The sequence below is a fragment of the Chromobacterium sp. IIBBL 290-4 genome (assembly GCF_024207115.1).
Taxonomy (GTDB): Bacteria; Pseudomonadota; Gammaproteobacteria; order Burkholderiales; family Chromobacteriaceae; genus Chromobacterium.
In genome coordinates, this window is record NZ_CP100128.1 from 1,022,345 (window position 1) to 1,080,015 (window position 57,671).

Below are 57,671 nucleotides of genomic sequence, written 5' to 3' on the forward strand. Positions count from 1 at the left end.
GTTACATCAACCAGTTGACCAACGGCGAAGATTTCAACAGCGATAGCATCACCAGCCTTGTAGCCAGCAACGGCGTCGGCGGTCAGAGCGAACTCGACCAGCGCTTCACCGGCTTCTACGCCAGCCTTGGCGAAATGACCAGCGGCAGCCTTGGCTACGCGATTGGCCTTCTTGGAACCGAAAGTCAGCTGAACGGCATTGTAGCCATCAGATTCGGCAGTTTTGATTTGCGTGACGCGGTTAGCGGACATGTCCAGCACAGTTACCGGGATGGTTGCGCCATCTTCGGCAAAAATGCGGGTCATGCCGACTTTGCGACCGACAAGACCTAAACTCATGTTTATTTCCTTTTGCAGGCGCCGATTGCGATTGACCGGCATATAAAACACGACAGAAAAAACAAAAACGGACTCGCCAATATGGCGAGTCCGCTAATGTATCACAGAAAATTCTGCTGCTGCAAGCACTTAGCTCGCAGCAGAGTACTTTTTGCGATTACTGCAGCTTGATTTCCACATCCACACCGGCCGGCAGGTCGAGCTTCATCAGAGCATCAACAGTCTTGTCGGTCGGGTCTACGATGTCCATCAGACGCAGGTGAGTGCGGATTTCCAGCTGGTCGCGGGAAGTCTTGTTCACGTGCGGGGAGCGCAGAACGTTGAAACGCTCGATTTTGGTCGGCAGCGGAACCGGGCCCTTAACAACGGCGCCGGTACGCTTAGCGGTTTCAACGATTTCCTGAGCGGAACGATCGATCAGGTTGTAATCGAACGCCTTCAGACGGATGCGGATTTTTTGGCTAGACATGAAAAATCTCCGATCCGGTTAAGCGATGATCTTGGCTACAACGCCGGCGCCAACGGTACGGCCGCCTTCGCGGATAGCGAAGCGCAGACCATCTTCCATGGCGATCGGAGCGATCAGCTCAACGCTGAACTCAACATTGTCGCCCGGCATAACCATTTCAACGCCTTCCTTCAGCGTGATCGCGCCAGTCACGTCCGTAGTACGGAAGTAGAACTGCGGGCGATAGTTCGCGAAGAACGGGGTGTGGCGGCCGCCTTCGTCCTTGGACAGAACGTAAACGGAAGCTTCGAACTTGGTGTGCGGGGTGATGGAAGCCGGCTTGGCCAGAACTTGGCCGCGCTCAACGTCTTCACGCTTGGTGCCGCGCAGCAGCACGCCCACGTTGTCGCCAGCCTGACCTTGGTCCAGCAGCTTGCGGAACATTTCCACGCCGGTGCAGGTGGTCTTAACCGTGGCCTTCAGACCCACGATTTCGATTTCTTCACCGACCTTCACGATGCCGCGCTCAACGCGACCGGTCACCACGGTACCACGACCGGAGATAGAGAACACGTCTTCGATCGGCAGCAGGAACGGCTTGTCGATGGCGCGTTCCGGAGTCGGGATGTAGGAGTCCAGAGCGTCAGCCAGACGGAAGATGGACGGTTCGCCCATTTCGGACTGGTCGCCTTCCAGCGCCAGACGAGCGGAGCCGATCACGATCGGGGTGTCGTCGCCCGGGAAGTCGTAGGAAGACAGCAGATCGCGCACTTCCATTTCCACCAGTTCCAGCAGCTCAGCGTCGTCAACCAGGTCAGCCTTGTTCAGGTAGACGATGATGTACGGAACGCCAACCTGACGGGACAGCAGGATGTGTTCACGGGTTTGCGGCATCGGACCGTCAGCGGCCGAGCAAACCAGGATAGCGCCGTCCATTTGAGCCGCGCCGGTGATCATGTTCTTCACATAGTCGGCGTGACCCGGGCAGTCTACGTGAGCGTAGTGGCGGGATTCGGTTTCGTATTCAACGTGCGCGGTATTGATGGTAATACCACGAGCCTTTTCTTCCGGCGCGCTGTCGATCTGGGAGTAGTCCTTGGCTTCGCCACCGAACTTCTTCGACAGAATGGTGGTGATAGCGGCGGTCAGGGTGGTCTTACCGTGGTCCACGTGACCGATGGTGCCGACGTTTACGTGCGGTTTGGTCCGCTCAAACTTTTCTTTTGCCATTTTGCAAAAATCCTTAATTAAAGAACATTAGATCGGGGCTGACCGGACTGATTATGTAAGCCGGCCAGCCTCAGCGCGCATTACTTCTTAGCAGCCATTACAGCTTCAGCAACGTGCTTCGGAGCCTCGGAGTAGTGCTTGAACTCCATGGAGTAGGTCGCACGACCCTGAGTAGCCGAACGCAGGTCGGTGGAGTAGCCGAACATCTCAGCCAGCGGTACTTCAGCCTTGATCTTCTTGCCACCCAGACCGTCATCGTCCATGCCTTGGACCATGCCGCGGCGACGATTCAGGTCGCCCATCACGTCACCCATGTACTCTTCCGGCGTTTCCACTTCCACGGCCATCATCGGCTCGAGGATGCACGGACCAGCGCGGCGCATGGCTTCCTTGAAAGCGATGGAACCAGCCAGTTCGAAGGCGATCTGCGAAGAGTCGACATCGTGGTAGGAACCGAAAGTCAGACGCACAGTCACGTCGACCACCGGGAAGCCAGCCAAGATACCGTTGTTCAGCGAGTTGCGGATACCCTTGTCAACGGAAGGAATGAATTCGCGAGGAATCACGCCGCCCTTGATCTCGTCGATGAACTTGTAGCCTTGGCCTTCGCCGGACGGCTCCAGAGTAATCGTACAATCGCCATACTGACCCTTACCACCGGACTGCTTGGCATGCTTACCCTGCACGTCGGCAACAGTCTTGGTGATGGTTTCGCGGTAAGCCACTTGCGGCGCGCCGACGTTGGCTTCAACGCCGAATTCACGCTTCATGCGGTCAACCAGAATTTCCAGGTGCAGTTCGCCCATACCGGAAATGATGGTTTGGCCGGATTCTTCGTCGGTACGCACGCGGAACGACGGGTCTTCCTTGGCCAGGCGATTCAGGGCAACGCCCATCTTTTCCTGGTCGGCCTTGGTCTTCGGCTCAACGGCAACGTGGATCACCGGATCCGGGAATTCCATGCGCTCCAGAATGATTTCTGCGTCAACGGCGCACAGGGTTTCACCAGTGGTGACTTCCTTCAGGCCGATGGCGGCGGCGATGTCGCCGGCGCGCACTTCGTCGATTTCCTTACGGTCGTTGGCGTGCATCTGCACGATACGGCCGATACGTTCCTTCTTGCCCTTGACCGAGTTCAGCACGGTGTCGCCGGACTTCACCACGCCGGAGTAGACGCGGAAGAAGGTCAGCTGGCCCACGTACGGGTCGTTCATCAGCTTGAACGCCAGAGCCGAGAACGGCTCTTCGTCGGAAGCGTGGCGCTCGGCTTCAACGCCGTCGGTTTCGCCCTTGATCGCCGGCACTTCGGTCGGCGACGGCAGCAGTTCAATCACGGCGTCCAGCATGCGCTGAACACCCTTGTTCTTGAACGCGGAACCACACAGCATCGGCTGGATTTCGCAACGCAGGGTACGCTCGCGCAGACCCTTGATGACTTCCTCTTCGGAGAGCGTGCCCTCTTCCAAGTACTTTTCCATCATTTCTTCAGTGGCTTCAGCTGCGGCTTCAACCATCTTTTCGCGCCACTCTTCAGCAACGGAAACCAGGTCGGCCGGGATTTCGCCATATTCGAACTTCATGCCTTGAGAGGCTTCGTCCCAAATGATGGCCTTCATCTTCAGCAGGTCAACCACGCCGGTGAAGCCGTCTTCAGCGCCGATCGGCACCACGATAGGCACCGGATTGCCGCGCAGGCGGGTCTTCACTTGCTCAACCGCGCGGAAGAAGTTGGCGCCTTGACGGTCCATCTTGTTCACGAACGCGATACGCGGCACGTGGTATTTGTTAGCCTGACGCCATACGGTTTCAGACTGCGGCTGCACGCCGCCCACGGCGCAGTAAACCATCACAGCGCCGTCCAGAACGCGCATGGAACGCTCCACCTCAATGGTGAAGTCCACGTGTCCCGGGGTGTCGATGATGTTGAAGCGGTGCTCCGGGAACTGCATGGCCATACCTTTCCAGAAGGTAGTGGTCGCAGCGGAGGTGATGGTGATACCACGCTCCTGTTCCTGCTCCATCCAGTCCATGGTGGCAGCGCCGTCGTGCACTTCACCAATCTTGTGGTTTACGCCGGTGTAAAACAGAATACGTTCAGTAGTCGTCGTCTTACCAGCGTCAATGTGAGCGGAGATACCGATATTACGGTAGCGCTCAATAGGGGTTTTCCGTGCCACGGTTTACACCTTAATAAGTGAACTAGCTTAGAAACGGAAGTGCGAGAAGGCCTTGTTGGCTTCTGCCATGCGGTGCACTTCGTCACGCTTCTTCATCGCGCCGCCACGGCCTTCAGCCGCGTCGAGCAATTCGCCAGCCAGGCGCAGGTCCATGGACTTTTCGCCGCGCTTACGAGCGGCATCGCGCAGCCAGCGCATGGCCAGAGCCATACGACGGGACGGGCGGACTTCAACAGGAACTTGATAGTTTGCACCGCCAACGCGGCGGCTCTTCACTTCCACCACCGGCTTGGCGTTGGACAGTGCGGCATTGAACACTTCCAGAGCGTTCTTGCCGGATTTCTTTTCGATCTGTTCCAGCGCGCCGTAGATGATGCGTTCTGCAACAGACTTCTTGCCGTCGATCATGACGACGTTCATGAATTTGGAGAGATCCTGAGAACCGAACTTCGGATCCGGCAGAATTTCACGCTTGGGGACTTCTCTGCGACGTGGCATGTTACTTCCTTAAATATTCAGTTGAGCTCAACTTGCTCATGACTACCCAATGGAGCAGTCACTTACTAGACGACCCTGAGTGTTGATCAGGCCGCCTTGAGTGCGTACCAATTACTTGGGACGCTTGGCGCCGTACTTGGAGCGAGCTTGCTTACGGTCTTTAACGCCTGCGGTATCCAGGGAACCGCGCACGGTGTGGTAACGCACACCCGGCAAGTCCTTGACACGACCGCCGCGAATCAGCACTACGGAGTGTTCCTGCAGGTTGTGGCCTTCACCGCCGATGTACGAAATCACTTCGAAACCGTTGGTCAGACGTACCTTGCACACTTTACGCAGAGCCGAGTTCGGCTTCTTCGGAGTGGTGGTGTAAACACGGGTGCACACGCCACGCTTCTGCGGGCAGGCTTCCAGCGCAGGCACCTTGCTCTTCGCCGTGATGGCGACGCGGCCCTTGCGAACGAGTTGGTTAATGGTTGGCATTACTATCAGTTCCTAGTTGAAGCTTCCCGGAAGCAACACGCCTCCAGAAAGGACGGAGGATTATATTTTAGTCAACGCGTCAGCGTCAAATAAAAAACGCCGCTCCGCCAACGTTAACCGTTGATGGAGCAGCGTTTTTTCAACACTAGGCCGCTAGGCCGGTGTTAGTCGCCGCTTTCCAGCGCTGCCGGAGCCGGATCGAACAGCATCGATTCGCCCGCGTCCAGACCCAGGTTCTGACGACGACGGGTGCGGTGGTAAGCCAGACCGGTACCAGCCGGAATCAGACGGCCGACGATCACGTTTTCCTTCAGGCCGCGCAGGTCGTCCTTCTTGCCCATGATGGCCGCTTCGGTCAGCACGCGCGTGGTTTCCTGGAAGGAAGCCGCGGAGATGAACGAGTCAGTGGACAGCGAGGCCTTGGTGATACCCAGCAGCACGTTTTCGTACTGCGCCGGTTCCTTGTCCTCGGCCGCCATCTTGTCGTTCATTTCCAGCACGTCGGCGCGTTCCACCTGCTCGCCCTGGATGAACTCGGTGTCGCCGCTGTCGGAGATCACGACGCGACGCAGCATCTGGCGAATGATCACCTCGATGTGCTTGTCGTTAATCTTCACGCCCTGCAGTCGGTACACTTCCTGCACTTCCTGAACGATGTAGCGAGCCAGCGCTTCGATGCCCTGCAGACGCAGAATATCGTGCGGATCGACCGGACCGTCGACGATGGATTCGCCGCGGTTCACCACCTGACCGTCGTGGACCAGCACGTGCTTGTCCTTCGGAATCAGGTTTTCGTAACCGCTGCCTTCCAGATCGGTGATGATCAGGCGCTGCTTGCCCTTGGTGTCCTTACCGAACGATACGGTACCGGTCACCTCGGCCAGCATGCCGGCATCCTTCGGCGAACGGGCTTCGAACAGCTCGGCCACGCGCGGCAGACCACCGGTAATATCGCGGGTCTTCGACGATTCCTGCGGGATGCGGGCCAGCACTTCGCCCTTGCCCACATCCTGGCCGTCGCGAACGGTAATGATCGCGCCCACCTGGAAGGTAATCGATACCGAAGCGTCCGAACCGGCCAGCTTCACTTCGTTGCCATTGTCGTCGAGCAGCTTCACCAACGGGCGCAGCATCTTCGACTGGGCGCCGGCGCGGCGTTTCGGGTCGATGACCACCAGCGTCGACAGGCCGGTCACTTCGTCGGTCTGCTTGGCTACGGTGTTGCCTTCTTCCACGTTTTCGAACTTCACGCGGCCAGCGTACTCGGTGATGATCGGACGGGTGTGCGGGTCCCAGGTAGCCAGAACCGTGCCTGCCTTGATCTGCAGACCGTCGGTCACCATCAGGGTCGCCCCGTACGGCACCTTGTGACGCTCGCGCTCGCGGCCCATGTCGTCGTGGATCACCACTTCGCCGGAGCGGGTGATGACGATCAGCTCGCCCTTGGTGTTCGCCACATAGCGCATCTGGCTGGAGAAGCGGACGGTACCGTTGGACTTGCCTTCCACTTGGCTGGCAGCCGCATTTCGCGACGCCGCGCCACCGATGTGGAAGGTACGCATGGTCAGCTGGGTGCCCGGTTCGCCGATCGACTGGGCAGCGATCACGCCCACGGCTTCGCCGGCGTTCACTTGCTTGCCGCGCGCCAGGTCGCGGCCGTAGCACTTGGCGCACAGGCCGTAGCGCGTGTCGCAAGTGATGGCGGTGCGAACCTTGACTTCGTCGATGCCGAGGCTGTCGATCAGGTCAACCAGTTGCTCGTCCAGCAGGGTAGCCGCTTCGATCACGGTTTCGCCGGTGGACGGATCCACCACGTCGACCGCGGTCACGCGGCCGAGGATGCGGTCGCGCAGCGCTTCGATCACGTCGCCGCCTTGCAGCACGGCCTTCATGGTGAAGCCATTGGTCGTGCCGCAGTTGTCTTCCACCACCACCAGATCCTGGGTCACGTCGACCAGACGACGGGTCAGGTAACCGGAGTTCGCGGTCTTCAAGGCGGTATCCGCCAGACCCTTACGGGCGCCGTGAGTGGAGATGAAGTACTGCAGTACGGTCAGGCCTTCGCGGAAGTTGGCGGTAATCGGCGTTTCGATAATCGAGCCGTCCGGCTTGGCCATCAGACCCCGCATGCCGGCCAGCTGCTTGATCTGGGCTGCGGAACCCCGCGCGCCAGAGTCGGCCATCATGTAAATGGAGTTGAAGGACTCTTGGTCCACTTCCTTGCCTTCGCGGTCCAGCACCTTCTGCTTGGACAGCTCGTCCATCATGGCCTTGGCGATCTTGTCGCCGGTGCGGCCCCAGATGTCCACTACCTTGTTGTAGCGTTCGCCCTGGGTCACGAGACCTTGACGGTACTGTTCCTCGATTTCCTTGACTTCCTTGTTCGCCTCGCCCAGCAGCTCGACCTTCTTGGCCGGGATTTGCATGTCGTCCACGCAAATCGAGATACCGCCGCGGGTGGAGTAGGCGAAACCGGTGTACATCAATTGGTCGGCGAAGATCACCGTGTCGCGGATGCCGCAACGACGGAACGAAACGTTGATCAGTTTCGAGATTTCTTTCTTCTTCAGCGCCTTGTTGATGTGCTCGAACGGCAGGCCCTTAGGCAGGATGTCGGACAGGATCGCGCGGCCAACGGTGGTGTTGTAACGCTTGATCACCGGTTGGAACTCGCCCTGCTCGTCTTTTTCCCATTCGCGCAAACGCACGGTAATGCGCGTCGCCAGTTCGACCTGACGGGTTTCGTAAGCGCGATGCACTTCCTTGGTGTCCGCGAACACCATGCCTTCGCCCTTGCCATTCACCTTGTCGCGGGTCATGTAGTACAGACCCAACACGATATCCTGCGACGGAACGATGATAGGTTCGCCGTTGGCCGGGGACAGCACGTTGTTGGTGGCCAGCATCAGGGTGCGGGCTTCCATCTGCGCTTCCAGCGACAGCGGCACGTGAACGGCCATCTGGTCACCGTCGAAGTCGGCGTTGAACGCCGCGCAGACCAGCGGATGCAGCTGGATGGCCTTGCCTTCGATCAGCACCGGCTCAAACGCCTGGATGCCCAGACGGTGCAGGGTCGGGGCGCGGTTCAGCAGCACCGGATGCTCGCGGATCACGTCTTCCAGGATGTCCCAGACTTCCGGCACTTCCTGCTCGACCAGCTTCTTGGCCGCCTTGATGGTGGAGGCCAGGCCCATCACTTCCAGCTTGTGGAAAATGAAGGGCTTGAACAGTTCCAGCGCCATCTTCTTCGGCAGGCCGCACTGATGCAGACGCAGGGTCGGGCCTACGGTAATCACCGAACGACCGGAGTAGTCCACGCGCTTACCCAGCAAGTTCTGACGGAAACGACCGCCCTTGCCCTTGATCATGTCGGCCAGCGACTTCAGCGGACGCTTGTTGGCGCCGGTCATCGCCTTGCCGCGACGGCCGTTGTCCAGCAGCGAGTCAACCGATTCCTGCAGCATGCGCTTTTCGTTGCGCACGATGATGTCCGGCGCGCGCAGTTCCAGCAGGCGCTTCAGACGGTTGTTACGGTTGATCACGCGACGGTACAGGTCGTTCAGGTCGGAGGTCGCGAAACGACCGCCGTCCAGCGGCACCAGCGGACGCAGTTCCGGCGGCAGCACCGGCAGCACTTCCAGGATCATCCATTCCGGCTTCATGCCGGAGCGTTGGAAGGCCTCGAGCACCTTCAGGCGCTTGGCGATCTTCTTGATCTTGGTGTCGGAGTTGGTGGTTTCCAGCTCGCGGCGCAGGCCTTCGATTTCAGCGTCCAGGTCCAGCTTCTTCAGCAGTTCCTTAACCGCTTCGGCGCCCATCATGGCGACGAACTCTTCGCCGTATTGGTCTTCCTTGTCCAGGAAGTCCTCTTCGGTCAAGAGCTGGCGGTATTGCATCGGGGTCATGCCCGGATCGGTCACGACGAATGCTTCGAAGTACAGCACGCGTTCGATGTCGCGCAGCGTCATGTCGAGCACCATGCCCAGACGCGACGGCAGCGACTTCAGGAACCAGATGTGCGCGGTCGGGCTGGCCAGCTCGATGTGGCCCATGCGCTCGCGGCGCACCTTGGACAGCGTCACTTCCACGCCGCACTTCTCGCAGATCACGCCGCGATGCTTCAGGCGCTTGTACTTGCCGCACAAGCACTCGTAGTCCTTCACCGGTCCGAAGATGCGGGCGCAGAACAGGCCGTCGCGTTCCGGCTTGAAGGTACGATAGTTGATCGTTTCAGGCTTCTTGACTTCACCATAAGACCAGGAACGGATCTTGTCAGGCGAGGCGATGCCGATCTTAATCGCATCAAACTCTTCTTCTTGCGTCACTTGCTTAAAGAGATCGAGCAGTGCTTTCATTGCGTCTCCAGTCAGGGGACAGGCGCGGCCTGCTTCAGCCGCGCCCTATTACCCAATCAATAACGTTCCAGGTCCATATCGAGGCCCAGCGAGCGGATTTCCTTCACCAATACATTGAAGGATTCCGGCATGCCGGCGTCGATCTTGTGCTCGCCCTTGACGATGTTCTCGTAGACCTTGGTACGACCGGTCACATCGTCAGACTTCACCGTCAGCATTTCCTGCAGGGTGTAGGCGGCGCCGTAGGCTTCCAGCGCCCACACTTCCATCTCACCGAAACGCTGACCGCCGAACTGGGCTTTACCACCCAGCGGCTGTTGCGTCACCAGCGAGTACGGACCGGTGGAACGGGCGTGCATCTTGTCATCGACCAGGTGATGCAGCTTCAGGTAGTGCATCACGCCCACGGTGACCTTGCGGTCGAAGGCTTCGCCGGAGCGGCCGTCGTGCAGGACCATCTGGGTCTTGGACTCGTTGAAGCCCATCTGAGCGGTCAGCTCGTCTTCGTCCGGGTAAGCCAGATCCAGCATGTGCTTGATCTCGGCTTCCTTGGCGCCATCGAATACCGGCGTGGCGAAGGTCATGCCCTTGCTCAGGTTCTGCGCCAGTTGCAGCACTTCGTCGTCGCTCAGGCCGGCGATTTCTTCAGCCTTGCCGGTTTCGTTATAGATGCGCTCCAGGTAGCCGCGGATCTCGGCAGCGGACTGTTGCTGCTTGACCATGCGGTCGATGCGCTCGCCGATACCCTTGGCGGCCCAACCCAGGTGTACTTCCAGAATCTGACCGATGTTCATACGCGACGGTACGCCCAGCGGGTTCAGCACGATGTCGACCGGACGGCCGTCGCCCATGTAAGGCATGTCTTCCACCGGCAGGATGCGCGATACCACACCCTTGTTACCGTGGCGGCCGGCCATCTTGTCGCCCGCTTGCAGGCGGCGCTTGACGGCCAGGTAAACCTTGACCATCTTCTGCACGCCCGGCGGCAGTTCGTCGCCCTGGGTCAGCTTGCGCTTCTTGTCTTCGAACTTGAGGTCGAATTCTTCGCGCTTCTGCGCCAGGCTTTCCTTGATCAGTTCCAGCTGCTTGGCGATGTCTTCATCGCTCATGCGGATGTCGAACCAATCGTGCTTGGTCGGCAGACCGGTCAGGTATTCCTGATCGATCACGGTGCCCTTGGCCAAACGCTTCGGACCGCCGTTGGCAACCTTGCCCAGGATCAGGCGTTCGATACGGCTGAAGGCGTCGTTGTCGAAAATACGCAGCTGGTCGTTCAGGTCCAGACGGTAGCGTTTCAGTTCCGCGTCGATGATGGACTGGGCGCGCTTGTCGCGCTCAATGCCTTCGCGGGTGAACACTTGCACGTCGATCACCGTGCCCACGGTGCCGGTCGGCACGCGCAGCGAGGTGTCCTTCACGTCGGAAGCCTTCTCGCCGAAGATGGCGCGCAGCAGCTTCTCTTCCGGCGTCAGCTGGGTTTCGCCCTTAGGCGTCACCTTGCCCACCAGCACGTCGCCGGCTTCGACTTCCGCGCCGATGTAGACGATGCCGGATTCATCCAGACGGCCTGCCATGCGTTCGGACAGGTTCGGGATGTCGCGGGTGATTTCTTCCGGTCCCAGCTTGGTGTCGCGGGCAACCACGGACAGTTCTTCGATGTGGATCGAGGTGTAGCGGTCTTCTGCGACCAGCTTTTCCGAGATCAGGATCGAGTCTTCGTAGTTGTAGCCGTTCCACGGCATGAAGGCGATGGTCATGTTCTGACCCAGCGCCAATTCGCCCAGATCGGTCGATGCGCCGTCAGCCACCACGTCGCCGCGAGCGATCTGATCGCCCACCTTCACCACCGGACGCTGGTTGATGTTGGTGTTCTGGTTGGAACGGGTGAACTTGGTCAGGTTGTAGATGTCCACGCCCACTTCGCCAGCGGTCGCTTCTTCATCGTTGACGCGAACCACAACACGGCCGGCGTCGACATAGTCCACCACGCCTCCGCGACGAGCCACCACGGTGGTGCCGGAGTCGACAGCCACGGAACGCTCGATGCCGGTGCCGACGAAGGCTTTTTCCGGACGCAGGCACGGTACGGCCTGGCGTTGCATGTTGGCGCCCATCAATGCGCGGTTGGCGTCATCGTGTTCCAGGAACGGAATCAGCGAAGCGGCCACGGATACCACCTGGCCGGTGGCCACGTCCATGTACTGCACGCGGTCCGGGGTCGCCAGAATGGTTTCGCCCTTTTCGCGGCAGGTAACCAGTTCGTCGATCAGCGTGCCTTCGGCATTCAGCTCGGCGTTGGCCTGAGCGATGACGTAGCGGCCTTCTTCGATCGCCGACAGGTAATCGATCTCGTTGGTGACCTTGCTATCCACGACCTTGCGGTACGGGGTTTCCAGGAAACCGAACTCGTTGGTGCGCGCGTAGACGGACAGCGAGTTGATCAGACCGATGTTCGGACCTTCAGGCGTTTCGATCGGGCACACGCGGCCGTAGTGGGTCGGGTGTACGTCACGCACTTCGAAGCCTGCGCGTTCGCGAGTCAGACCGCCCGGGCCCAGGGCCGAAACACGGCGCTTGTGGGTGATTTCCGACAGCGGGTTGGTCTGGTCCATGAACTGGGACAGCTGCGAGGAACCAAAGAATTCCTTGATCGCGGCGGACACCGGCTTGGCGTTGATCAGGTCGTGCGGCATCAGGTTGTCGGACTCGGCCTGGTTCAGGCGTTCCTTGACCGCGCGCTCCACGCGCACCAGGCCGGCGCGGAATTGGTTTTCAGCCAATTCGCCCACCGAACGCACGCGACGGTTGCCCAGGTGATCGATGTCGTCCACTTCGCCGCGGCCGTTGCGCAGCTCGGTCAGGATGGCGATCACGGACACGATGTCTTCCGTGGTCAGCGTGCCTTCCATCACGTCGCGACGCGACGCGAACTTCTCGCCGATCAGTTCCTTGAACCATTCCGGCGTTTTGTCGTCGAACTTGTACTGATAGGTGCGCGAGCTGAACTTCATGCGGCCCACGCGCGACAGATCGTAGGTTTCTTCGCTGAAGAACAGACGCTGGAACAGCGCTTCCACCGCATCTTCGGTCGGCGGTTCGCCAGGACGCATCATGCGATAGATGGCCACGCGGGCTTGCAGCTGATCCTGGATGTCGTCGGAACGCAGGGTTTGCGAGATGTACGCGCCTTGGTCCAGATCGTTGGTGAACAGCACCTCGACCTGCTCCACCTCGGCCAGCGCCAGCTTGGCCAGGCTTTCCTCGGTCACTTCCTCGTTGGCGCGAACGATCACTTCGCCGGTGTTCTGGTTCACCACATTGTGGGACACCACCTTGCCCAGCAGTGCGTCGGCCGGCACTTCGATGCGGTCCAGCTCAGCGGTCTGGATGTCGCGGATGTGCTTGGCGGTGATGCGCTTGTCCTTGGCGACGATCAGCTTGCCGTCGGCGGCCACGATGTCGAACTTGGCCACTTCGCCCTTCAGACGTTCCGGCACCACGCGCATGAATACGCCGCTGCGGGTCAGGTAGAAGGTGTCGAAGCTGTAGAACTCGGACAGGATTTCTTCGTTGCTGTAGCCCAGGGCCTTCAGCAGGATGGTCACCGGCATCTTGCGGCGACGGTCGATACGGAAGTACAGCAGGTCCTTCGGATCGAATTCGAAGTCCAGCCAGGAGCCGCGGTAAGGAATCACGCGGGCGGAGAACAGCAGCTTGCCGGACGAGTGCGTCTTGCCGCGGTCGTGCTCGAAGAACACGCCCGGGGAACGATGCAACTGGGAAACGATAACGCGTTCGGTGCCATTGATGATGAAGGAGCCGTTCGCGGTCATGAGCGGAATTTCGCCCATGTACACTTCATTCTCGCGCACTTCCTTCACCACCGGCTTGGACGATTCCTTGTCGAAAATCGTCAAGCGGATGCGCGCGCGCAGCGGCGCGGCAAAGGTAATGCCGCGCAGCTGACATTCCTGCACATCAAACGGCGGTTCGCCCAGGATATAGTGGGCAAAGTCCAATTTGGCATAGCCGTTATGGCTGACGATCGGGAAGATCGACTTGAACGCAGCCTGAAGACCCACATCCTTGCGCTCATCCAGCGGCGTTCCCAGCTGGAGAAATTCGGTGTAGGAATCAATCTGGGTCGCCAACAGGAAGGGGACGTCGAGAACACTGGCACGTTTCGCAAAGCTCTTACGAATACGCTTCTTCTCAGTAAACGAATAACTCATAGAGTCTCCATCGAGGTGGGTGGCGCAAGAAACCAAAAGTCAGCAGCCACGCCTAGTATATTGCTGGCTTTTACTTTCTTCGCTTCCGCCAACTACAAGCGCAATAAGGCTGGCGGATTTCTCCGCCAGCCTCACCTTCTTTTTTCAAAGAAGATTATTTAACTTCAGCCTTAGCACCGGCTTCGATCAGTTGCTTAGCGACGTCATCGGCTTCAGCCTTGGACACGCCTTCCTTCACGTTCTTCGGAGCGCCGTCTACCAGGTCCTTAGCTTCCTTCAGACCCAGACCGGTGATTGCGCGAACAACCTTGATCACGCCAACCTTGTTGTCGCCAGCGGCGGTCAGAACAACGTCGAACTCGGTCTTTTCTTCAGCAGCGGCAGCGCCGGCGCCAGCCGGGCCAGCAACGGCAACAGCAGCGGCGGAAACGCCGAACTTTTCTTCGAACGCCTTAACCAGGTCGTTCAGTTCCATAACGGTCAGACCAGCAACGGCCTCGAGGATGTCTTCTTTGGTGATTGCCATGTGAAAATCTCCTGAATTCTATAAGAATCAAATAAGTTAAGCGGCTTCGGCTTGCTTCTTGTCGGACAGGGCGGCCAGCGCGCGGGCGAAGCCAGCGACCGGAGCCTGCATAACGTAGAGAAGCTTGGACAACAGTTCTTCGCGGCTCGGGATGGACGCCAGCTCAGCAACCTGAGCAGCGGACAATACCTTGCCTTCGTAGGAACCGGCCTTGACGATGATCTTATCGTCAGCCTTGGCAAATTGATGCAGCACCTTGGCAGCAGCAACAGGGTCGGCGGAGATGCCGTATACCAGCGGGCCAACCATTTGGTCAGCCAGCTCGGCAAACGGAGTGCCTTCCACAGCGCGACGCACCAGCGTGTTCTTCAGAACGCGCAGGTAAACGCCGTTCTCACGCGCCTGAGCGCGGAGCTTGGTCATGCTGCTAACCTCGATGCCCCGATATTCAGCGATAACGAGGGTCTGAGCAGCTGCCAGTTGAGCAGCTACTTCAGCGACTACCGCCTTTTTATCTTCGATATTGAGACTCAAGGTCTACCTCCTAGACTGAAATGAAGCGAAAGGATTTTCGCTTCGCTTTGCAGCGGCGACCTGTATCAGGAGACATCAAAAAGAACTGGTGCTCATGGACGGAATTGAACCGTCGACCTCTCCCTTACCAAGGGAGTGCTCTACCCCTGAGCTACATGAGCGATGTACTTAAGAAGCCTGTTTCGGGTACACCATCTGCGTAGGATGCTGGGCTATCTTGCGACAACTTCGCGATTAAGCCTTGCGGCACCTACGGTCTTTGACAATCTGGCAGCAAAACTGCCAGCCCAAAGCCTTTTGACAGGACGGCTTGCGCCGCCCCATCATGCTCCGGCAGCGATTAGGCGCTGACGGTAGCGGTATCTACGCGAGCGCCGATGCCCATGGTGCTGGAAACGGCGATCTTTTTCAGATACACGCCCTTGGAAGCTGCCGGCTTGGCTTTCACCAGGGCATCAACCAGAGCGGAGAAGTTTTCGCGCAGAGCTTCAACTTCGAACGAAGCGCGGCCGATGGTAGCGTGAACGATACCAGCCTTATCGGTACGGTATTGAACCTGACCGGCCTTGGCGTTCTTCACAGCTTCGGCAACGTTCGGGGTCACGGTGCCAACCTTCGGGTTCGGCATCAGACCGCGCGGACCCAGAATCTGGCCCAGCTGACCCACGACGCGCATTGCGTCCGGGGAAGCGATCACGATATCGAAGTCCAGGTTGCCGGCTTTAACTTGCTCGGCCAGGTCGTCGAAACCGACCACTTCAGCACCGGCAGCCTTGGCGGCTTCGGCGTTGGCGCCTTGAGCAAATACAGCAACGCGAACCGACTTGCCGGTGCCGCGCGGCAGAACCACGGAACCACGAACCACTTGGTCCGATTTACGCGGATCCACGCCCAGGTTCACGGCGATATCGATCGACTCGTCGAACTTGGCGGTGGCAGCAGTCTTAACCAGGGCAATCGCTTCTTCAACAGCGTACAGCTTGTTGCGATCAACGGTAGCCTTCAGAGTTTGCAGGCGCTTGGAGATCTTAGCCATATTACACGCCCTCCACTTCCAGACCCATCGAACGGGCAGAGCCGGCGATGGTGCGAACAGCGGCGTCCAGATCAGCAGCGGTCAGATCCGCTTGCTTGGTCTTGGCGATTTCTTCCAGCTGAGCGCGAGTTACCTTGCCAACCTTGTCCACGTGAGCCTTGGCGGAGCCGGACTTGATGCCAGCAGCCTTCTTCAGCAGGAAGGTCGCCGGCGGCGTCTTCATGGTGAAGGTGAAGGACTTGTCCGCGTAAGCGGTGATCACAACAGGAATCGGCATACCCGGTTCCATGCCCTGAGTTTGAGCATTGAACGCCTTGCAGAATTCCATGATGTTCAGACCACGCTGACCCAGAGCCGGACCGATCGGAGGAGACGGGTTGGCCTTGCCAGCGGCTACTTGCAGCTTGATATAGCCGACAATTTTCTTTGCCACGATTAAAACTCCTTAAACGGGTATAGCGTGAACTTGACGTTCACTCCCCAACGAAAGCGCTGCAGTATACAGGCTTTTCACAAACCTGCCAAGTGAAATTTTACAGCTTTTCCACTTGACTGAATTCCAGCTCAACCGGGGTGTCGCGGCCGAAAATCTGCACCGACACGCGCAGCTTGTTGCGCTCGTAATTCACTTCATCCACCGAGCCATTGAAGTCGTTGAACGGGCCGTCGATGACGCGCACCCTTTCACCCACCTCGAACAGCACCTTCGGCTTCGGCTTTTCCACGCCCTCTTGCATCTGCTGCATAATGGCTTCGACTTCCTTCTTGGAAATCGGCGCCGGGCGATTGGCCGTGCCACCGACAAAACCGGTCACTTTGGGCGTGCTCTTGACCAAGTGCCAGGTATCGTCGGTCATTTCCATTTCCACCAGCACGTAGCCAGGGAAGAATTTGCGCTCAGTGATGGACTTGCGGCCGTTCTTGACGTCCACAACCTCTTCCACCGGCACCAGAATCTGACCAAATTGATCCGCGATGTCGGAACGTTCGATACGTTCACGCAGCGCCTTTTGCACGCTCTTCTCAAAACCGGAGTATGCGTGTACTACATACCAGCGCTTTGCCATTATCTACCTCGACCGAGAATCACATCGTAAAACAGCCAAGACAGGCTGGAATCCACCAACCACATGAACAAGGCCAACACCGTGACGAATACAAACACCATCAACGTCACCTGCGTCGCTTCCTTGCGGGTCGGCCACACTACCTTGCGAGCCTCGACCATGGACTCGTTAGCATAGACCACCAAGCCCTTGCCCGGCGCCGAAGTCCACACCACGCCGGCAGCCAGCAGGATGGAGACAATGAAAGCCAGCGCGCGCAGCAGACCCTGACCCTCAGGAATCAGGTAAAAGCCAACAATCCCGGCCACTACCACAACACCCGCCAGGACCAACTTGATCTTATCTTGCATTTCCATGTCGATTTTCTCTCGCATATGCGACAAAAGACCAACCGGCGCATAGCGCCGGCTGGTCTTAATTGGCAGGCCAGGAGGGTCTCGAACCCCCAACCCTCGGTTTTGGAGACCGATACTCTACCAATTGAGCTACTGGCCTTTAAACCTTACTTAAGCAATAATCTTTGCTACAACGCCGGCGCCAACAGTACGACCGCCTTCGCGGATAGCGAAGCGCAGACCATCTTCCATGGCGATCGGAGCGATCAGCTCAACGCTGAACTCAACATTGTCGCCCGGCATAACCATTTCAACGCCTTCCTTCAGCGTGATCGCGCCAGTCACGTCCGTAGTACGGAAGTAGAACTGCGGGCGATAGTTCGCGAAGAACGGGGTGTGGCGGCCGCCTTCGTCCTTGGACAGAACGTAAACGGAAGCTTCGAACTTGGTGTGCGGGGTGATGGAAGCCGGCTTGGCCAGAACTTGGCCGCGCTCAACGTCTTCACGCTTGGTGCCGCGCAGCAGCACGCCCACGTTGTCGCCAGCCTGACCTTGGTCCAGCAGCTTGCGGAACATTTCCACGCCGGTGCAGGTGGTCTTAACCGTGGCCTTCAGACCCACGATTTCGATTTCTTCACCGACCTTCACGATGCCGCGCTCAACGCGACCGGTCACCACGGTGCCACGGCCGGAGATCGAGAACACGTCTTCGATCGGCAGCAGGAACGGCTTGTCGATGGCGCGTTCCGGAGTCGGGATGTAGGAGTCCAGAGCGTCAGCCAGACGGAAGATGGACGGTTCGCCCATTTCGGACTGGTCGCCTTCCAGCGCCAGACGAGCGGATCCGATCACGATCGGGGTGTCATCGCCCGGGAAGTCGTAGGAAGACAGCAGATCGCGCACTTCCATTTCCACCAGCTCCAGCAGCTCAGCGTCGTCAACCAGGTCAGCCTTGTTCAGGTAGACGATGATGTACGGAACGCCAACCTGACGGGACAGCAGGATGTGTTCGCGGGTTTGCGGCATCGGACCGTCAGCGGCCGAGCAAACCAGGATAGCGCCGTCCATTTGAGCCGCGCCGGTGATCATGTTCTTCACATAGTCGGCGTGACCCGGACAGTCTACGTGAGCGTAGTGGCGGGATTCGGTTTCGTATTCAACGTGCGCGGTATTGATGGTAATACCACGAGCCTTTTCTTCCGGCGCGCTGTCGATCTGGGAGTAGTCCTTGGCTTCGCCACCGAACTTCTTCGACAGAATGGTAGTGATAGCAGCGGTCAGAGTGGTTTTACCATGGTCAACGTGACCGATGGTGCCGACGTTTACGTGCGGTTTGGTCCGCTCGAACTTTTCCTTAGCCATGGCAAAATATCCTGAATACGAAAATAAAGCTAAAGTTGAACTGTGGTGCCCATGGGCAGAATTGAACTGCCGACCTCTCCCTTACCAAGGGAGTGCTCTACCCCTGAGCTACATGGGCCCTTAAAACAGGCTTTTAAAACGCTTGGAGCGGGTGAAGGGAATCGAACCCTCGTCATAAGCTTGGAAGGCTTCTGCTCTACCATTGAGCTACACCCGCCTGGCTTACAACAAGACAGCTTAACTTCACTGCCAAGCGCTTCTACTAAATTTTGGTGGAGGGAGAAGGATTCGAACCTTCGAAGGCAGAGCCGTCAGATTTACAGTCTGATCCCTTTGACCGCTCGGGAATCCCTCCTGAAAGAGACCCGAATATTATAGATAGCCCGATTTGCCGTCAACACCTTTTTCGAAAAAAAATGCACTTTTCTGCAGGAAAATGAAAAACACCTCGCAAGCGGCGAGGTGTTCTCTTTTACATCAAGCACTTAAGCAAATCAGGCTTGACCCGAAATCTTCAGATACTTCTGATGCAGCTCTTCCTTGGTCTCCTGATGCGCCGGATCCAGGGGGATGCAATCCACCGGACAGACTTGCTGGCATTGCGGCTCATCGTAGTGGCCCACGCATTGGGTGCACAGATTGGGGTCGATCTGGTAGATCTCTTCGCCCTGCGAGATCGCGTTATTGGGGCACTCCGGCTCACAGACGTCGCAGTTGATGCACTCGTCGGTAATCATCAAAGACATAGTAATTTCCTCAGGTATTCAACAACATGAATTCTGTCACCCCCCGCCGGCGGTCGCAAGTTCGCGCTGGTTATATCGATAGACGCGACGAAGGGTGCGTAAAACAGGCTCAAGCTTGCGCCGGCGCCAATAAACCGTAGTGGACCGTGCCGGCCTTGTCCTGGCGAACGCAGTCCCAGCCATCCGGCAGCGCTTCCGGCCATTGGCGCGCCTCCATATAGACCACGCCATCGTCGGCCAACAAACCGGCCAGCAGCGGCAAAGCCTGCGCCAGCAGATCCGAGTCGTAAGGCGGATCCAGGAAGATGACGTCGAAACGCTCCCTGCCATTCTTTAGATACAGCAGCGCATCGCCATTGACGACATCGATCGCCGCCGCCGACAGCAACTGGCGGTTATCGCGCAAAGACTCATAGACCTTCCGGGATTTTTCCACCATCACCACGCGGCGGGCGCCGCGGGAAGCCGCCTCGAACCCCAGCGCGCCGCTGCCGGCGAACAGGTCCAGGCAGCTTTTGCCGTGCAGATCCTGCCCCAGCCAATTGAACAGCGTTTCGCGCACGCGATCTGGCGTAGGGCGCAGACCTTCGGCATCGGGAAACGGCAACAGGCGGCGTCTATGCTCGCCGCCGATGATTCTGACCTTGTTACGTGCCTGACTCATGATTCTCTAAACTCTTGACGCAAGCGGCAGAGTGTAACCCGATCAGCACTTTAGCGTCTCAATGATGTTCGAAACGACGCAATATCCGCGGCCGAACAGCCACAGTACAGATTGATTCCTTATATTAGTATCCGTTTTGCCTCTCCTCTGCAGGCTCTTCCCGCAGATAGGCCCTGTGCGCGACGGCAATTGAGGATACAATTTAGCCATTTACCGCCAATCCCGGTTCATTTACGCATGTTTAGCTTCTTCAAGAAAAAACCCAAGCCGGTGGAGACGCCGCAAATCGAGACGCCCGCGCTAACCACCCCCGCGGAGGAAGCGCCGCAAGCCGCAGCTGCCAGCCCTGTTTTGGAGACCGCTCCCGAGGCCCTGCCCGCGGCGGTTGAAACCGCGCCCGCCATCCAGCACCAAGCAGTCGAACCTCAGAATACTCCCGCGCCCGCAGCCGCGCTTGAAGCCATCGAACCGCCGCCCGCCGCGCCCGTCGAAGCCACGCCGCTGAAAAAGCTGAGCTGGACCGAACGCCTGAAAGCCGGCCTGGCCAAAACCCGCGACAAGCTGGGCAAGCAGCTGGCTGGTTTATTCGGCGGCGGCAAGATAGACGAAGACCTGTACGAAGAACTGGAGACGGTGCTGCTGACGTCCGACATGGGCGTGGACGCCACCGTTCATTTGCTGGGCGACGTGCGCGAGCGCGTGTCCTTGAAGGGGCTGAAGGACGCGTCGGAATTGAAAGGCGCGCTGAAGGACTCGCTGCAGGATCTGATCGGCCCGCTGGAAGTGCCGCTCAATGTGGAAGGCAAGAAGCCTTTCGTGATCATGATGACCGGCGTCAACGGCGCCGGCAAGACCACCTCCATCGGCAAGCTGGCCAAGTACTACCAGAGCCAGGGCAAGAGCGTGCTGCTGGCCGCCGGCGACACTTTCCGCGCCGCCGCGCGCGAACAGCTGATCGCCTGGGGCGAGCGCAACGGCGTGACCGTCATCGCCCAGCAAGGCGGCGATTCCGCCGCTGTTTGCTATGACGCCATCCAGGCCGCCATCGCCCGCGGCATCGACATCGTGCTGGCCGATACCGCCGGCCGCCTGCCGACTCAGCTGCACCTGATGGAAGAAATCAAGAAGGTGAAGCGCGTGATCCAGAAGGCGCTGCCGGACGCCCCGCACGAGGTGGTGCTGGTGCTGGACGCCAATATCGGCCAGAACACCGTCAACCAGGTCAAGGCCTTCGACGACGCGCTGGGCCTGACCGGCCTGATCCTGACCAAGCTGGACGGCACCGCCAAGGGCGGCGTGATCGCCGCCATCGCCAAGCAGCGCCCGATTCCACTGCGCTTCATCGGCGTGGGCGAAAGCATAGACGACCTGCGCCCGTTCAGCAGCCGCGACTACATCGACGCGCTGTTCGAATAATGCCCCCGGCCGCCCGCGGGCGGCCTTCTTTCTCAGCCAGACCAGCGGGAAACCCTACATGATACAGTTCGACCAGGTCACCAAGCGTTATCCTGGTGGCAACGAAGCCCTGAAGAATCTGTCCTTCACCATCGAAACCGGCGAAATGGTATTCCTCGCCGGCCACTCCGGCGCCGGCAAATCGACGCTGCTGAAGCTGATCGCCGGCATCGAGCGCGCCACCGCCGGCGGCGTCATCGTCAATGGCCAGAACCTGTCCAAACTGCGCGCCAGCCAGATTCCCTATGTGCGCCAGCATCTGGGCATGGTGTTCCAGGATCATAAAATCCTGTTCGACCGCAGCGTGTTCGACAATGTGATGCTGCCGCTGGACATCATCGGCTTCGACCGCCGCGACGCCGCCAAGCGCGTGCGCGCCGCGCTGGACAAAGTAGGCCTGCTGTCCAAGGAAAAGAGCATGCCGATCCGCCTGTCCGGCGGCGAACAGCAGCGTTTGTGCATCGCCCGCGCGGTGGTGCATCGCCCCAGCATCCTCTTGGCCGACGAACCGTCCGCCAACCTGGACCGCGCCTACGCGCTGGACATCATGGAATTGTTCAAATCCTTCCATCAGGTCGGCGTCACGGTGCTGATCTCGGCCCACGACGAAACGCTGATGGAAGACTACGGCCGCCGCATCATCCGCCTGAGGGAAGGACAGTTCGCCGCATGAAACACTTTCTCTATCTGAACTGGCAAAGCGCCAAGCAGGCGCTGCTGAAGATTCTGCGCCAACCGTTCGGCAGCCTGCTGACCCTGCTGATGCTGGCGCTGGCGCTGGCTTTGCCGCTGTCGCTGTACCTGACAGTCAGCAGCGTGCAGGACTGGGTGGGCCGCCTGACTGCCACGCCGCAAATCACGCTGTTCATGGAATTGTCGGCCGAGGAAGCCGACATCGCCGCCGTCAACAGCACCTTGTCGCATCATCCCAAGGTGAAAAGCTTCACTTTCGTCAGCAAGGGCAAAGCGCTGCAAGATCTGGAGAAGCGCAACGGCCTGACCGGCCTGGACAGCGGCCTGGACGGCAACCCGCTGCCGGACGCCTTCGTGGTGACTCCGGCGGCGATGGAGCCGCGCTCGCTGGAAATGCTGCAGAAGGAATTGTCCGGCCTGCCTATGGTGGAAATGGCGCAGTTCGACGCCCACTGGGCCAAGCGTCTGTACGGCATGGTGGACATGGGCAAGAAGCTCACCTGGTTCCTGGCGGCCGCCCTGGGTTTGGCGCTGGTGCTGGTGACCCATAACGCGATCCGGATGCAGATACTGGCGCGGCAGGATGAAATCGAAGTGTCCAAGCTGATCGGCGCCACAGACAGCTTCATCCGCCGTCCTTTCCTCTACCACGCTTTGTGGCAAGGGGTGTTCGCCGCGCTGCTGGCCTGGGGGCTGTCCTGCTGGCTGGCCGCCGTCGCCAATCCGGCCATCCGCGAGTTCGCCATGCTGTACGGCGAGCAAGTGGAGCTGCGCCTGCTGAGCGCGCCGGAATTGGCCGTCTTGCTGGCGGTGTCCGCGATGCTGGCGATGCTGGGCGCGCGGCTGGCCGCAGACCACCATTTGCGCAAGGTCGAACCCAAGTAAAAAATGACAAAGGAAAGTTTTTGGCTATCGAATCGATTGTTAAAAATCATTGACCGCGGAACCTTTCCTTGCTAGCACTCTCAATACACGAGTGCTAACATAGCACTACCCAAGGAGGTAGCCATCGCAATGAACACAACATTTGCCCTTCCCGTACCGTCGACCAGCGGCAGCCTGGAACAATACATCCAGGCCGTCAACAGCGTGCCCATGCTGTCGCCGGAGCAGGAAACCGAGCTCGCGACCCGTTTCCAGCAGGAAAACGACCTGGAAGCGGCGCGGCAGATGGTGCTGTCGCACCTGCGCGTGGTCGTGTCCGTTTCCCGCGGCTACGCCGGTTACGGCCTGCCGCAGGCCGACCTGATCCAGGAAGGCAATATCGGCCTGATGAAGGCGGTGAAGCGTTTCGAGCCTGACCGCGGCGTGCGCCTGTTCTCGTTCGCCATCCACTGGATCAAGGCGGAAATCCACGAATTCATCCTGCGCAACTGGCGTCTGGTGCGCATCGCCACCACCAAGCCGCAGCGCAAGCTGTTCTTCAACCTGCGCAGCATGAAGAGCGGTTTCTCCGCGCTGTCGGAGCAGGAAGCCAAGTCCATCGCCGCCGATCTGGGCGTCAAGCCTGAAGAAGTGCGCGAGATGGAAATCCGCATGAACGGCCAGGATGTGTCCCTGCTGGCCGACAGCGACGACGAAGACAGCTACGCGCCCATCGACTGGCTGGCGGACAGCCACAGCGAGCCGACCCGCGCGCTGGAGCGCCGCGCCTTCGACCAACTGCAAACCGAAGGCCTGGAATACGCGCTGTCCACGCTGGACCCGCGCAGCCGCCGCATCGTCGAAGCGCGCTGGCTGGCCGACGACAGCGGCTCCACGCTGCACGAGCTGGCGGCCGAGTTCGGCGTGTCGGCCGAGCGCATCCGCCAGATCGAAGCCAAGGCCCTGATCAAGATGAAGGCAGCGCTGAGCGAAGGCGTGGTGCTGGACAACTAAGCGCCGCGTACTCCGCCGCAAAAAAACCGCCGAATCGCTTCGGCGGTTTTTTATTGCCCTCTCCCGCCCGCAGGCGGGAGCTTGGTTCATTCCGGCAAGGTGCGGAATTTGGCCGGCAAATTATCGTAGGCTTCGCGGCTGATCTTGCGCAGCGGCTCCCAGGCCGGGTCCTGCTCGCCCAGCGTTTCAATGAACTGGCCGGCGTAAGTCGGGAAGGACGCCAGCGTGGTGCGCAGCGTCTGTTCCGCCTTGGCTTGCTCGCCAGCCAGGATTTCCAGCTGCGCGCGCTTGAGCATCACATCCGGATACGGGCGAAAGGCGGTCAGCTGATCCTCCAGCTCCAGCTTCTGCTTGAGGTTGTCCTTGGTGATGGGCAGATAGTCGTCCAGCGTGTACAAGGCGTGATAGGCGAACATCGGCTTGGTTTTGACGATCTCGATCAGGCGCTCGCTGCGAACCTTGTCTTTGGCCGCGTTGCCAGTCGGCACGTACAGATTCACCAGCTCCCAGAACATCGGCGTGGCGCTGATCGACAGCCAGCCCACCCAGGCCAGCGCCGCCAGCAGGGGCAGCCGCGGCAACAGGCCGACGCGCGCCTCGCCACGCGGCGCCATCGCCATGAACACCGCCAGCATCGCCAGAAAATAGTAGTACCACAGTGGATACTCCAGCATGCTATGGGTCAAGGTCACCGCCAGGCAGCCCAAGGCCAACACGCCTTCGGGCTCGGCCTTGCGGCTGAAAAACGGCCACACCACCCAGGCGAACCCCAGCAGCACCAGCGCCGTGATGACCGCGCCCATCTCCGCCAGCAACTGCATCACCAGATTATGCGCATTGGTGAACAGGCCGCTGTTGTAACCGGCCGATGCGAACTGCGGCAACTGCTGCAGACGCACGCTTTCCGCCGCGTATTGCGACCAGCCCACGCCCCACAGCGGATGCGCCTTGAAAGTCATCCAGGCCTTGTGCATCTCGACGAAGCGGCGGGCGCCCATATCGTCGCCGTTGGCGGCCAGTCTAGCCACGCCGGAAGCGTTCTCGACATCCGAATGGGTCAAGATGGACACTAGATGGTTCACCAAGGGCAAGGCGAACTGGGCAGCCAGAATCATCCCGCAGCTGGCCCACATCGCCAGCATCATCCGCCGCGAAGCGTCATCGCGGCTGCGCCAATGCCACAAGCCGGCCAGCGCAGACAAGGCCACCAGATACAGCAGGATGGTGCGCGAACCGGCCCAGGCCAGCATCAGCGCCATCCACAGCGCCAGCACGATCAGCCAGCCCTTGCCCAAGCGGCGTACGGCGAACAGGTAAACGCCGGACACCATGGCCCACATCAGGTAATGCGCGTACTGATTGCGCTGGCCGATGTGGCCGAAGATATTGCTGGTGGGATGCGAGCCGTCGTAGAACAGGCCCAGCGCCGGCGCCATGCCGGTCAACTGCGCCACGCCGATCAAGGACTGCACCAGGCCGCCGACAATGATCGCCCGCGCCAGCCAGACGGCGAACTCGCGGTCGCCGAAAGCGCCGCGCAGCGAGGCCGTCATCGAGGCCAGCAAGGCCAGCGCCAGCCAGCCCAGGGCCGTGACATAACTCATGCCGGGAAACAGCAGATGGACGAATTGCGGCTGCAAGCCCCAAGCGGCGGCCAGCGCCAAACACCAGCCGCTGGCGCGCGGCACGGCGTCGAACAGACGGCCGCTGGGCAGCAGCAACAGTCCGGCCGCCAGCAGCAGCCAGACTACATTGATTTCGCCGAACCACTGCGGCAGGGGCACGAAGTGGACGCGCGAAGCGAAGGGCACGATGGCGATCAGGCACAAGGCCAGCAGCGCCAGGCGCTCGGGAATCTTCTGAAAAGTCATGGCAGATCAGATGTCAAATAGCGGGAAGCGGGCAGCATACCGCATGCGCCGCCCCGGCAAAACCCATCAAGTGTGTCGGCGCGTTACAAAGCTCAAAACGTCAGACGCCTCTCAACCGGCGCCACTACAGTCTTCACCGCCGCCAGACGCCCGGCTTCGGTTTCCGGCCCGCCTGCCTGATAAGCCCGCGCCGCGCGCAGCGCCATCTCCCGCAATGGCCGGATTTCCGGGTCGGGCCAGCCTTGCAGCGAAAGCACGAACTTAGGCGTTTCATCAGGATAGTTCGCAATCGCCTCGGCCATCGCCTCTCTGGCGCCCTCCACCTGCCCCGCCAACGCCCGGCAGATGCTCAGCCGCAACAGCACGACGACAAAAGGCTGATCCTTCGCCAAGCGTTCATAGAAAGGCAAACTGATATCCAGATGCTTGCGGTCCGGGAGCAGATAATTGCCCATCACCAGATCCGCCTGTTTGCTCCACAAAGGGTTCAGCGCGAGCCTGCCCAGATACTCGATGCGTTGGACATTGTCCTGAACCGATAGACTCGGCGCGCTGTATTCCAGAAAACGTTTGAAAATGAAACCGCCGCTGAGCACATAAGCCAACATCAACGCCCCGCTTCCCATGCACAGCCAACGCAGCGCGGCGGTTCGCGTCGGCACCCGCCAACGCGGCGCGGGGCCCAGCGCGCAGACCGTCGTCAACATCGCCAAGAAGGGCAGATACCACAGCGGGAATTCAAACATGCTGTGCGCCAGCAGGACCATGGCCAGAGCAATCAGCAGAAGATTTTCCGGCGTCTGCCGCCCCTTGCCGAAGAAAGGAAGCAGGCAGAACAGCAGGCCGGCGGCGACCAGCGCCGCGCCAAGCGCGCCCGTTTCCGCCAACAGCTGAAAAACCAGATTATGGCTTTGGGTAAACAGCCGGCTTTCCGGATACAAGGGGAAAGCGCCAAAAGCCTCCAGCCAAACCGATTGCGCCGCGTAGCGCCCTAGCCCCGCGCCCACCCAAGGGTGGGACTGGAACACCAGCCAAGCCTTGCTCCACTCCACACGGCGGCGCGCGCCGAACCCCTCGTCCAGCAAGCGCTCCGAACCGCTCACCGCCTGGATCGGCACGCCCAATTTATTCAGCGCCCAGACGATGTCGCTATTGAATAGCTGCACCAAAGCCAGCAGGAAAACCGAAACAGCCAACGCCGCCGCCATTCGCCTCAAAACCTCATCCGCCGGCGTTCGGCGTATCCAGAACCAGGCCAGCAGACACAATCCCAGGCCATAGGCCAGCGGCAAACGCGCGCCGGACCAGGTGATCATCAAACATAAAATGAAAACCAGCGCGGCGCACCAGACGCCTCCCAGGCTGCGCCGGCCATACAGATAACAGGCCGCCGGCAAGCCCCAAAACAAGTATTGCGCATACTGATTATGCTGCGCCAGATTGCCTATGATCGCCGTCGGCGCGCGGTAGTCGTACAACACCCAGCCCTGGGTCGCCCGCGCCAAATCCAGAGCCTGGATCAGCCCCAGGGCCACTTGCAGGCAATTGCCCAGCAACACCGCGCCGCATAGCTGCATGCAGATGGCGGGCAAGGGCATTTCCACTCGGTTGCCTAGCCATAGCGCCAGCAACATCATCGCCAGCAAGCTGGCCACCGCCTGGCTGCTGCCTTGCGCATTGTCCAGCAACAGCACATTGACGAAAGAAAGATAAAGAGCGGACAAAGCGAGAAATACGGCAAACGCAGGCAAGCTGAGCCCCGTGCTACCCCGTCTCAGCGCAAACGGCGCCACCAGGCCGATAGCCAACACCACCAAGGCATCGGTCCACCAATCCTGCAAAGGCGAATAACGGGCGCAATTCAGAAACGGCAGGGCGAAACACAGCGCGAAAAACGCGAACATCCCGCAGTCCGCCAGCCGGATGCCCTGCCTAATCGCCCGCCCATGCCCTGTCATACCTAAAGCGCCATGCTGTGAGCGACCCACCGGCCCTCCTCTCCCAAATGCAGAGAGGCGCCCTCGCGCCCCTCTTGTCCCATCGTGCTTCCGCGCTTATTGGCGGCAGGTGGTCGGCACCCAGCTTGCGCTAAGCTGATTCCCGGATGCGATCGCGGTGGCGCCGGTGCCGAGATAAGTGCAGGTCCAGGTCAATGAACCGGAAGCGGCGGTTGGCACGATATCCAGCAAGGCGCCGCTTGACACAGCGGAAGTATAGGTGATTTGAATCACGCCGCTGGCCAATACATTCACCCCGGATACGGAAGAGCCCGTAATGGAGGCGGCAAGCCCGTAATTGGAGTTGCCTGCGGCGGCAAAGCCGTTATTGGTGGAGTAATACTCGGTTACCGCCGTCTTGGCCGCATCCGCCAGGGACAAACCTTCCGTTACCTTCGCGCGCTTGGTGTAGTCCTGATAAGTCGGAATCGCGATGGCCGCCAGAATGCCGACAATCGCCACCACGATCATCAGCTCGATCAAGGTAAAACCCTGCTGTTTTCTCGTCTTCATGTGCCGCTCCCAGAGCGCCCGGCGTGGCCGGACTTGGCTGTTCGGTTGATTTATCATTCTCCATGCCGGCCCGCCATCGGCAGCCTGCCTATCTCTGTTTAGCAGGATGCATGCCATCCTGCCAAAACCATCCCATCGGCCATCCAGGAAGAAAGCCTTTGCTCAAAGTAGGCACAAGCTGACGTTTTGCGTCACATCGCCCCGTCTTTGCCGCTGTGCTAGCATCCCCCCACCCCCACCGGAGACCCTGTCCATGAGCAATCAAGATTGGCTGCGACGCAGCTTCGACGCCGTCTGGCATCCCTGCACCCAGATGAAGCGCCACGAGCGGCTGCCCATCGTGCCCATCGCCCGCGGCGAAGGCGCATGGCTGATCGACTTTGACGGCAATCGCTACCTAGACGGTGTCAGCTCGTGGTGGGTCAATCTGTTCGGCCATGGCCATCCGCGCATCCGGCAGGCGATACGGGATCAGTTGGACCAGCTGGAGCATGTGATGCTGGCCGGTTTCACCCACCGCCCGGTGGTGGAGCTATCGGAACGGCTGGCCAAACTATCCGGCCTGGGCCATGCGTTTTATGGCTCGGACGGCGCCAGCGCGACCGAAATCGCGCTGAAGATGAGTTTCCACTATTGGAAAAACAGCGGCCAGCCCGGCAAGACGCGCTTCATCAGCCTGGAGAACAGCTACCACGGCGAAACAGTCGGCGCGCTGGCGGTGACCGACGTGCCGCTGTTTTCCTCCACCTACGCCGACTTGCTGAAACCCGGCCTGCGCGCGCCCAGCCCGGACGCGCGGCTGGCGGCTCCCGGCGAGAGCGCGGCCGATGCCGCGCTGCGCGCCGCCCGCTCGCTGGAAAACCTGCTGGCCAAACACTGCGACCAGATCGCCGCCGTCATCGTCGAGCCGCTGGTGCAGGGCGCCGCCGGCATGGCGATGCATGACCCGGTCTATCTGACCGAACTGCGCCGGCTGTGCGATCAATACCAGGTCCATCTGATCGCCGATGAGATCGCCGTCGGCTTCGGCCGCGCCGGCAGCTTCTTCGCCTATCAGCAAGCCGGCATCACGCCGGATTTTCTGTGCCTGTCCAAGGGCATCACCGGCGGCTTTTTGCCGCTGTCCTGCGTGCTGACCCGCGACGCCGTCTACCAGGCCTTCTATCACGACGATGTGGCGCGCGGCTTCCTGCACTCGCACAGCTACACCGGCAACGCCCTCGCCTGCGCCGCCGCGCTGGCCGTTCTCGACATTTTCGAGGATGAGGACGTATTGGCCGCCAACCGCGTCAAGGCTGAAGAGTGGACGCGCAAGATGCAGCCATTGATCGCCCGCGGCGATGTCCGCCACTTCCGCCACCGCGGCATGATCTGGGCTTTCGATGTCGAAACCGAGCGTTCCGACTTTGCATTGGCCTATTTTTCGGCCATGCTGAAACGCGGATGCCTGTTGCGGCCGATAGGGAAAACGGTCTACTTCATGCCGCCGTACACGCTGAATAATGAAGAGATGGATGGACTGGTGCGGGCAAGCCTGGAGGCGCTGGACGAGGTGCAGTCCTCAGGCCAGAGCGGCCAGGGCGAGGAAACGCCGCTGCCCTGACCTTCTCGCTGGGTCCAGCCGTCCCCGCATGCCGCGACACCGTCTCGGAGCCAGCCTCGGATGCCGCCACTCGCCTTGCCGAAGAAGGATATGGACCCGCAACTCGTAGACACCCAACCGGCCAGCGTGGCGGCATGGCTGGACCGCCTGCCCTATACCGACTTGCCCGAATGCGGCCGCCTGCTCGGCCAGGCGCTCTACCACCTGGGCCGCACGCCGCTGGCCCCGGCGCAGCGCTACAAACTGCTCAAGCTCTATCTCAAGGCACTGGACCGTTATTACCCCTTGCTGGAGCGCGAGACGCTGCACAGCGACATCCTGGCCTCGCCCAAAACCCGGCTGCTGGCCGTGCTCAGCGTCAAATTGTTCGCCAACCTGTTCACCGCCTTCAAGCAGACGCTGAACGACAAGCTTGGCCGGCATAGCCTGATCGAACGCGATCAAACCAAGATAGAACTATTGCTGTACACCATGATGGCGGCCCGCCAGTATCTCAACATCAGCCAGCAGAACTATTGCTCGCTGTCGGATGGCTTCTGGCTGGACTGCCACCAGTTGTACGCCGCGGCGCTGGAGAAGGGCTGGCAGGACAGGGCGCTGGGCCACGACGATACGCTGGCCGTCATCTACCGCCAGATCCTGCTGCTGGGGCTCACCGGCACCAATCGCCTGTCTTGCGACGATATGCAGCTGGCGCGGCAGCTGATCTACGATCTGGCGCGCCAGGTGACGCTGCTGCCGGTGTCGCGGCTGACGGAAAACCTGCACGGCTATTTGCTGGACCCGCTGGAAGACAGCCCGCCGCGCTACCTGCTGGCCACGCCGGGCTCGCTGCACGCCCATTGCTGCATTCTGGAGCTGGGCGGCGCGCTGGACACCATGCGCCACAGCCTGGAACAGTTGCAGAAATCGCCCCCCGGCAGCGCCTTGCCCGGCGTGCATGATGAAATCCAGCTATTGAGCCGCCTGGTGGAGGAATGGCAGAAGCCGCGCCGCCGCCGCCAGCAGCGCGAAAACACCCAGACTGTCATCGAAGTGGTGTCGGGATTGTCCGCCATCTGGCACCGCGCCAATGCGGATAGCTGGCAATGGCCCGGCAGCGAAGCCAGTGAAGAAACCATCCACTTGCCCGCGCCGCCCCCGCCTGGGTTCTTGGTCATCGTCAATCAGAGCGAGTCCGGCTATCTGCTGCGCGGCCTGCCGGGCGATCACGCCTTGCGCGCCGGCGAACTGCTGTCTCTGCGTCCGCCAGACGCGTCGGAACAGACCCAGCTCTGCGCGGTGCGCTGGGTGTTGATGCAACCCACCGGCAAAGAGGTGGAATGCGGGCTGGAGATTCTCAGCGAGACGTTTCTGCCGACGCTGGCCATGCCCAGCATCACCCACGCAAGCGACGGCTACCAGCGCGCCCTGCGCCTGCCCGGCCAGGACGGCAAGCCCGACCGCCTGCTGATGACGGGACGCGCTTTCAGCCAGTTGCGCGAATTCCGGCTCAACGACGGCCAGGCGGAAAACCTGATCCGCGTGAGCAAGCTTTTGCAGCAATCGCCGCATTTCCAGCTGATGGAATACCGCCCCAGCGAATACTATTGACCTGGCGCAAGCCCCGCGCTTTTTCGGGTACACTGACCTCTCTATAATCATTTGCTTTCATAGCGAGGTCTGTTGATGCATTCGGTGATTCACGCTTCCGACCGTATCGTGGTCAAAGTCGGCTCCAGTCTGGTGACCAATGATGGCAGAGGGCTGGACCTGACCGCCCTGGCGCGCTGGGCCGAGGAGATCGCCGAACTGAAACGCCGCGGCAAGCAAGTGGTGCTGGTTTCCAGCGGCGCCATCGCCGAAGGCTGCCAACGCCTGGGCTGGAATGTGCGCCCCAAGGGCGTGCACGAGCTGCAAGCCGCCGCCGCCGTCGGCCAGATGGGCCTGTGCCAGGCTTACGAGAGCGCCTTCCGCGCCTTTGGCCTGCAAACCGCGCAGATTCTGCTCACCCACGAAGACCTGGCCGACCGCACCCGCTATCTGAACGCCCGCTCCACGCTGACCAGCCTGCTCAATCTCAATGTGGTGCCCATCATCAACGAGAACGACACCGTGGTCACCAGCGAAATCCGCTTCGGCGACAACGACACGCTGGGCGCCTTGGTGACCAATCTGATCGAGGCCGACGCGCTGGTGATCCTGACCGACCAGCAAGGCCTCTATAGCGCCGATCCGCGCAAGCATCCAGACGCGCGGTTCATTCACGAAGCCGAAGCCGGTGACGAGCGCCTGGAAGAGATGGCCGGCGGCGCCGGCTCCAGCGTCGGCACCGGCGGCATGATCACCAAGATTCTGGCGGCCAAGCGCGCGGCGCGCAGCGGCGCCGCCACCGTGATCGCCTGCGGCCGCGAGCAACATGTTTTGTCCCGCCTGGCCGACGGCGAAGCCATCGGCACCCAGCTGATCGCCGCCACCAACCGCATGGCCGCGCGCAAGCAGTGGCTGGCCGACCATCTGCAATTGGCCGGCCGCCTGCTGCTGGACGACGGCGCGGCGCGCGCCATCCGCGAACGCGGCACCAGCCTGCTGCCGGTGGGCGTCAGCGCGGTGGAGGGTGAGTTCCTGCGCGGCGAAGCCGTCGCCTGCGTCGATGAGGCTGGAAACGAAGTGGCCCGCGGCCTGGTCAACTACAGCTCCGATGAAGCCAAGCAGATCATGCGCAAGAGCACGCGCGAGATCGAAGCGGCGCTGGGCTATATCGTCGAGCCGGAACTGATCCATCGCGACAATATGGTGGCGCTGTAAGGCGCCGCTGAATCGGATTCGAGTTTTCCCCCGCCCCCGGCCAGTGTCTGGCCGGGGTTTCATTTTTATCTAACACAAGGATGACAAGGTATGAACAAGCTGGCTCTGACGGCGCTGATGACACTAGCCTGGGGTTCGGCCTACGCCGCGGATGTGCTGCACATCTACAACTGGAACAACGCGCTGTCGCCCGACACCGCCAAGCGTTTCGAGCAGTCGTGCAATTGCAAGCTGGTGCAGGACTACTACGGCGATAATGAAGAAATGCTGGCCAAGCTGGCCGCCGGCGCCAAGGGCTACGACATGGTGTTCCCCACCGCCTTCGCGGTGAACACGCTGTTGAAGCAAGGCAAGCTGCAGCCGCTGGACAGAGCCAAGCTGCCCAACTGGAAGAATCTGAATAGCGGCTACCTGGCGCTCAATCAGCCATTCGATCCGGGCAACCGCTACGCCGCGCCGACCGTGGTGTCGCTGACGCTGCTCGGCTACAACGCGACCCAGCTGAAAAAGGCCGGCGTGGCCGACAAGGCCAACAGCTGGGCGCTGGTATTCGACCCGGCCATCCTGGCCAAGATCAAGGGCAAGGTGACGGTGCTGGACAGCCAGCGCGAACTGATGGCCGCGGCGCTGATGTATCTGGGCAAGGACGCCAACTCCACCCATCCGGCGGACTGGAAAGCCGCGGCGGAAGCGATCCGCCAGGCCAAGCCTTACTGGGCGGCCTTCAACAACCAGAGCTATATCAAGGAGCTGACGGTCGGCAATATCTGGGTGGCGCTGGGCTATTCCAATGACCTGTTCCAGGCGCAGCAGGACGCGAAAGCCGCCAAGCGGCCATTCGAGCTGGCTTACCAGCCGCAGAAAGAAGGCAATGTGCTGGCCATCGACAATATGGCGATCCTGAAAGACGCGCCGCGTCCCGACCTGGCGCACAAGTTCATCAACTTCATGCTGGACGGCAAGAACGCCTCGGAGATCTCCAACCAGATCGGCGCCACCAATCCGGTGAAAGCGGCCGAAGCCTTCTTCAAACCGCAGATCAAGGCCAATCCGGTGATCATGCTGGACCCGGCCAAGGGCAAGTATGTGGCCTTGAAGGATCTGGACGTGAAATCCCGCCGCGAACTGAACCGCTTGTGGTCGCAGATCAAGATCGGCCGCTAAAGCGCCATCCATGACAAATGCCGGCTCTTGGCCGGCATTTGTCGCTACGCTAGCGAGAACCCGCGCGGGCTAGTTCGCCAATATGCGCAATCCAAGCGCGCAGACAGGCAACAGCAGTGGAGAAGTTCGATATAACCACTTCAAAATTGGCGAGCCCTCCGCCAACGTGTCAGCCCTCCAGAAAAAATGGCATCCCATACAGGCCAACCCCAACATCATCGTCGCGGTCATAGGAGTGACCAACGAAAGGTCCGCACTTGAAAGCAACGGCAATAAACCAATGCCCGTCATGCAGAGCATGAATCCAAGCTGAAACATCCCCGCTCCATCAGATACTTAGACTGCTGATCTGAAATGATGGGGAGTGAAGCACAGCAATTCTGCTTGTCCTCACTCCAACCATACGCAGCCTTAGATTACATTCTCACGTTACATCAAGGCTTGCTTATAGACGATGTATGCGGCACCTCCGCCTAGGATCGCGCCGCCAACCATACCCAAAGGACCGCCCCATGCTCCGAGTCGAGCTCCCCACGCGGCCCCGCGGACAAAACTTGCTCCTGCGGTGCCGCCAGCAATCGCACCAGCCACGGTCGCATCCCCTCTATCGCCACCACCCACCATACACACTTCATTCGCGTTGAGTTCTTGCATTCAAATTATCCTTAGTTAGTTTCCGAAAGGGAATCCTTTCATCCACAGACTAGCAAGCCATAATTTTATTGCCAATATATACCATCATCATTATTTGAAATAATAATGATAATTGTTTTTATGTGGTGCGGAAATATTTTAACTACACATTGCAAAATTAAATTAAACCAAATAAATCATGCAATTAAAAATCACAAGCACCCAGGAAGAGTCTTGACAAGTCACCAAGGAAATCGGGGTTCCGTCTCTTTTTTAAGACACAATATGCCAAAAAATCAAAAACAAGCTATCCGCCAATAAACAACCCATGGATATCGCAATGTGCCGTTGCTTGTCATCGAATGGAGACGATGGAGACGGCAGAATAAAGTCGCCTCACTCGTGAACTACCCTCACTCTCGGCCAGCGCTCGGCATAGCGCTTCTGCGCCACCCGCTGCCGATACGTCTCCAGGCTGACCCTGGCCGGATTGCGCCGCACCACCATGCCGAACAAGTCCTCCAGGCCATATGGCGCGATCACCTGCAGATTGTCCTGCTCGTCCAGCTCCACGCCCACTGCGGTGGCGTACTCCGGCCAACTGGCCAGCGCCGCCTCCAAGGAGGGCAAGGGCTCGACTGCGTGGCCGAAATACTCGGCGAACCATAAATGAACGGCGGCTTGGTTGGTGACTTCCCAGGGCAGATCGGGATGAGAGGCTTGAAGACGGGCTTGCAGCGCCGCCTCGCGCTCGGGGGAAAGATCGTCGGCGTCGTAATACGCCAAGTCGATATCGGACAAGGCCGAGGGCTGGGACGCCAAGCCATGCAAGGCATCCCACACCAGATTGCGCACCGCGCCGGCGCCTATACACCAGCTTGCCAGCTCCAAACCACGGGCGGCGCGCAAGGCGCGCATCAGCCAGGGCGAGGCGCGGACCAGCTCAATCAGCCGCTCCGCCTGCCTGGCCTCACTCGCCATCGCGCTGGCGCAGCGTGGCCTCTTCGCGGCGGAATTCGATGGCGCGCATGATCACATAAGCCAGCATGGCGCACAGGAAGAACAGCAACACCACCCAGGCGATGGAGCGCAAGGTTTCGATGCCGGCGGTGTACAGCTCCAGCATCCAGCGCTGGCCGCTCAGCTCCAGCTGGCTGCTGCCCTTGCCCTGCGCCGGCGTCAGGTAACGCTCCAGCGACCACGGCCGCACGCCGCCGGAAATGCCGCTGACCACGATGGCGAAGAACACATATTTGCGCCAGGCTTCGGCCAGATCCGCGCCGACCGTGCGGCCCAGTATCTTGCCGACGGCAGGATCGAAGAAACGGGCGGCGGCGACAGCGGCGGCCACCACCACGATGAGGATGGTGGCAAACAACACGTAGAACATGATTTCTCGCTTACATTAGCCTGACAATGCTCTCATTGTACGCCAAGCGCATGCCCGATATCCGCTTCCGCGCTTGCCATGGCGCAAACTCAAGCGTCCTTCACCGGCAGTCCGAAGTGCAGATAAGCCTGAGCAGTGGCCATGCGCCCGCGCGGCGTGCGCTGCAGATAGCCTTGCTGGATCAGATAAGGCTCGATCACGTCCTCGATGGTGTCGGTGGATTCGCCGATCGCGGCGGCGACGTTGTCCAGGCCCACCGGCCCGCCGGAAAACTTCTCCAGGATGGCTTGCAACAGTTTGCGGTCCATCACGTCCAGGCCGGCCGGATCGACATCCAGCATCGCCAGCGCCGCGTCGGCCACCTCGGCCGTCACCACGCCGTCCGACCTCACCTCGGCATAGTCGCGCACGCGGCGCAGCAAGCGGTTGGCGATGCGCGGCGTGCCGCGCGAACGCTTGGCCACCTCGAAAGCGCCGTTGTCGGACAGCTGCACGTTCAACAGGCCCGCCGAGCGGCTGACGATGCGCGTCAGCTCCTCGGCATTGTAAAACTCCAGCCGCGCAACGATGCCGAAGCGATCGCGCAAGGGGTTGGTCAGCATGCCGGCGCGGGTGGTGGCGCCCACCAGCGTGAACGGCGGCAGATCTATCTTGACCGACCGCGCCGCCGGGCCCTCGCCTATCATGATGTCGATCTGGTAATCCTCCAGCGCCGGATAGAGGATTTCCTCCACCACCGGGCTGAGACGATGGATTTCATCGATGAACAGCACATCGTGCGGCTCCAGATTGGTCAAGAGCGCAGCCAGATCACCGGCGCGCTCCAGCACCGGGCCTGACGTCTGGCGCAAATTGACGCCCATTTCACGCGCCACGATGTGGGCCAGCGTGGTCTTGCCCAGGCCCGGCGGGCCGAACAGCAACACATGGTCCAGCGCCTCGCCGCGCTTCTTCGCCGCCTCAATGAAGATTTCCAGCTGCTCGCGCGCTTTCTTCTGGCCCACGTATTCGTCCAGCAGCTTGGGCCGCAATGCCCGCTCCAGCGCCTCTTCCTGATCGGAAGCGCGTTGCGGGGCGACGACGCGGCGCTCGGGCGCGGCGCCGAACAGCTTGTCGGTTTCTATCATCGGATGCTCTTTGCCTAAGGGATGCTGCCAATATTCTAACATCGCGCTATACTCGGCGCTGGCCGCGCGACACGCGGCCATCAGCTTACGTCTTCGGGGCGGGGTGAAACTCCCCACCGGCGGTATGGCGCGACAGCGCCGAGCCCGCGAGCGCCCTTGTCTCACGGCAAGGGGTCAGCAGATCTGGTAAGCGCCGCTGCGCCGCATTCCCCGTGGATGCCGAGCCCAGCGTAAATCCAGAGCCGACGGTCATAGTCCGGATGAAAGAAGACGACGCCAGCTCCCGCCGCATCCGCGGCGGGAAACCTGTGTCGTATCCGCGCGCTTTGCGCGCCGGATAGCCTTGCGCTATCCGCTTCAAGCCCGAGGGACGTGTTTCTCAATCTTGTTTTTTGAGGACCGTTTCCATGAACGCCAACACCGATATCCTTTCCCTGCGCGTCCACGCCGCGCTCGATGCCTTGCGCCGCGGCTTGCCGGTCATCGTCGCCGACGATGCCGACCGCGAAAACGAGGCCGATCTGATCCTGGCTGCCGACAAGCTCACCGTGCCCGAAATGGCGCGGATGATACGCGACGGCAGCGGCATCGTTTGCCTGTGCATCACGCCGGAACGCGCCCAGCGCCTGAATCTGCCGCCGATGGCGGCCGACAACGGCAGCCGTTACGGCACCGCCTTCACCGTCGCCATCGAAGCGGCAGAGGGCGTGACCACCGGCGTTTCCGCCGCCGACCGCGTCACCACCATGCGCGCCGCCATCGCGCCCGACGCCAAGGCCAGCGATCTGGTCCGGCCCGGCCACGTCTACCCCATCGTCGCCAAGGCCGGCGGCGTGCGCGAGCGGCGCGGCCATACCGAAGCCTCGGTGGAGCTGGCGCGGCTGGCCGGCTTCAGCCCGGCCGGCGTGCTGTGCGAGCTGATGAACCCGGACGGCAGCATGATGCGCGGCCAACAGGTGCAGGATTACGCCGAGCGCCATGGCCTGCCGCAGTTGTCTGTCGCCGAGCTGGCCGAATGGCTGGCGCGCGAGCCGGCTTGAGGAGGCGAATATGTTCAGCGGCATCACTCATAGCCAGGCCCGCATCGCCGCCATCGAGGAGGGCGCCAACAGCCGCCGTCTGACCTTGGCTTTCGTCCCCGGCTTTTGCGACGGCCTGCGCCAGGGCGCCAGCGTCGCCGTGGACGGCGCCTGCCTGACGGTCAGCTCGGAACCGATGGCCGATCACGCCGACTTCGACCTGATTCTGCCCACGCTGATCACCAGCACGCTGGCTGACTGCCAGGTCGGCGACTTCGTCAATGTCGAACACGCGCTGAAGGACGGCGCGGAAATCGGCGGCCATGCCCTGTCCGGCCATGTCGATTACCAGGCCACGCTGCTGGACAGCCGCCCGCTCGGCGACAACCTGAAGCTGCAGCTGACCGTGCCGTCCGGCGCCCTGCGTTACTTGTTCGCCAAGGGTTATGTGGCCTTGAACGGCGTCAGCCTCACCATCGCCGCCATCGACAAGACGGCGGGCTGGATCGAAGTATGGCTGATTCCGGAAACGCGCCGCGCCACCAATCTAGGCGGCAAGCAGGCGGGGGAACGGCTGAACCTGGAAATCGAGCGGCAAACCCAGGTGCTGGTGGATTCCACCCGCGAGGTGCTGGAGGAAAAGCTGGGCGCCTTGCTGGAGCTGCTGGGGCCGCAGCTGGCCGCGCCGCGCCGCAGCCACTGGACGCTGCCTAGCGGGGTCTGACCCCTGATCAGGCAGGGCGGCATCCGCCGCCCTGCCTTCGTCCGCAAACTATCCGCCGCGGTACTGCAATAACAACAAGATCAGATCAAACGCCAAAACGATCAAAATGCCGATAAAAGGCAGCAAACCGGCGCCGTAAAGCCAAGCTGGGCGTTTCATCACCACCTCGCTCGCCATGCTCAATCGTCGGCTCTGCAGAAATACCCGCCAGCCAAGCCGCCAGCCAGACGTCCCCAACGCACGCCAAGGGCTGCGCCCGCCACACCGCCAGCCGCCGCGCCGACCAAGCCACCCGCGACGGTGCCTCCGATCGTAGATGCAGTCATGCATGCGGCTTTGCCTGCGCCAGCAATGGAATTGATTTCTTCAAACGACAACTCACGCATTTCTATCTCCCAATAATATAAAACCGATCAATGATCGGTTTTAAAAAAGATAGCACAATGGCATTTCATGCCAAATCCAATTGCCGCCTAAGCTTATCTGCCAGTATGAGGGGCGCCTTGCCTCAGCCCTTCATCAAGCTCTTCAACGCCAGTCGCACGCCTTCGCTGACGGTGACATCCGCCGGCAAGCCCTTGGTGGCGGCGGCGGCTTCCTTGTCGTTGTAACCCAAGGCCAGCAGCGCATTGACGATATCGCTCTTCTCGTCCGGCGTGGCGGCGAAAGGCAGGCCGCCCGGCACCGTCAGATTGCCGCCGGTGGCCAACTTGCCGCGCAGCTCCAGCACCAGCCGCTCCGCCGTCTTCTTGCCTATGCCAGGCACCGACGACAGCCGCTTGATGTCCTCGCTGACCACAGCGATGGCCAGTTCATCGGCGGTCATGCCCGACAAAATCGCCAGCGCGATCTTGGCGCCGATGCCGGATACCTTGATCAGCTGGCGGAACGTCTGCCGCTCTTCCTTGCTGGCGAAGCCAAACAGCAGGTGGGCATCCTCGCGCACCACCAGATGGGTGAACAGCGTGGTCTGCTGTCCCAAGGCCGGCAGTTGGTAAAACGTGGTCATCGGCACGTCGACTTCATAGCCGACGCCGCCCACATCCACCACCACTTGCGGCGGCAGTTTTTCGATCAATTTGCCGGAAAGGCGTCCGATCATGATGATTCTTTCTTATGGATTCTTAGTGATTCTACCGTAGGGCGGATGCCCCAAAGGGGCAATCCGCCAAGCTTGCCCACCAGCGCGCGGGTCTATCCCGACATCCTCACACGCTAGTTGCCTGCCCGGCGAAACGCCCGGCAAAGCCGGGCCTCCGCCCTACACCAGCCGGCCGCCGCGCACTTTCAGGCCGCTCAACGCCAGCTTGCCGATGGCGCCGCCGCTATGGTTGGCATGGGTCAGCGCCACCGCCAGCGCATCGGCCGCGTCGGCCTGCGGCGTGCCGGACAGATTCAGCATCCGCACCACCATATACTGCACCTGCTCCTTCGGCGCCTTGCCCTGGCCGACAACGGACTGCTTGACCTGCAGCGCGGTGTATTCCGCCACCGGCAAGTCCTTCAGCACCAGCGCCGTCATGCAGGCGCCGCGCGCCTGGCCCAGCATCAGCGTGGCGGCCGGGTTGACGTTGACGAACACCTGCTCCAGCGCGGCCTCGGTCGGCTGATAGGTGGCGATGACCTGGTGTATCCCATCCACGATCACTTTGACCCGCTCGGCCAGAGTAGCGCCTGGCGGCGTGCGGATGGCGCCGGAGGCGACGTAATGGCGCTGGTTGCCCAGCACGTCGATGACGCCGAAGCCGCAAATGCGGCTGCCGGGGTCGATGCCGAGAATGCGCCGGCTCATGCCGTCCAGCCGGCGGCGATGCGGTCGGCCTCGGCCAGCCGTTCCGGCGTGCCGACATCCAGCCACAGCCCGTTCTGCACTTCGCCGCGGACTTGTCCCTGCTCCATCGCCGCGAGCAGCCAGGGCAGCAAGGGGCTGGCCTCTCCGGGCCGCACTTCGCGGAAGAAGGCCGGATGGTAGGCGGCCAGGCCGCAGAAGGTGTAAGGCGTATCGCCATCCTGGCAGGCGGCCACGCGGCCATCGGCGCGCAGCGTCAGGTCGCGCCCGGTCTTGTAACCCGCCTTGGGCGTCAGCGCCAAGTGCGCCTGCGCCGAGTCGCCATCCAGGCTGGATGCCGCCTCAATCAGTCTTTCCAGAGGGAAATCAGTCAGCACATCGCCGTTCAGCACGATGAACGGCGCGTCGCCCAGCAAGGGCAAGGCAGTGGCGATGCCTCCCGCCGTTTCCAGCGCCTCGCCTTCCGGCGAGTAGACGATGGCGACGCCGAAGCGGGAGCCGTCGCCCAGCGCTTCTTCGATCCGCTTGCCCAGCCAGGCGTGGTTGATCACCAGCTCGGTCACGCCGGCGCGGGCCAGCCTTTCGATGTGCCACTGGATCAGCGGCTTGCCGCCGGCCGTCAGCAAAGGCTTGGGCGTGCGGTCGGTCAAGGGCCGCATGCGCTCGCCGCGGCCCGCAGCCAGGATCATCGCCTTCATCAGCTGCCCTTCACGCCCAGCACCGGGTAGCTGGATTGCAGCTCCTCGTCGCTGGCGTCGCGGCCGACCAGTTCCACCAACAATTGGTAGAACGGCGCCAGTTCCGCATAACGGCGGGTGGTCCGCTTCAGGTATTTGATGAAACGCGGGATCTCGGCGCGGTATTTGTCCTTGCCGTCGCGGTGGTACAGGCGGGCGAAAATGCCGGCCACCTTGAGATGGCGCTGCACGCCCATCCATTCGAAGGCGCGGTAGAAGTCGTCGAAAGCTTCCGGCACCGGCAGACCGGCGGCGCGCGCCTTTTCCCAATAGCGGATGGCGATATCCAGCACAAAGGGCTCCTCCCACTCGATGAAGGCGTCGCGCAGCAAGGACGCCACATCGTAGCTGATCGGACCGTAGACCGCGTCCTGGAAATCCAGCACGCCGGGCGCGCCGGGCGTCAGCATCAGGTTGCGGACGATGAAGTCGCGATGGACATAGACCTTGGCTTGCGACAGCAGCGCAGGCAGCAGCGCCTTGACGCCGGCATCCCACAATTGGCGCTGCTTGAAGTTGAGCGGCTTGCCCAATTCCTTGGCGCAGAGCCACTCGGGGAACAGGTTCAGCTCGCGCGTCAGCAGCGCTTCGTCGTATTCCGGCAACACTCCCGGCTGGCTGGTTTTCTGAATCTCTATCAGGGTATCCAGCGCCTCCAGCAACAGGTGGCGATGCACCTGCTCGCGCTCGTCGTGCTGCAAGGCGGCCAGATACGTAATCTTGCCCAAATCCTCAAGCAGCATAAAACCTTGCTCGCGGTCGCGCAGCAGGATTTGCGGCACGTTCACCAGGCCGAAGACATCGCGCACTTTGACGTAGTTGTCGGTGTTCATATGCTCCGGCGGCGCATCCATCACGATGCGGGTGGAGCCGTCCGGCCAGGTGGCGCGGAAGTAGCGGCGAAAGTCGGCGTCGGCGGCCGCAAATTCGACTTGAATGGCCACGGCAGGATACTGTTCCGCCAGCCATTTTTTGAGCTGTTCCAGTCTTTGCATGTCGCTTTATCGTGGTGCTGATAGAATTGAGCGATTCTATACCGCCCATTAGCCCCCACGATATGGCTTTGTGCATGCACAGACAAAAACCGACTCCGCTGGCGCTGGCCCTTGCCGCCGCCTTTGCCCTGAATGCCCACTCCGCTTCCGCCGCCGATGCCTCGGCCTCGGCCCCGGTCGCGATCCCGACGCCGCAGCCGCAGCCGGGCCAAACCGTGGTGACAGCCGACCACATGGACGGCTCGATGGATACCGTCCTGCACGCCAAAGGCGATGTGGTGATCACCCGCGACGATCAAAAAGCCGAATCGGACTGGCTGGACTATTACCAGTCCAAGAACCGCGTCAAAGCAGGCGATCGCTTCCGCCTGACCCGCGGCGGCGACGTGATCACCGGCACCACGCTGGACTACGATATCGACGGCTACACCGGCACCGGCATGAACCCGGTGTTCTCGATGAAGCGGCAGTCCAGCGTCAAGCCGGCGCCGGGCGCCAAACCCGTCACCATGCGCGGCGATGGCAAACAAGTCGACTTTCTCGGCCAGGATCAGTATCGCGTCTACAACAGCCGGATGACCACTTGCGACATCGGCGATGACGCCTGGTATCTGAAATCGGCAAGTTCCGACCTGGACTACACCACCGGCGTTGGCGTGGCCCACAACGCCTGGATGCAATTCTACGGCGTGCCCATCATGTACACGCCGTGGATAGACTTCCCGCTCAACAGCAACCGCAAGTCCGGCTTCCTGATGCCGACCTTCAAAACCGGCACCGCAGGCACTGAATTCTCGCTGCCCTATTACTGGAACATCGCGCCCAATTACGACGCCACCATCACGCCGCATTTCAACGACAAGCACGGCAATATGATTTCCGGCGAGTTCCGTTACCTGATGCCGGACTTCAACGGCACGATCTACACGGAGCAATTGCCGAATGACAAGATCACCGATACCTCGCGTTATGCCTGGAATGTGATCCATAACCAGAATCTGGGGCAAGGATTCAGATTCAATCTGAACTACAACGGCGTTTCAGACCGCAACTACTTCACCGACTTCGGCGATCAGGTGGCCATCGCCTCCAACGTCAACCTGAATCAGGAAGCCGCGCTGAACTACGGCACCAACTGGAAAGACGGCTCCGCCACGGCCAGCCTGCGCGTGCAGCACTACCAAAACCTGACCATCAATCCATCGCCAGGCGACATCCCCTACGCGCGGATGCCGCAACTGACGCTGAACGCCAGCCAGAAGCTGCCGGATGGATTCAGCGCCAATTTGCTGACAGACTGGACCCGCTTCGACCATCCCTCGCTGCAAACCGGCGACCGCTTCGTCGCCTACCCCAGCGTGACCTGGAGCTTCGACCGCAGCTGGGGCTTTGTGCGGCCCAAGCTCGGCGTCAATTTCACCGAGTACAACCTCAACGCCTTCAATGGTCAAAACCAGAACACGCAAACCCGCACGCTGCCGATTTTCAGCACCGACGCCGGTCTGTATTTCGACCGCGAAACCGAGTTCTTGGGCCGCGATCACCTGATGACGCTGGAACCGCGGCTGTTCTACGTCAACATCCCGAACAAAGACCAAAGCAATCTTCCCAACTTCGACACCTCGGTCAACGACTTCAACTTCGCCCAGCTGTTTACCGAAAACCGTTTCTCCGGCTATGACCGCATCAACGGCGCCAACGAAATCACCACCGCGCTGACCAGCCGCTTTATCGATGAGAGCAATGGTCTGGAACGGCTGCGCATCGCCATCGGCAAGCGCTACTACTTCAGCCAGCAGCAGATCACGCTGGCAGGCACGCCCACCCAAGTGACGGACACCGGCGACAACTGGCTGATGACCGCCGGAGGCGACCTGAGCCGCGCGCTGAAATTCGACAGCAGCTATGAATACAATCCGACTCTAGCCGCCACCCAGCGTTACAACGTGCAATTGCGCTACAACCCGGAACCCGGCAAGCTGGCGAGCATTCGCTATCGCTACGGCATATACGAACAACTGGCAGACCTGGACAATACATACGGCCCGATGAGACAGGTGGACATCGCGGCGCAATGGCCCATCGCCCGCCGCTGGTACGCCATCGGCCATTACAACTACTCCTTGATCAACCGCGAGCCTATTGATCGGATGGTTGGCTTCGAGTACAACGATGGCTGCTGGTCGGCGCGGTTATATAGTCAACGCTATATCGTGGACACCAATACCACCAAGAACGCGCTGTATTTCCAACTGGAACTGAAGGGATTGGGCGCGGTAGGCAGCAGCGGCACGCAGGATGCGCTGCGACTGGCCATTCCCGGTTACACCAAGACTAACGCTTTATAAAGCCTGACCATGAAAAAGACTCTGCTTGCCCTGTTGATCGCTAGCGTCGCTCAGGCGTCGCTGGCCGCCCCCGCCCCCGCCTCAGCCCCAGCAGCGACCGCACCGGTCCGCGAAGTGGATCGCATAGTCGCCGTGGTCAACAAAAACGTCATCACTTGGCAAGAGCTGCAAGCGCGGGTCAACGAGGCGACCAAACAGCTGCAGGCGCAGAAGGTCGCCCCTCCCAGCCGCGACGTGCTGGAACGCCAGGTGCTGGAGCAAATGATCACCGAAGAAGTGCAGCTGCAATATGCCGCCAGCGGCGGCCTGAAAGTGGATGACGCCGCGGTGGATCAGGCCGTGGCCAACCTCGCCAAGCAAAACAAGCTGAATCAGGATGGACTGAAAGCCCAGCTGGCCAAGGACGGCATCAGCATGGAGCAGTTGCGCGCCGATATCCGCCGCGAAATCACCATCGGCCGCCTGCGCGACAGCGAAGTCGCCTCCCGCGTCAATGTCAGCGACAGCGAAGTGGACCAGGTGCTCAAGAGCGCTCAATCCGCCAATCGTACTGAATACAAGCTGGCCAGCATCCTGGTGAGCGTGCCCGAGCGCGCCGACGCCAAACAGATCGATCAGCTTTCGCAGAAGGTGCATAAGGCACTGTCCGATCTGGAGGCCGGCCAAGCCTTCGGCAAAGTCTCCGCCACTTACTCCGACGCGCCCAACGCCCTGAAAGGCGGCGATATGGGTTGGCGCAGCGCCACCTCGCTGCCGGTGGAGTTCGTGCAGATGCTGGAGCAGATGAAGCAGGGCGCGCACACCGACGTGATCCGCACGCAGCAAGGCTTCTTCATCTTCCAATTGCAAGACAAGCGCAGCGGCGGCTCGCCGGTGATGGTGCAGCAATACCATGTGCGCCACATCCTGATCCGCACCAACGAGGCGGTGTCCGAATCCGACGCCAAGGCCCGCATCGACCAAGTCCGCGACCGCATCCAGCGCGGCGCCAAGTTCGCCGACATGGCCAAGCTGTATTCCGAAGACGGCAGCAACGCCAAGGGCGGCGATCTGGGCTGGGTGAATCTGGGCGACCTGGTGCCGGAATTCGAAAAGGAAATGGTGGCGCTGCCTATGGGCCAGCTGTCGCAGCCGGTGCGCACGCCGTTCGGCTGGCACCTGATCCTGGTCGAGGAAAAGCGTAGCCAGGACGTGTCCAGCGATCACGAAAAGATGGCGATCAAGCAGCAGATCCGCGCCCGCAAGATGGAACAGGCTTACGCCGACTGGGTGCGCCAGCTGCGTGATTCCGCCTTCGTGGAAGAACATCTGGACGACAAATGATGTCCCGCCCACCTCTCGCGGTCACGGCGGGCGAGCCCGCCGGCATCGGTCCGGACCTGGCGCTGCAGCTGCCGCGCCTGCTGCCGGAGCAGCGCTGCGTGGTGATCGCTGATCGCCGGCTGCTGGCCGAGCGCGCCGCTCAATTGGGCCTGGCGGTCGAGCTGGCCGACTACCGCCGCGATGGCGCCGCCCCGTCCGGCGCACTGGAGGTGTTGCACGTGCCGCTGGCGGCTCCGGCCCAGGCCGGCGAGCTCAACCCTGCCAACGGCCGCTATGTGCTGAATACGCTGGACGCGGCGATAGACGGCTGCGTGTCCGGCGAATTCGCCGCCATGGTGACCGCGCCGGTGCATAAGGGCGTCATCAACAATGCCGGCGTGCCCTTCACCGGCCACACGGAGTACCTGGCCGAGCGGACTCATACCCAGAAAGTGGTGATGATGCTGGCCGGCGGCGGCATGCGCGTGGCCCTGGCCACCACCCATCTGCCGCTGCGCGAGGTGGCCGACGCCATCACCGCGCCGCTATTGGATGAAGTCATCCGCATCCTGCACGCCGACCTGGTCCACAAGTTCGGCTTCGCCGCGCCGCGCATCTTGGTGGCCGGCCTCAATCCGCACGCCGGCGAGAGCGGCCATATGGGCCGCGAGGAAATCGACGTCATCGAACCGGCGCTGGCCCAGCTGCGCGCCGAAGGCATGCAGCTGATCGGCCCGCTGCCGGCCGACACGCTGTTCAACCCGGACAAGCTGGCCCAGGCCGACGCGGTGCTGGCCATGTACCATGACCAAGGCCTGCCGGTACTCAAGCACGCCAGCTTCGGCGCCGGCATCAATATCACGCTGGGCCTGCCCATCATCCGCACCTCGGTCGACCACGGCACGGCGCTGGATCTGGCCGGCAGCGGCCGCGCCGATCCGGGCAGCCTGATCGAAGCGGTCAAACTCGCCGCGCAGCTGGCTGCGCGCTGATCTTCGGCCCGGCGGCGCCCGCCGCCAGGCTGTCCAACAATATCCATTCACGCCAAAAATCTTCAAATCAAGAAGCAAAACCCCATCCTATATGGGTTTTTCGCGCCGCAACATTGGGCTACACTGGCAGGCATTCCTCTAATAAATCAAAGCTTGCGGACAAATGACAGCCATCACCAGCGAACAGCGATTGCGGGAGATCCCGTACAACTACACCTCTTATTCCGACCGCGAAATCGTCATCCGCCTGTTGGGCGAACCGATGTGGAAATTGCTGGACGCATTGCGCGGCGCGCGCAAGACCGGCCGCTCGGCGCGGATGCTGTTCGAGGTGCTGGGCGACATCTGGGTGGTGGATCGCAATCCCTATCTGGTGGATGACCTGCTGGACAATCCCAAGAGGCTGTCCGCGCTGGTGGAGGCGATGCGCCACCGTCTGACCGAAATCGAGAAGCGCCGCGACGGCAACGATAAAGTGCAGCTGATGATCGCCGCCGCGCGCGAGGCGGTGAGCGCCTTTGAGCGTCAGTTCGAGGAAACCCGCGAGCTGCGCGCCCGCGTGCTGAAAAAACTGAGCCGGCTGACCCGCCGCGACAACATCCTGTTCGACGGCCTGTCGCGCGTCGCCCACGTCACCGACGCCACCGACTGGCGCGTCGAGTACCCCTTCGTGGTGCTGAGCCCGGACAGCGAGGCCGAGATGGCGCCGCTGGTGCGCGCCTGCATCGAACTGAGCCTGACCATCATCCCGCGCGGCGGCGGCACCGGCTACACCGGCGGCGCGGTGCCGCTGGACCGGATGAGCGCGGTGATCAACACCGAGAAGCTGGACCGTCATCTGGGAGTCGAGCATATCGAACTGCCCGGCCTGGAGGGCAAGCGCGCCACCATTTCCTGCGGCGCCGGCGTGGTCACCGCCCGCGTGTCCGAGGCCGCGTCCGCCGCCGGTCTGGTGTTCGCGGTGGACCCGACCTCGGCCGAGGCCTCCTGTATCGGCGGCAATATCGCGATGAACGCCGGCGGCAAGAAGGCCGTGCTGTGGGGCACCACGCTGGACAACCTGGCCAGCTGGAAAATGGTGGACCCGGACGGCCATTGGCAGCTGGTGGAGCGGATAGGCCACAACTACGGCAAGATCCATGATGTGGCCGAGGCGCGTTTCCGCGTGTCGCGGCTGACCGATGACGGCAAGACGGTGCAAAGCAGCCGCGAGCTGCTCATCCCCGGCAGCGCCTTCCGCAAGGTGGGCTTGGGCAAGGACGTCACCGACAAATTCCTGGCCGGCCTGCCCGGCGTGCAGAAGGAAGGCTGCGACGGCATCATCACCAGCGCCCGCTTCGTGCTGCACAAGATGCCTGGCCACACCCGCACCGTCTGCCTGGAATTCTTCGGCACCGTGGCCGAGGCCACCCCGGCCATCGTCGAGATCACCGACCTGTTCAAACCAGGCGGCGCCTGCCTGGCGGCCGGCGTGCAGCTGGCCGGCCTGGAGCACCTGGACTGGCGCTATGTGCGCGCCGTCGGCTACGCCACCAAGGCCAAGAGCAAGGGCCGGCCGAAGATGGTGCTGATCGCCGACATCGTCTCCGATGACGAAAACGCCGCCGCCGAGGCCGCCAGCCAGGTGGTGCGCATCGCCAACGCCCGCCATGGCGAGGGCTTCATCGCGGTGACGCCGGAGGCGCGCAAGACCTTCTGGCTGGACCGCAGCCGCACCGCCGCCATCGCCAAGCACACCAACGCCTTCAAGATCAACGAGGACGTGGTGATCCCGCTGCCGCGGCTGGGCGATTACAGCGACGGCATCGAGCGCATCAATATCGAACTGTCCATCGCCAACAAGATCGAACTGCTGGACACGCTGATCGAGTACTTCCATGGCCGGCTGCCGGTGGACAAGATGGACACCAACCTGCCGTCGGAAGAGCTGATCGGCGACCGGCGCGCCGCCTCGCTGTCCATGCTGGCCGTCAACCGCGACCGCTGGCAATGGCTGCTGGAGCATATGGACGCGCCCTTCCACGAATACACGACACGCTGGCCCGACGCGCCGCGGGAAGACCTTGCCGCCCAGCCGGACACCGTATTCCACGCGCTGCGTGATTTCATCCTGCGCGTCAGCTGGAAGCGCGAAGTGCTGGCCGAGCTGGAGCAGATCTTCTCCGGCAATGCCGCCGCCGGCATCCGCGCCGCCATCCGCGAACTGCAGCAACACGTGCTGCGCGGCCGCGTGTTCGTGGCCCTGCACATGCACGCCGGCGACGGCAATGTGCACACCAACCTGCCGGTCAACTCCGACAACTACCGCATGCTGCAGACCGCCCACGAGGCGGTGGTGCGCATCATGGCGCTGGCCCGCTCGCTGGGCGGCGTGATCTCCGGCGAGCACGGCATAGGCATCACCAAGCTGGAATTCCTCAGCGAGGATGAAATCGCCCCCTTCCGCGCCTACAAGGCGCAAGTGGACCCCAACGGCCACTTCAACCGCGGCAAGCTCTTGCCGGGCGCCGACCTGGCGCTGGCCTACACGCCGTCGTTCTCGCTGCTGGGCGCGGAATCGCTGATCCTGGAACAGTCCGACATCGGCGAAATCAATAATTCGATCAAGGACTGCCTGCGCTGCGGCAAGTGCAAGCCGGTGTGCTCCACCCACGTGCCGCGCGCCAACCTGCTGTACAGCCCGCGCAACAAGATCCTCGGCGTCGGCCTGCTGACCGAGGCCTTCCTGTACGAGGAGCAGACCCGCCGCGGCGTCAGCCTCAAGCACTTCGAAGAACTGTCCGACGTGGCCGACCACTGCACGGTGTGCCACCGCTGCGTGAAGCCCTGTCCGGTCAAGATAGACTTCGGCGACGTCTCCGTCGCCATGCGCAATTTCCTGCGCAAGACCGGCAAGAAGAAATTCAATCCCGGCACCGCGCTGGGCATGGCCTTCCTCACCGCCAAAGATCCAGCCACGGTCAAGACCCTGCGCGCCGGCCTGGTCGGCGTCGCTTACAAGGCGCAGCGGCTGGGCAACCAGTTCGGCAAGCGGCTGGGACTGCTGGGCGGGCAGAAGAAGCAGCCGCCGTCCACCGTCGGCCCGGCGCCGATCAAGCAGCAAGTGATCCACTTCATCAACCGGCCGATGCCGGGCGGCCTGCCGAAGAAAACCGCCCGCGCGCTGCTGGACGTGGAAGATCCGCACATCGTGCCGGTGATCCGCAACCCCAAGGCGGCGGAAGACGCCGAGGCGGTGTTCTACTTCCCCGGCTGCGGTTCCGAGCGGCTGTTCAGCCAGGTGGGCCTCGCCACCCAGGCGATGCTGTGGCACGTCGGCGCGCAGACGGTGCTGCCGCCCGGCTATCTGTGCTGCGGCTATCCGCAGACCAGCGCCGGCTACCAGGACAAGGGCGACGCCATCACCACCGAAAACCGCGTGCTGTTCCACCGCGTGGCCAACACGCTGAACTACCTGGACATCAAGACCGTGGTGGTGAGCTGCGGCACCTGCTTCGACCAGCTGGCGCACTATCGTTTCGAGGACATCTTCCCCGGCTGCCGCGTCATCGACATCCATGAATACCTGATGGAGAAAGGCGTGAAGCTGGACGGCATCGAAGGGCAGCAATACCTGTACCACGACCCCTGCCACACGCCGATGAAGACCCACCAGCCGCTCAAGGTGGTCAACGAGCTGATGGGCGGCGGCGTGCCGCTGACCGACCGCTGCTGCGGCGAAGCCGGCACCTTCGCCGCCAGCCGGCCCGACATCGCCACCCAGGTGCGCGCGCGCAAGGAGGAAGAGATCAACAACAACCTGGCGGCGCTGACCGGCGGCCAGGCCCCGGCCAAGCCAGTGAAGATCCTGACCTCCTGCCCATCCTGCCTGCAGGGCCTGTCGCGTTACAACGACGACACCGGCACCGAGGCCGACTACATCGTGGTGGAAATCGCCCGCCACATCCTGGGCGAGAACTGGTTGCCGGACTACGTGGCCCGCGCCCGCGACGGCGGCATCGAAAGAGTGTTGCTGTAAACCTGGCGCCATGGGCAAGTAGCAACGCTTGCCCATGGCGGCAAAGCCTGGCCTCGCCGGCGCAAGCCAGCACATCGGCATTACGCTTTATGATAAATTGGCAGATTCCTTTATCATATTCGGAGCCGCCATGCTGCTGCGCACCGACCGCGACACCTTGCTCTCGCCGCTGGCCGCCGTCTGCGGCGTGGTGGAGCGCCGCCATACCCTGCCGGTTTTGTCGCACGCCCTCCTGGAAGCGGACGGCGAACAACTGAAGATCACCGTCAGCGACCTGGAAATCCAGCTGGAGTGCCGGCGGCCGCTGCCGACCGCTCTGCCTTTCCGGCTGTGCGTGCCGGCGCGCAAGCTGCTGGACATCCTGCGCGCGCTGCCCGCCGGCTGCGAACTGCAACTACGGCTGCAGGGCGGGCAATTGCTGCTCAGCGCGGACGGCAGCCGTTTTCAGCTGCAAACGCTGCCGGCGGACGACTTCCCGCTCTGGGCGCCCGACAGCGAAACGCCTATGCCGCTGACGCTGCGGCAAGGCCAGCTCAAGCGCAAGCTGGACCAGGTCTTGTACGCGATGGCGGCCAGCGACATCCGCCCCTATCTCAATGCCCTGCTGCTGCAGCTGGATGGCGACCAGCTGTGCCTAATCGCCTCCGACGGCGTGCGGCTGGCGTTTCAACGCTATCCCTTGCCGCAGGCCATGCCGGAAAGAAAACTGCTGCTGCCGCGCAAGGCGGCGCTGGAGCTGAACAAGCTGCTGCTGGATCAGGATCAGCCGCTCGCGCTGGAGTTTGGCGCCCGGCAACTGGCTTGCCGCCTGAACGACACCGTGCTGCGCTGCAAACTGGTGGATGCCCGCGCGCCGGACTATCTGCGTCTGTTGCCCGACAGCCATGACTGCGAGCTGTCGCTCCCGCGGCAAGCGATGCTGGAAGCCGTGCAGCGCGTGGCGGTGCTGGCCCACGCCAAGTTCCGCCAACTGGAGCTGGCGATCCGTCCCGGCCAGTTGGCGCTGCGCTGCCGCAATGCCGAGCGGGAGCTGGCGGAAGAGCATCTGCCGCTGGATTGGCAAGGCGAGCCGCTGGAGGCCAGCTTCAATCTGGCTTATCTGCAAGACGTGCTGCAATCGCAAAAGGCGGAGCAACTGCATTTCGGCTTCGCCCGCGGCATGCGCGGCGTGCTGATCACCGCGCCGGACGAGCCTGATTTCCGCTACCTGGCCATGCCCTTGCGCGGCTGAACGCAAGCTTCAGGCTGACGCGGCGCGGATAACATTCTATTTTCATAGAGCGTTCAGATAATTCTTCCGGGAAGGAAGTCCGTGTTCCGCCTTTTCGCCCGCTACCGCCTGGCCCTCCTCATCGCCGCGCTGCTGTTGATCGGCGCCGCCGTCAACGCGGCGCTGTACTACCGCCAAAGCCGCGAGGATTTGCGGCGCAATCTGGTCGACCAAAGCCTGCCGCTGTCCGGCGACACCATTTTTTCCGAGATCGACCGCCGCATCCTGCGGCCGCTATCGCTCGCCGAGCTGATGGCGCGCGACAGCTTTCTGCAAGACTGGCTGCAAGAGGGCGAAACCGACCCCAAGCGCATCAGCCGCTATCTGCGCGGCTTCGATGGCCACGACGGCGTCAGCGGCAGTTTCCTGGTCTCCGAGCGCAGCCGCCGCTACTACTATGGCGGCGGCGTGCTGAAGACCGTGTCAGAGCAAGACCCGGACGATGGCTGGTATTTCCGCAGCATCCGCATGTCGACCGATTACCAGATCAATCTGGACCGCGACATGACCAACGGCGGCGCCAATACCGTCTTCATCAATTACCGCCTGCTGGGCGGCGACGGCAAACTGCTGGGCATACTGGGCGTCGGCCTCAGACTGGAACAGTTGCGGCAGCGGCTGGCGGAATATGAAGCCCGTTTTCAGCGCCGCATTTACTTCGTCGACAAGACCGGCCGCATCTTGCTGTCCAGCCATGCGAACCGGCAAAGCGCCAGCCTGGCCGACCTGCCGGAGCTGAAAGCGCTGTCGCCGCGCATCCTGGCCGGCGATACCACGCCGCAAACCATAGACTTTCTGCGCGACGGCCATCGCTTTTTGCTGACCAGCCGCTATCTGGCCAAACTGAGCTGGCATCTGGTGGTGGAGCAGGATGAAACCCAGGCCTTGAGCGAGCTGGACTCGACCATGCGCGCCAACCTCGCCGTCAACAGCGCCGTGCTGCTGCTGGTGATGCTGGCCGTGCTGATCACCTTGCAGCGCCACGAGGAAAAGCTGCAGTCGCTGGCCACCACCGACCCCTTGACCGGCTGCCTCAACCGCCTGGCTTTTTATGACCTCCTGAGCGACTGGCTGCGCCACTGCAAACGCATCGACGCCCAGCCGCAGCTCCTGGTGCTGGACATCGACCATTTCAAGCGCGTCAACGACGAATACGGCCACCAGACCGGCGACCAGGTGCTGCGCGAAATCGCCGAGCTGGTGCATTCGCAATTGCGCGGCAACGATATGCTGATCCGCTGGGGCGGCGAAGAATTCGTGGTGCTGGCCACCAGCCACGGCGAGGACGACGCGCTGGCGCAGCGGCTGCGGCAAATCGTGTCTCGCCATGCGGTCTTGCTGGACCAAGGCCGCAAACTGACGGTAACCATCAGCATAGGCATATGCCAATGGCTGCCGCCGGAAACGCTGGAAGCGGCGGTGGCGCGCGCCGACCAGGCCATGTACGCGGCCAAGCAGGCTGGCCGCAACCAGGTTTGCTGGGCGGCGCCGGCGGCCACGACGGAGCAGGGCTCGCCATGAACATGCCATTTGGTTAGAATAGGAATTTCCAGCCGGACGGCCCACATGCCTTCTTTTATTCTGATTCCCGACGATTACCAGAACGCCGCCGCGCTGCTCCAGACCGACCCTCGACACCCCTGCAAAAGCCTGGGCGACTTGTCCCGCATGCCGGACGGCAAGCGACAGCTGGCCGAAGCCCGCGCCCTGATCCTGATCCGCGAACGCACCCAGGTGGATGCGGACTTGCTCGCGCAGATGCCCCATCTCAAGCTGATCAGCCAGACTGGCAAGCTGGCCCGCAATATCGATATCGATGCCTGCAGCCGCGCCGGCGTGGCGGTGGTGGAAGGCAGCGGTTCGCCGCATGCGCCGGCGGAATTGGCCTGGCTGCTGATCATGGCGGCGCGGCGGCGGCTGGCGGAAAACCTGGCCAGCCTGCGCGCCGGCCATTGGCAGGGGCCGATAGGCCAGGCGGTGCGCGGCCAGACGCTGGGGATTCTGGGTTTCGGCAAGATAGGCAAGCTGGTAGCCGGCTTCGGCCGCGCCTTCGGCATGGAAATTCTGGTATGGGGCAGCGAACGCGCCCGCGCAGAGGCCTTGGCGCTGGGCTACCGCGCGGCGGCCTGCCGCGAGGCCTTTTTCGCCGAGTCCGATGCGCTCAGCCTGCATCAACGGCTGCTTCCCGCCACAGAAGGCAATGTGACACAGGCGGATCTGCTGGCGATGAAACCGACCGCCCTGCTGGTCAATATCAGCCGCGCCGAGCTGATCGCGCCGGGCGCGCTGGAAGCGGCCCTGGACGCCGGCCGCCCCGGCTTCGCCGCCTTGGACGTATTCGAGCGAGAGCCCATCTATCAGCCTGAGCATCCACTGCTGAACCGTCCCAATGTGCTGTGCACCCCGCACCTGGGCTATGCCGAGGAAGCCAGCTACCGCCAGTATCTGGACATCGCCTACCGCAACGCGGTCCGCTTTTTCGACGGCGATGCCTCCCATGTGCTGAACCCGCAAGCGCTGAATGAAGATTTCATGCCGCAGGCTCCGCCTGACGGCCGCACCCACTCAGGAGAAAACCATGGCTGACACCGCCCTGCTGATCATCGATGTCCAAGTCGGCGTCGTGGAAGGCGACATCCGCGCCGCCCGGCTCGACAGCGTGCTCGACAAGCTCAACCTCGCCATCGCCAAAGCGCGCCAGCGCGGCATTCCGGTTATTTTCATCCAGCATGAGGGGGGCGACCTGCCGCATGGCTCCGATGCCTGGCAGCTGCATCCCAAGCTGGATCGCCAAGCCGGCGACGAGGTAGTTTCCAAACGCTTTAACGACAGCTTCTGCGACACCAATCTGACTGCAGCGCTGACTGCCCATGAGGCGAGCAAGCTATGGATAGGCGGCGCCCTCACTGACTTCTGCGTAGACAGTACCTTGCGCAACGCTATATCGCGCGGCTTTCAAGTCACAGTCATCGCCGACGGCCACACCACAATCAGCGCCTTCACCCTCAGCGCGGAACAGGTGGTCGATCACTTCAATGCCGCCTGGAGCCACACCAGCGCCACGCCCAAACCGCTGCTCGTGTTGCCCGCCGCAGAGCTGTGAGCCCGTCGCGCGGGAAATGAAAAACGGCGGGATATCCCGCCGTTTTCATATGCCTGAGCTTACTGCTTCTTGGCTGCCTTGGCCTTGGCCGCCGCACGCAGCCTGGCCGCCGTCGCCGCGTCCTGCCTTACTTCGGCGCTGGTCTTCAGCAGCGTCGCCTGGGCATCGTCGCCGTCCAGGGACCAGCTGAACACGCCGCCAAGCTGCTGCGAGCGGACATAGTCCAGCTTGCCGCGGATGGTGGCCGGATCATCGTAACTCCAGAACTCGTTGCCATCGTAAGTCCACAGCTGCTTGGCTACCGGGCTGTTGAACTGCTTGGCGTTGCGGTTCACCAGCACGCGGTAGTCCTCGATGCCCTGCTCATACGTGCCCTTGGCCGGCCCCGTCGCCACTTGATACAAGCCATCGCCGTTCGCGCCCGCCGCCACGCCGGTCCAGCCGCGTCCGTAGAACGGCAGGCCGACGTTGATCTTGGCGCGCGGCACCCCGGCCTTGACCAGCGTTTGCACCGCGTCGTCTACGTCGTAATAGACTTGATCGCCGGTCACCGGCGCGGCCGGATCGCGGTAGAGGTTGGATTGGAAGTTGGTCGGTCCCTTGGCTTCCCAACCGCCATGGAAGTCGTAGCTCATCACGTTGATCCAGTCGAGATAGCCGCTGTATTTGTCTGGCTCGGTATTGCGGATCTTGTCCACGCCGGAACCGATGGCCGCCGTCAGGTAGTAGCGGCGCTTGTTGGCGGTGGACAGCGCGTTGAGCTGGTTGCGGAACTCGGCCATCAGCAAGGTGAAGTTCTGCTTGTCGTTGGGATCGACGGTATTGGTCGGCAGGCCGCCGCCGCCCGGGTATTCCCAATCGATGTCGAAGCCGTCGAACACGCCTAGCGCCGCGCCTTGGCCGCCAGCGCTTTCACCCAGCGGCAGATTGCCCTTGATATAGAGGTCGATGCATGAACTGACCAGTGTTTTGCGGCTGGCGTCAGTGGCGGCGAATTGGCCGAAATTCTTGGACCAGGTCCAGCCGCCCAAGGAAATCAGCACCTTCAGCTGCGGGTTGGCCAGCTTGAGCTTGCGCAATTGGTTGAAGTTGCCGCGCAGCGGATCGTTCCAATTGTCGCCCTTGCCGTCCACCGATTCGTTGGCGGCGAAGGAGCGCTGATAATCCGCCCAGGCGTCGCCGCCGTCGCCATTGCCGTTCTCCGCCTTGGTCACCATGCCGCACTGGCCGTTGGCGTAGACATTGCCGAAGGCGTAATTCAAGAAAGTAAGCTGTTTGGCGCCGCCGGACTGAGACAGATTGAATACCTTGTAGTTGCGATCGTAAATGCCCCACTGGGTAAAGTACGAACCCACGTTGCGGCCTACGGTAGGCGTCGGCTCCGGCGGCACGCCGTTGCCCGGCTGGCTGGGATCGCTAGGCGTGCCCGGCGTACACTCGCTGGCCGGACGTTCCTGCCAGGCGCCCCACTGGCTGCTGCCCGGCTGCTCGCCCTGGGTCCACCAGCTGGCGCGCCAGGTCTTGCCGCTGAAAGTGGCGTAATCGCCGGCGTTGTAAACTTGGCTGCCGCTCCACGGCGAGCAGCTCGGCGCGGCGTAAACCGCCTGGGTCAACACGAACGCGGCGCCGATGGCCAACAAGGCGCGCGACAACGGAAAATGCAGCATGGTGGTTCTCCTCTTGTTCGATGAAACAGCCGTTTGCTTTCAAGCACTGCAATCGCCGACATGAAAATATCATGTGGTATTACATTGGTATCAGCATCGAATATCCACGATGGAATACAAGAAAAGAATTTCCCGTCTGTCATTTAGTACAGTTAATGAGCATGCTGAAAATAAAAAAGGAGGCTTGCGCCTCCTTCTCTCACATCCCGGGTTGACCAGGGCCTCAAGCGGCCTTCTTGGCGTGGTGATGCTTCTTGTGATGGTGATGATGCTTGGCGTGCTTCTTGGCCGATTGCGCCTTTTGCGAGGCCGGGGCGGAGCTGGCCTTCTTCGGGTGGTGCTTCTTGTGATGCTTATGATGCTTGGCCGGAGCGGCGGCTTTCGCGGCCGGGGCGGAAACGTCGGCGGCGTAGCTGGCGACAGAGGTCAGGCCGAGCGCGGCGGCAACGAGAAGGGCGGTCAGTTTTTTCATGGTCATCTCCAGAATCCGAGGCTTGGGTTGCAGTCTGCGGCTGCTGCGAGCCGCTTCCTTGAAATCATCTTAGGCAGGCTGCCTTACCCGGTC

The 57,671-nt window shown here is 61.6% G+C and carries 49 protein-coding genes, 5 tRNA genes and 1 riboswitch (1 of these 55 cut by a window edge); of the genes, 18 read left to right on the plus strand and 36 right to left on the minus strand.

The features are described 5' to 3' along the window. The 22 genes from rplC to rsmD form a co-directional block, all read right to left on the minus strand. Window positions 1-338 carry the 5' portion of a 50S ribosomal protein L3 gene (gene rplC, locus NKT35_RS04745; RefSeq protein WP_254299343.1) on the minus strand. 307 nt of this gene lie to the left of the window's left edge, so the window shows 338 of its 645 coding nt (coding positions 1-338); it begins with the start codon at window positions 336-338; its stop codon lies beyond the left edge, outside the window. A 157-nt stretch (window positions 339-495) separates the two neighbouring features. Next, window positions 496-807: a 30S ribosomal protein S10 gene (gene rpsJ / locus NKT35_RS04750; protein WP_011137734.1), complete on the minus strand. Its 312-nt coding sequence runs from the start codon at window positions 805-807 to the stop codon at window positions 496-498. 18 nt (window positions 808-825) lie between these two features. Beyond that, on the minus strand, window positions 826-2,016 hold the full coding sequence (gene tuf / locus NKT35_RS04755) for an elongation factor Tu (protein ID WP_254299344.1): 1,191 nt from the start codon (window positions 2,014-2,016) through the stop codon (window positions 826-828). An 80-nt stretch (window positions 2,017-2,096) separates the two neighbouring features. Next, window positions 2,097-4,193 (minus strand): elongation factor G, encoded by a 2,097-nt coding sequence (fusA, locus tag NKT35_RS04760; protein ID WP_254299345.1) that lies wholly within the window; start codon window positions 4,191-4,193, stop codon window positions 2,097-2,099. Between the two features lie 27 nt (window positions 4,194-4,220). After that, on the minus strand, window positions 4,221-4,691 hold the full coding sequence (gene rpsG / locus NKT35_RS04765; RefSeq protein ID WP_021479140.1) for a 30S ribosomal protein S7: 471 nt from the start codon (window positions 4,689-4,691) through the stop codon (window positions 4,221-4,223). A gap of 111 nt (window positions 4,692-4,802) precedes the next feature. Further along, entirely contained in the window at window positions 4,803-5,174 is a 372-nt protein-coding gene (gene rpsL / locus NKT35_RS04770; protein ID WP_011137738.1) for a 30S ribosomal protein S12, read from the minus strand. 164 nt (window positions 5,175-5,338) lie between these two features. Then, the gene (rpoC, locus tag NKT35_RS04775; RefSeq protein ID WP_254299346.1) at window positions 5,339-9,529 is read right to left on the minus strand and encodes a DNA-directed RNA polymerase subunit beta'; all 4,191 of its coding nucleotides are present in this window, start codon (window positions 9,527-9,529) and stop codon (window positions 5,339-5,341) included. A gap of 56 nt (window positions 9,530-9,585) precedes the next feature. Then, the gene (gene rpoB / locus NKT35_RS04780; RefSeq protein ID WP_254299348.1) at window positions 9,586-13,761 is read right to left on the minus strand and encodes a DNA-directed RNA polymerase subunit beta; all 4,176 of its coding nucleotides are present in this window, start codon (window positions 13,759-13,761) and stop codon (window positions 9,586-9,588) included. 154 nt (window positions 13,762-13,915) lie between these two features. Then, a complete protein-coding gene (rplL, locus tag NKT35_RS04785; RefSeq protein ID WP_043575249.1) occupies window positions 13,916-14,287 on the minus strand; it encodes a 50S ribosomal protein L7/L12 in 372 nt (123 codons plus the stop codon). Window positions 14,288-14,323: 36 nt separating this feature from the next. After that, entirely contained in the window at window positions 14,324-14,821 is a 498-nt protein-coding gene (rplJ, locus tag NKT35_RS04790) for a 50S ribosomal protein L10 (RefSeq protein ID WP_254299350.1), read from the minus strand. 86 nt (window positions 14,822-14,907) lie between these two features. Beyond that, a tRNA-Thr gene (locus NKT35_RS04795) sits at window positions 14,908-14,982 on the minus strand. Window positions 14,983-15,161: 179 nt separating this feature from the next. Next, entirely contained in the window at window positions 15,162-15,857 is a 696-nt protein-coding gene (gene rplA / locus NKT35_RS04800) for a 50S ribosomal protein L1 (protein ID WP_254299352.1), read from the minus strand. 1 nt (window position 15,858) lies between these two features. Then, entirely contained in the window at window positions 15,859-16,290 is a 432-nt protein-coding gene (gene rplK, locus NKT35_RS04805; protein ID WP_021479134.1) for a 50S ribosomal protein L11, read from the minus strand. A gap of 100 nt (window positions 16,291-16,390) precedes the next feature. Further along, window positions 16,391-16,924, minus strand: coding sequence for a transcription termination/antitermination protein NusG (gene nusG / locus NKT35_RS04810; RefSeq protein ID WP_254299354.1), 534 nt, complete (start codon window positions 16,922-16,924; stop codon window positions 16,391-16,393). Further along, window positions 16,924-17,280 carry a preprotein translocase subunit SecE gene (secE, locus tag NKT35_RS04815; RefSeq protein ID WP_254299356.1) on the minus strand — a complete coding sequence of 119 codons (357 nt, stop codon included), beginning with the start codon at window positions 17,278-17,280 and terminating at the stop codon, window positions 16,924-16,926. Before secE ends, nusG begins: the two co-directional genes overlap by 1 nt. Before the next feature lie 63 nt (window positions 17,281-17,343). Further along, window positions 17,344-17,419, minus strand: a tRNA-Trp gene (locus NKT35_RS04820). Between the two features lie 11 nt (window positions 17,420-17,430). After that, entirely contained in the window at window positions 17,431-18,621 is a 1,191-nt protein-coding gene (gene tuf, locus NKT35_RS04825; RefSeq protein WP_254299344.1) for an elongation factor Tu, read from the minus strand. A gap of 43 nt (window positions 18,622-18,664) precedes the next feature. Next, a tRNA-Thr gene (locus NKT35_RS04830) sits at window positions 18,665-18,739 on the minus strand. Between the two features lie 25 nt (window positions 18,740-18,764). After that, window positions 18,765-18,838, minus strand: a tRNA-Gly gene (locus NKT35_RS04835). A gap of 53 nt (window positions 18,839-18,891) precedes the next feature. Continuing rightward, window positions 18,892-18,976, minus strand: a tRNA-Tyr gene (locus NKT35_RS04840). Between the two features lie 139 nt (window positions 18,977-19,115). Further along, window positions 19,116-19,367 carry a YfhL family 4Fe-4S dicluster ferredoxin gene (locus NKT35_RS04845; RefSeq protein ID WP_254299357.1) on the minus strand — a complete coding sequence of 84 codons (252 nt, stop codon included), beginning with the start codon at window positions 19,365-19,367 and terminating at the stop codon, window positions 19,116-19,118. Between the two features lie 109 nt (window positions 19,368-19,476). Further along, window positions 19,477-20,031 carry a 16S rRNA (guanine(966)-N(2))-methyltransferase RsmD gene (rsmD, locus tag NKT35_RS04850; protein ID WP_254299358.1) on the minus strand — a complete coding sequence of 185 codons (555 nt, stop codon included), beginning with the start codon at window positions 20,029-20,031 and terminating at the stop codon, window positions 19,477-19,479. A 237-nt stretch (window positions 20,032-20,268) separates the two neighbouring features. On the opposite strand from rsmD, the gene ftsY reads away from it, so the two are divergent. The 4 genes from ftsY to rpoH all read left to right on the plus strand — a co-directional run bounded on the left by ftsY (window position 20,269) and on the right by rpoH (window position 24,057). Next, window positions 20,269-21,447: a signal recognition particle-docking protein FtsY gene (gene ftsY / locus NKT35_RS04855; RefSeq protein ID WP_254299360.1), complete on the plus strand. Its 1,179-nt coding sequence runs from the start codon at window positions 20,269-20,271 to the stop codon at window positions 21,445-21,447. A 58-nt stretch (window positions 21,448-21,505) separates the two neighbouring features. Continuing rightward, complete coding sequence (gene ftsE / locus NKT35_RS04860; RefSeq protein WP_254299363.1) at window positions 21,506-22,159, plus strand: cell division ATP-binding protein FtsE; 654 nt, start codon at window positions 21,506-21,508, stop codon at window positions 22,157-22,159. Continuing rightward, window positions 22,156-23,064, plus strand: a complete 909-nt coding sequence (gene ftsX / locus NKT35_RS04865; protein ID WP_254299365.1) for a permease-like cell division protein FtsX — start codon at window positions 22,156-22,158, stop codon at window positions 23,062-23,064. The genes ftsE and ftsX overlap by 4 nt, the downstream gene beginning before the upstream one ends. Window positions 23,065-23,193: 129 nt before the next feature. Next, the gene (gene rpoH / locus NKT35_RS04870) at window positions 23,194-24,057 is read left to right on the plus strand and encodes an RNA polymerase sigma factor RpoH (RefSeq protein WP_254299367.1); all 864 of its coding nucleotides are present in this window, start codon (window positions 23,194-23,196) and stop codon (window positions 24,055-24,057) included. Between the two features lie 86 nt (window positions 24,058-24,143). Here the strand turns inward: rpoH and NKT35_RS04875 are convergent, their stop codons facing one another. The 3 genes from NKT35_RS04875 to NKT35_RS04885 form a co-directional block, all read right to left on the minus strand. Beyond that, the gene (locus tag NKT35_RS04875; protein ID WP_254299369.1) at window positions 24,144-25,928 is read right to left on the minus strand and encodes a PglL family O-oligosaccharyltransferase; all 1,785 of its coding nucleotides are present in this window, start codon (window positions 25,926-25,928) and stop codon (window positions 24,144-24,146) included. Between the two features lie 92 nt (window positions 25,929-26,020). After that, complete coding sequence (locus NKT35_RS04880) at window positions 26,021-27,832, minus strand: PglL family O-oligosaccharyltransferase (protein WP_254299371.1); 1,812 nt, start codon at window positions 27,830-27,832, stop codon at window positions 26,021-26,023. A gap of 150 nt (window positions 27,833-27,982) precedes the next feature. After that, window positions 27,983-28,438, minus strand: a complete 456-nt coding sequence (locus NKT35_RS04885) for a pilin (RefSeq protein WP_305883467.1) — start codon at window positions 28,436-28,438, stop codon at window positions 27,983-27,985. 253 nt (window positions 28,439-28,691) lie between these two features. Between NKT35_RS04885 and NKT35_RS04895 the strand changes: the two genes are divergently transcribed. The 4 genes from NKT35_RS04895 to NKT35_RS04910 all read left to right on the plus strand — a co-directional run bounded on the left by NKT35_RS04895 (window position 28,692) and on the right by NKT35_RS04910 (window position 33,992). Further along, window positions 28,692-30,041 carry an adenosylmethionine--8-amino-7-oxononanoate transaminase gene (locus tag NKT35_RS04895; RefSeq protein ID WP_254299373.1) on the plus strand — a complete coding sequence of 450 codons (1,350 nt, stop codon included), beginning with the start codon at window positions 28,692-28,694 and terminating at the stop codon, window positions 30,039-30,041. Window positions 30,042-30,131: 90 nt separating this feature from the next. Then, window positions 30,132-31,634, plus strand: a complete 1,503-nt coding sequence (locus NKT35_RS04900) for a cyclic-di-GMP receptor FimW-related protein (protein ID WP_254299375.1) — start codon at window positions 30,132-30,134, stop codon at window positions 31,632-31,634. Between the two features lie 75 nt (window positions 31,635-31,709). After that, window positions 31,710-32,828 carry a glutamate 5-kinase gene (proB, locus tag NKT35_RS04905; protein ID WP_254299377.1) on the plus strand — a complete coding sequence of 373 codons (1,119 nt, stop codon included), beginning with the start codon at window positions 31,710-31,712 and terminating at the stop codon, window positions 32,826-32,828. 90 nt (window positions 32,829-32,918) lie between these two features. Then, window positions 32,919-33,992 (plus strand): ABC transporter substrate-binding protein, encoded by a 1,074-nt coding sequence (locus NKT35_RS04910; protein ID WP_254299379.1) that lies wholly within the window; start codon window positions 32,919-32,921, stop codon window positions 33,990-33,992. 429 nt (window positions 33,993-34,421) lie between these two features. Here the strand turns inward: NKT35_RS04910 and NKT35_RS04915 are convergent, their stop codons facing one another. The 4 genes from NKT35_RS04915 to ruvB form a co-directional block, all read right to left on the minus strand. Beyond that, window positions 34,422-34,646, minus strand: a complete 225-nt coding sequence (locus NKT35_RS04915; RefSeq protein WP_254299382.1) for a hypothetical protein — start codon at window positions 34,644-34,646, stop codon at window positions 34,422-34,424. A gap of 375 nt (window positions 34,647-35,021) precedes the next feature. Further along, a complete protein-coding gene (locus NKT35_RS04920) occupies window positions 35,022-35,606 on the minus strand; it encodes a nucleotidyltransferase family protein (protein ID WP_254299384.1) in 585 nt (194 codons plus the stop codon). Further along, a complete protein-coding gene (locus NKT35_RS04925) occupies window positions 35,596-36,015 on the minus strand; it encodes a hypothetical protein (protein WP_254299386.1) in 420 nt (139 codons plus the stop codon). Before NKT35_RS04925 ends, NKT35_RS04920 begins: the two co-directional genes overlap by 11 nt. Before the next feature lie 89 nt (window positions 36,016-36,104). Further along, on the minus strand, window positions 36,105-37,142 hold the full coding sequence (ruvB, locus tag NKT35_RS04930) for a Holliday junction branch migration DNA helicase RuvB (RefSeq protein ID WP_254299388.1): 1,038 nt from the start codon (window positions 37,140-37,142) through the stop codon (window positions 36,105-36,107). 85 nt (window positions 37,143-37,227) lie between these two features. Further along, window positions 37,228-37,418, plus strand: a riboswitch (FMN riboswitch). Window positions 37,419-37,549: 131 nt separating this feature from the next. On the opposite strand from ruvB, the gene ribB reads away from it, so the two are divergent. Together ribB and NKT35_RS04940 are read left to right on the plus strand one after the other, a co-directional pair. Next, window positions 37,550-38,182, plus strand: a complete 633-nt coding sequence (ribB, locus tag NKT35_RS04935; RefSeq protein ID WP_254299391.1) for a 3,4-dihydroxy-2-butanone-4-phosphate synthase — start codon at window positions 37,550-37,552, stop codon at window positions 38,180-38,182. Between the two features lie 10 nt (window positions 38,183-38,192). Further along, window positions 38,193-38,885, plus strand: a complete 693-nt coding sequence (locus NKT35_RS04940) for a riboflavin synthase subunit alpha (RefSeq protein ID WP_254299393.1) — start codon at window positions 38,193-38,195, stop codon at window positions 38,883-38,885. A 48-nt stretch (window positions 38,886-38,933) separates the two neighbouring features. Here NKT35_RS04940 and NKT35_RS24020 read toward each other — a convergent pair whose 3' ends face one another. From NKT35_RS24020 to amgK, 5 genes are all read right to left on the minus strand, one after another. Further along, on the minus strand, window positions 38,934-39,062 hold the full coding sequence (locus NKT35_RS24020; protein ID WP_256493438.1) for a hypothetical protein: 129 nt from the start codon (window positions 39,060-39,062) through the stop codon (window positions 38,934-38,936). Between the two features lie 331 nt (window positions 39,063-39,393). Then, window positions 39,394-39,987, minus strand: a complete 594-nt coding sequence (gene ruvA / locus NKT35_RS04945; RefSeq protein ID WP_254299395.1) for a Holliday junction branch migration protein RuvA — start codon at window positions 39,985-39,987, stop codon at window positions 39,394-39,396. Between the two features lie 159 nt (window positions 39,988-40,146). Further along, a complete protein-coding gene (gene ruvC / locus NKT35_RS04950; RefSeq protein WP_254299398.1) occupies window positions 40,147-40,677 on the minus strand; it encodes a crossover junction endodeoxyribonuclease RuvC in 531 nt (176 codons plus the stop codon). Then, window positions 40,674-41,372, minus strand: coding sequence for an N-acetylmuramate alpha-1-phosphate uridylyltransferase MurU (gene murU, locus NKT35_RS04955; RefSeq protein WP_254299400.1), 699 nt, complete (start codon window positions 41,370-41,372; stop codon window positions 40,674-40,676). The genes ruvC and murU overlap by 4 nt, the downstream gene beginning before the upstream one ends. Continuing rightward, window positions 41,372-42,406 carry an N-acetylmuramate/N-acetylglucosamine kinase AmgK gene (gene amgK, locus NKT35_RS04960; protein WP_254299403.1) on the minus strand — a complete coding sequence of 345 codons (1,035 nt, stop codon included), beginning with the start codon at window positions 42,404-42,406 and terminating at the stop codon, window positions 41,372-41,374. The genes murU and amgK overlap by 1 nt, the downstream gene beginning before the upstream one ends. 74 nt (window positions 42,407-42,480) lie before the next feature. On the opposite strand from amgK, the gene NKT35_RS04965 reads away from it, so the two are divergent. The 8 genes from NKT35_RS04965 (at window position 42,481) to NKT35_RS05000 (ending at window position 55,439) form a co-directional block, all read left to right on the plus strand. Then, window positions 42,481-44,754 (plus strand): LPS-assembly protein LptD, encoded by a 2,274-nt coding sequence (locus tag NKT35_RS04965; protein WP_254299405.1) that lies wholly within the window; start codon window positions 42,481-42,483, stop codon window positions 44,752-44,754. Window positions 44,755-44,763: 9 nt separating this feature from the next. Continuing rightward, window positions 44,764-46,077: a peptidylprolyl isomerase gene (locus NKT35_RS04970; RefSeq protein WP_254299406.1), complete on the plus strand. Its 1,314-nt coding sequence runs from the start codon at window positions 44,764-44,766 to the stop codon at window positions 46,075-46,077. Beyond that, window positions 46,077-47,048 (plus strand): 4-hydroxythreonine-4-phosphate dehydrogenase PdxA, encoded by a 972-nt coding sequence (gene pdxA, locus NKT35_RS04975; protein ID WP_254301346.1) that lies wholly within the window; start codon window positions 46,077-46,079, stop codon window positions 47,046-47,048. Before NKT35_RS04970 ends, pdxA begins: the two co-directional genes overlap by 1 nt. Window positions 47,049-47,211: 163 nt before the next feature. Continuing rightward, window positions 47,212-51,066, plus strand: a complete 3,855-nt coding sequence (locus NKT35_RS04980) for a DUF3683 domain-containing protein (protein WP_254299408.1) — start codon at window positions 47,212-47,214, stop codon at window positions 51,064-51,066. A gap of 130 nt (window positions 51,067-51,196) precedes the next feature. Further along, on the plus strand, window positions 51,197-52,297 hold the full coding sequence (gene dnaN / locus NKT35_RS04985; protein WP_254299410.1) for a DNA polymerase III subunit beta: 1,101 nt from the start codon (window positions 51,197-51,199) through the stop codon (window positions 52,295-52,297). 81 nt (window positions 52,298-52,378) lie between these two features. Beyond that, window positions 52,379-53,857, plus strand: a complete 1,479-nt coding sequence (locus tag NKT35_RS04990; protein WP_254299412.1) for a sensor domain-containing diguanylate cyclase — start codon at window positions 52,379-52,381, stop codon at window positions 53,855-53,857. 45 nt (window positions 53,858-53,902) lie between these two features. Continuing rightward, window positions 53,903-54,922 carry a D-2-hydroxyacid dehydrogenase family protein gene (locus NKT35_RS04995; RefSeq protein WP_254299415.1) on the plus strand — a complete coding sequence of 340 codons (1,020 nt, stop codon included), beginning with the start codon at window positions 53,903-53,905 and terminating at the stop codon, window positions 54,920-54,922. Next, window positions 54,915-55,439 carry a cysteine hydrolase family protein gene (locus NKT35_RS05000; protein ID WP_254299417.1) on the plus strand — a complete coding sequence of 175 codons (525 nt, stop codon included), beginning with the start codon at window positions 54,915-54,917 and terminating at the stop codon, window positions 55,437-55,439. The genes NKT35_RS04995 and NKT35_RS05000 overlap by 8 nt, the downstream gene beginning before the upstream one ends. A gap of 59 nt (window positions 55,440-55,498) precedes the next feature. Here the strand turns inward: NKT35_RS05000 and NKT35_RS05005 are convergent, their stop codons facing one another. Further along, window positions 55,499-57,106 (minus strand): glycosyl hydrolase family 18 protein, encoded by a 1,608-nt coding sequence (locus NKT35_RS05005; RefSeq protein ID WP_254299418.1) that lies wholly within the window; start codon window positions 57,104-57,106, stop codon window positions 55,499-55,501. Window positions 57,107-57,329: 223 nt separating this feature from the next. Then, window positions 57,330-57,578 carry a hypothetical protein gene (locus NKT35_RS05010; RefSeq protein WP_254299421.1) on the minus strand — a complete coding sequence of 83 codons (249 nt, stop codon included), beginning with the start codon at window positions 57,576-57,578 and terminating at the stop codon, window positions 57,330-57,332. Between the last annotated feature and the right edge of the window lie 93 nt (window positions 57,579-57,671).

Coding starts and splice junctions, on each gene's coding strand:
- rpsJ (WP_011137734.1), bottom strand. CDS start 807: ATGTCTAGCCAAAAAATCCGCATCCGTCTGAAGGCGTTCGATTACAAC.
- tuf (WP_254299344.1), bottom strand. CDS start 2,016: ATGGCAAAAGAAAAGTTTGAGCGGACCAAACCGCACGTAAACGTCGGC.
- rpsG (WP_021479140.1), bottom strand. CDS start 4,691: ATGCCACGTCGCAGAGAAGTCCCCAAGCGTGAAATTCTGCCGGATCCG.
- rpsL (WP_011137738.1), bottom strand. CDS start 5,174: ATGCCAACCATTAACCAACTCGTTCGCAAGGGCCGCGTCGCCATCACG.
- rpoC (WP_254299346.1), bottom strand. CDS start 9,529: ATGAAAGCACTGCTCGATCTCTTTAAGCAAGTGACGCAAGAAGAAGAG.
- rpoB (WP_254299348.1), bottom strand. CDS start 13,761: ATGAGTTATTCGTTTACTGAGAAGAAGCGTATTCGTAAGAGCTTTGCG.
- rplL (WP_043575249.1), bottom strand. CDS start 14,287: ATGGCAATCACCAAAGAAGACATCCTCGAGGCCGTTGCTGGTCTGACC.
- rplA (WP_254299352.1), bottom strand. CDS start 15,857: ATGGCTAAGATCTCCAAGCGCCTGCAAACTCTGAAGGCTACCGTTGAT.
- nusG (WP_254299354.1), bottom strand. CDS start 16,924: ATGGCAAAGCGCTGGTATGTAGTACACGCATACTCCGGTTTTGAGAAG.
- secE (WP_254299356.1), bottom strand. CDS start 17,280: ATGGAAATGCAAGATAAGATCAAGTTGGTCCTGGCGGGTGTTGTGGTA.
- tuf (WP_254299344.1), bottom strand. CDS start 18,621: ATGGCTAAGGAAAAGTTCGAGCGGACCAAACCGCACGTAAACGTCGGC.
- NKT35_RS04845 (WP_254299357.1), bottom strand. CDS start 19,367: ATGTCTTTGATGATTACCGACGAGTGCATCAACTGCGACGTCTGTGAG.
- rsmD (WP_254299358.1), bottom strand. CDS start 20,031: ATGAGTCAGGCACGTAACAAGGTCAGAATCATCGGCGGCGAGCATAGA.
- ftsY (WP_254299360.1), top strand. CDS start 20,269: ATGTTTAGCTTCTTCAAGAAAAAACCCAAGCCGGTGGAGACGCCGCAA.
- ftsE (WP_254299363.1), top strand. CDS start 21,506: ATGATACAGTTCGACCAGGTCACCAAGCGTTATCCTGGTGGCAACGAA.
- ftsX (WP_254299365.1), top strand. CDS start 22,156: ATGAAACACTTTCTCTATCTGAACTGGCAAAGCGCCAAGCAGGCGCTG.
- rpoH (WP_254299367.1), top strand. CDS start 23,194: ATGAACACAACATTTGCCCTTCCCGTACCGTCGACCAGCGGCAGCCTG.
- NKT35_RS04875 (WP_254299369.1), bottom strand. CDS start 25,928: ATGACTTTTCAGAAGATTCCCGAGCGCCTGGCGCTGCTGGCCTTGTGC.
- NKT35_RS04880 (WP_254299371.1), bottom strand. CDS start 27,832: ATGTTCGCGTTTTTCGCGCTGTGTTTCGCCCTGCCGTTTCTGAATTGC.
- NKT35_RS04885 (WP_305883467.1), bottom strand. CDS start 28,438: ATGAAGACGAGAAAACAGCAGGGTTTTACCTTGATCGAGCTGATGATC.
- NKT35_RS04895 (WP_254299373.1), top strand. CDS start 28,692: ATGAGCAATCAAGATTGGCTGCGACGCAGCTTCGACGCCGTCTGGCAT.
- NKT35_RS04900 (WP_254299375.1), top strand. CDS start 30,132: ATGGACCCGCAACTCGTAGACACCCAACCGGCCAGCGTGGCGGCATGG.
- proB (WP_254299377.1), top strand. CDS start 31,710: ATGCATTCGGTGATTCACGCTTCCGACCGTATCGTGGTCAAAGTCGGC.
- NKT35_RS04910 (WP_254299379.1), top strand. CDS start 32,919: ATGAACAAGCTGGCTCTGACGGCGCTGATGACACTAGCCTGGGGTTCG.
- NKT35_RS04915 (WP_254299382.1), bottom strand. CDS start 34,646: ATGCAAGAACTCAACGCGAATGAAGTGTGTATGGTGGGTGGTGGCGAT.
- NKT35_RS04920 (WP_254299384.1), bottom strand. CDS start 35,606: ATGGCGAGTGAGGCCAGGCAGGCGGAGCGGCTGATTGAGCTGGTCCGC.
- NKT35_RS04925 (WP_254299386.1), bottom strand. CDS start 36,015: ATGTTCTACGTGTTGTTTGCCACCATCCTCATCGTGGTGGTGGCCGCC.
- ruvB (WP_254299388.1), bottom strand. CDS start 37,142: ATGATAGAAACCGACAAGCTGTTCGGCGCCGCGCCCGAGCGCCGCGTC.
- ribB (WP_254299391.1), top strand. CDS start 37,550: ATGAACGCCAACACCGATATCCTTTCCCTGCGCGTCCACGCCGCGCTC.
- NKT35_RS04940 (WP_254299393.1), top strand. CDS start 38,193: ATGTTCAGCGGCATCACTCATAGCCAGGCCCGCATCGCCGCCATCGAG.
- NKT35_RS24020 (WP_256493438.1), bottom strand. CDS start 39,062: ATGGCGAGCGAGGTGGTGATGAAACGCCCAGCTTGGCTTTACGGCGCC.
- ruvA (WP_254299395.1), bottom strand. CDS start 39,987: ATGATCGGACGCCTTTCCGGCAAATTGATCGAAAAACTGCCGCCGCAA.
- ruvC (WP_254299398.1), bottom strand. CDS start 40,677: ATGAGCCGGCGCATTCTCGGCATCGACCCCGGCAGCCGCATTTGCGGC.
- murU (WP_254299400.1), bottom strand. CDS start 41,372: ATGAAGGCGATGATCCTGGCTGCGGGCCGCGGCGAGCGCATGCGGCCC.
- amgK (WP_254299403.1), bottom strand. CDS start 42,406: ATGCAAAGACTGGAACAGCTCAAAAAATGGCTGGCGGAACAGTATCCT.
- NKT35_RS04965 (WP_254299405.1), top strand. CDS start 42,481: ATGCACAGACAAAAACCGACTCCGCTGGCGCTGGCCCTTGCCGCCGCC.
- NKT35_RS04970 (WP_254299406.1), top strand. CDS start 44,764: ATGAAAAAGACTCTGCTTGCCCTGTTGATCGCTAGCGTCGCTCAGGCG.
- pdxA (WP_254301346.1), top strand. CDS start 46,077: ATGTCCCGCCCACCTCTCGCGGTCACGGCGGGCGAGCCCGCCGGCATC.
- NKT35_RS04980 (WP_254299408.1), top strand. CDS start 47,212: ATGACAGCCATCACCAGCGAACAGCGATTGCGGGAGATCCCGTACAAC.
- dnaN (WP_254299410.1), top strand. CDS start 51,197: ATGCTGCTGCGCACCGACCGCGACACCTTGCTCTCGCCGCTGGCCGCC.
- NKT35_RS04995 (WP_254299415.1), top strand. CDS start 53,903: ATGCCTTCTTTTATTCTGATTCCCGACGATTACCAGAACGCCGCCGCG.
- NKT35_RS05000 (WP_254299417.1), top strand. CDS start 54,915: ATGGCTGACACCGCCCTGCTGATCATCGATGTCCAAGTCGGCGTCGTG.
- NKT35_RS05005 (WP_254299418.1), bottom strand. CDS start 57,106: ATGCTGCATTTTCCGTTGTCGCGCGCCTTGTTGGCCATCGGCGCCGCG.
- NKT35_RS05010 (WP_254299421.1), bottom strand. CDS start 57,578: ATGAAAAAACTGACCGCCCTTCTCGTTGCCGCCGCGCTCGGCCTGACC.